Source organism: Pseudomonas sp. P867, from assembly GCF_019891455.1.
GTDB classification, from domain to species: Bacteria; Pseudomonadota; Gammaproteobacteria; order Pseudomonadales; family Pseudomonadaceae; genus Aquipseudomonas; species Aquipseudomonas synxantha_A.
In genome coordinates this window covers 173,015-214,257 of the sequence record NZ_JAFLXB010000011.1, presented here as the reverse complement: position 1 = coordinate 214,257, position 41,243 = coordinate 173,015, and the positions used below count along the sequence as shown (strand labels likewise).

40 protein-coding genes and 7 pseudogenes (1 of these 47 cut by a window edge) are annotated in these 41,243 nt (G+C 54.5%); 24 read left to right on the top strand and 23 right to left on the bottom strand.

All coding sequences use genetic code 11. The features are described 5' to 3' along the window. Window positions 1-21: 21 nt before the first annotated feature. Window positions 22-768 (top strand): LysR family substrate-binding domain-containing protein, encoded by a 747-nt coding sequence (locus J1G33_RS20480; RefSeq protein WP_223018641.1) that lies wholly within the window; start codon window positions 22-24, stop codon window positions 766-768. A gap of 247 nt (window positions 769-1,015) precedes the next feature. On the opposite strand, the gene J1G33_RS20475 is transcribed toward J1G33_RS20480, so the two are convergent. Together J1G33_RS20475 and J1G33_RS20470 are read right to left on the bottom strand one after the other, a co-directional pair. Next, window positions 1,016-1,654, bottom strand: a complete 639-nt coding sequence (locus J1G33_RS20475; protein WP_223018640.1) for a DUF2625 domain-containing protein — start codon at window positions 1,652-1,654, stop codon at window positions 1,016-1,018. A 192-nt stretch (window positions 1,655-1,846) separates the two neighbouring features. Next, window positions 1,847-2,810, bottom strand: a pseudogene (locus tag J1G33_RS20470) (SDR family NAD(P)-dependent oxidoreductase). Between the two features lie 122 nt (window positions 2,811-2,932). On the opposite strand from J1G33_RS20470, the gene J1G33_RS20465 reads away from it, so the two are divergent. Next, complete coding sequence (locus J1G33_RS20465; RefSeq protein WP_223018639.1) at window positions 2,933-3,850, top strand: AraC family transcriptional regulator; 918 nt, start codon at window positions 2,933-2,935, stop codon at window positions 3,848-3,850. A gap of 40 nt (window positions 3,851-3,890) precedes the next feature. Here J1G33_RS20465 and J1G33_RS20460 read toward each other — a convergent pair. The 4 genes and pseudogenes from J1G33_RS20460 to J1G33_RS20445 all read right to left on the bottom strand — a co-directional run. Continuing rightward, window positions 3,891-4,439, bottom strand: a pseudogene (locus tag J1G33_RS20460) (transposase); the annotation flags it as partial. A 464-nt stretch (window positions 4,440-4,903) separates the two neighbouring features. Beyond that, window positions 4,904-5,407, bottom strand: a complete 504-nt coding sequence (locus J1G33_RS20455) for a cupin domain-containing protein (RefSeq protein WP_223018638.1) — start codon at window positions 5,405-5,407, stop codon at window positions 4,904-4,906. Then, window positions 5,397-5,616 (bottom strand): annotated as a pseudogene (locus tag J1G33_RS20450) (transposase domain-containing protein); the annotation flags it as partial. The pseudogene J1G33_RS20450 and the gene J1G33_RS20455, both read right to left, overlap by 11 nt. Before the next feature lie 304 nt (window positions 5,617-5,920). After that, a pseudogene (locus J1G33_RS20445) lies at window positions 5,921-6,797 on the bottom strand (cupin). A 176-nt stretch (window positions 6,798-6,973) separates the two neighbouring features. Here J1G33_RS20445 and J1G33_RS20440 point away from each other — a divergent pair. The 4 genes from J1G33_RS20440 to J1G33_RS20425 all read left to right on the top strand — a co-directional run bounded on the left by J1G33_RS20440 (window position 6,974) and on the right by J1G33_RS20425 (window position 15,180). Then, the gene (locus J1G33_RS20440) at window positions 6,974-8,176 is read left to right on the top strand and encodes a M48 family metalloprotease (RefSeq protein ID WP_223018637.1); all 1,203 of its coding nucleotides are present in this window, start codon (window positions 6,974-6,976) and stop codon (window positions 8,174-8,176) included. Beyond that, window positions 8,164-13,620, top strand: a complete 5,457-nt coding sequence (locus tag J1G33_RS20435; protein ID WP_223018636.1) for a WGR domain-containing protein — start codon at window positions 8,164-8,166, stop codon at window positions 13,618-13,620. Before J1G33_RS20440 ends, J1G33_RS20435 begins: the two co-directional genes overlap by 13 nt. A gap of 700 nt (window positions 13,621-14,320) precedes the next feature. Beyond that, window positions 14,321-14,575, top strand: coding sequence for a hypothetical protein (locus tag J1G33_RS20430; protein WP_223018635.1), 255 nt, complete (start codon window positions 14,321-14,323; stop codon window positions 14,573-14,575). A 308-nt stretch (window positions 14,576-14,883) separates the two neighbouring features. Continuing rightward, a complete protein-coding gene (locus J1G33_RS20425) occupies window positions 14,884-15,180 on the top strand; it encodes a hypothetical protein (RefSeq protein ID WP_223018634.1) in 297 nt (98 codons plus the stop codon). A 122-nt stretch (window positions 15,181-15,302) separates the two neighbouring features. Here J1G33_RS20425 and J1G33_RS20420 read toward each other — a convergent pair whose 3' ends face one another. Beyond that, complete coding sequence (locus tag J1G33_RS20420) at window positions 15,303-15,602, bottom strand: DUF3144 domain-containing protein (RefSeq protein WP_223018633.1); 300 nt, start codon at window positions 15,600-15,602, stop codon at window positions 15,303-15,305. Window positions 15,603-15,772: 170 nt separating this feature from the next. Beyond that, window positions 15,773-16,303, bottom strand: coding sequence for a hypothetical protein (locus J1G33_RS20415; RefSeq protein WP_223018632.1), 531 nt, complete (start codon window positions 16,301-16,303; stop codon window positions 15,773-15,775). A gap of 49 nt (window positions 16,304-16,352) precedes the next feature. Between J1G33_RS20415 and J1G33_RS27955 the strand changes: the two genes are divergently transcribed. After that, window positions 16,353-16,478: a hypothetical protein gene (locus J1G33_RS27955; RefSeq protein ID WP_262416894.1), complete on the top strand. Its 126-nt coding sequence runs from the start codon at window positions 16,353-16,355 to the stop codon at window positions 16,476-16,478. 42 nt (window positions 16,479-16,520) lie between these two features. Here J1G33_RS27955 and J1G33_RS27950 read toward each other — a convergent pair. Continuing rightward, a pseudogene (locus J1G33_RS27950) lies at window positions 16,521-16,571 on the bottom strand (hypothetical protein); the annotation flags it as partial. A 516-nt stretch (window positions 16,572-17,087) separates the two neighbouring features. Here J1G33_RS27950 and J1G33_RS20405 point away from each other — a divergent pair. The 4 genes from J1G33_RS20405 (at window position 17,088) to J1G33_RS20390 (ending at window position 20,596) form a co-directional block, all read left to right on the top strand. Beyond that, window positions 17,088-17,465 (top strand): hypothetical protein, encoded by a 378-nt coding sequence (locus tag J1G33_RS20405; RefSeq protein ID WP_223018631.1) that lies wholly within the window; start codon window positions 17,088-17,090, stop codon window positions 17,463-17,465. Window positions 17,466-17,605: 140 nt separating this feature from the next. After that, a complete protein-coding gene (locus J1G33_RS20400) occupies window positions 17,606-17,845 on the top strand; it encodes a hypothetical protein (protein ID WP_223018630.1) in 240 nt (79 codons plus the stop codon). Between the two features lie 465 nt (window positions 17,846-18,310). Further along, window positions 18,311-19,444 carry an FAD-dependent oxidoreductase gene (locus J1G33_RS20395; protein WP_223018629.1) on the top strand — a complete coding sequence of 378 codons (1,134 nt, stop codon included), beginning with the start codon at window positions 18,311-18,313 and terminating at the stop codon, window positions 19,442-19,444. Between the two features lie 798 nt (window positions 19,445-20,242). Continuing rightward, entirely contained in the window at window positions 20,243-20,596 is a 354-nt protein-coding gene (locus J1G33_RS20390; RefSeq protein ID WP_223018628.1) for a hypothetical protein, read from the top strand. Between the two features lie 184 nt (window positions 20,597-20,780). On the opposite strand, the gene J1G33_RS27945 is transcribed toward J1G33_RS20390, so the two are convergent. After that, window positions 20,781-20,903, bottom strand: a complete 123-nt coding sequence (locus J1G33_RS27945) for a hypothetical protein (protein WP_262416889.1) — start codon at window positions 20,901-20,903, stop codon at window positions 20,781-20,783. 158 nt (window positions 20,904-21,061) lie between these two features. After that, window positions 21,062-21,244 carry a protein L gene (locus tag J1G33_RS20385; protein ID WP_262416888.1) on the bottom strand — a complete coding sequence of 61 codons (183 nt, stop codon included), beginning with the start codon at window positions 21,242-21,244 and terminating at the stop codon, window positions 21,062-21,064. Between the two features lie 195 nt (window positions 21,245-21,439). Between J1G33_RS20385 and J1G33_RS20380 the strand changes: the two genes are divergently transcribed. From J1G33_RS20380 to J1G33_RS20365, 4 genes and pseudogenes are all read left to right on the top strand, one after another. Further along, on the top strand, window positions 21,440-21,733 hold the full coding sequence (locus J1G33_RS20380; protein WP_223018627.1) for a zinc ribbon domain-containing protein: 294 nt from the start codon (window positions 21,440-21,442) through the stop codon (window positions 21,731-21,733). 169 nt (window positions 21,734-21,902) lie between these two features. Continuing rightward, entirely contained in the window at window positions 21,903-22,364 is a 462-nt protein-coding gene (locus J1G33_RS28100; protein ID WP_223018645.1) for a hypothetical protein, read from the top strand. A 56-nt stretch (window positions 22,365-22,420) separates the two neighbouring features. Further along, window positions 22,421-22,580: pseudogene (locus J1G33_RS20370) on the top strand (DEAD/DEAH box helicase); the annotation flags it as partial. Between the two features lie 57 nt (window positions 22,581-22,637). Next, on the top strand, window positions 22,638-23,255 hold the full coding sequence (locus J1G33_RS20365) for a DUF3617 family protein (RefSeq protein WP_223018626.1): 618 nt from the start codon (window positions 22,638-22,640) through the stop codon (window positions 23,253-23,255). 118 nt (window positions 23,256-23,373) lie between these two features. Here J1G33_RS20365 and J1G33_RS20360 read toward each other — a convergent pair whose 3' ends face one another. The 8 genes from J1G33_RS20360 to J1G33_RS20325 form a co-directional block, all read right to left on the bottom strand. Further along, window positions 23,374-24,666, bottom strand: a complete 1,293-nt coding sequence (locus tag J1G33_RS20360; RefSeq protein WP_223018625.1) for a hypothetical protein — start codon at window positions 24,664-24,666, stop codon at window positions 23,374-23,376. Between the two features lie 11 nt (window positions 24,667-24,677). After that, window positions 24,678-25,274, bottom strand: a complete 597-nt coding sequence (locus tag J1G33_RS20355; RefSeq protein WP_223018624.1) for a hypothetical protein — start codon at window positions 25,272-25,274, stop codon at window positions 24,678-24,680. Then, a complete protein-coding gene (locus J1G33_RS20350; protein ID WP_223018623.1) occupies window positions 25,261-25,836 on the bottom strand; it encodes a hypothetical protein in 576 nt (191 codons plus the stop codon). The genes J1G33_RS20355 and J1G33_RS20350 overlap by 14 nt, the downstream gene beginning before the upstream one ends. Further along, window positions 25,833-26,390, bottom strand: coding sequence for a hypothetical protein (locus tag J1G33_RS20345; RefSeq protein ID WP_223018622.1), 558 nt, complete (start codon window positions 26,388-26,390; stop codon window positions 25,833-25,835). Before J1G33_RS20345 ends, J1G33_RS20350 begins: the two co-directional genes overlap by 4 nt. Before the next feature lie 209 nt (window positions 26,391-26,599). Then, complete coding sequence (locus J1G33_RS20340; RefSeq protein WP_223018621.1) at window positions 26,600-28,165, bottom strand: EAL domain-containing protein; 1,566 nt, start codon at window positions 28,163-28,165, stop codon at window positions 26,600-26,602. A 1,452-nt stretch (window positions 28,166-29,617) separates the two neighbouring features. Next, a complete protein-coding gene (locus J1G33_RS20335; RefSeq protein ID WP_223018620.1) occupies window positions 29,618-30,622 on the bottom strand; it encodes a hypothetical protein in 1,005 nt (334 codons plus the stop codon). Between the two features lie 71 nt (window positions 30,623-30,693). Beyond that, window positions 30,694-31,665, bottom strand: a complete 972-nt coding sequence (locus J1G33_RS20330; protein ID WP_223018619.1) for an aldo/keto reductase — start codon at window positions 31,663-31,665, stop codon at window positions 30,694-30,696. Window positions 31,666-31,677: 12 nt separating this feature from the next. Further along, on the bottom strand, window positions 31,678-32,493 hold the full coding sequence (locus tag J1G33_RS20325) for a glucose 1-dehydrogenase (RefSeq protein ID WP_223018618.1): 816 nt from the start codon (window positions 32,491-32,493) through the stop codon (window positions 31,678-31,680). 106 nt (window positions 32,494-32,599) lie between these two features. On the opposite strand from J1G33_RS20325, the gene J1G33_RS20320 reads away from it, so the two are divergent. Next, entirely contained in the window at window positions 32,600-33,493 is an 894-nt protein-coding gene (locus J1G33_RS20320) for a LysR family transcriptional regulator (protein ID WP_223018617.1), read from the top strand. A 28-nt stretch (window positions 33,494-33,521) separates the two neighbouring features. Here J1G33_RS20320 and J1G33_RS27930 read toward each other — a convergent pair whose 3' ends face one another. Then, a complete protein-coding gene (locus J1G33_RS27930; RefSeq protein ID WP_262416887.1) occupies window positions 33,522-33,656 on the bottom strand; it encodes a hypothetical protein in 135 nt (44 codons plus the stop codon). Between the two features lie 99 nt (window positions 33,657-33,755). Between J1G33_RS27930 and J1G33_RS27925 the strand changes: the two genes are divergently transcribed. Beyond that, window positions 33,756-34,139, top strand: a complete 384-nt coding sequence (locus J1G33_RS27925; protein ID WP_262416886.1) for a hypothetical protein — start codon at window positions 33,756-33,758, stop codon at window positions 34,137-34,139. Between the two features lie 41 nt (window positions 34,140-34,180). Here J1G33_RS27925 and J1G33_RS20310 read toward each other — a convergent pair whose 3' ends face one another. Beyond that, a complete protein-coding gene (locus tag J1G33_RS20310) occupies window positions 34,181-34,768 on the bottom strand; it encodes an NYN domain-containing protein (RefSeq protein ID WP_223018616.1) in 588 nt (195 codons plus the stop codon). A 112-nt stretch (window positions 34,769-34,880) separates the two neighbouring features. On the opposite strand from J1G33_RS20310, the gene J1G33_RS28095 reads away from it, so the two are divergent. The 3 genes from J1G33_RS28095 to J1G33_RS28085 all read left to right on the top strand — a co-directional run bounded on the left by J1G33_RS28095 (window position 34,881) and on the right by J1G33_RS28085 (window position 35,789). Then, entirely contained in the window at window positions 34,881-35,102 is a 222-nt protein-coding gene (locus J1G33_RS28095; RefSeq protein WP_347709541.1) for a DNA cytosine methyltransferase, read from the top strand. An 88-nt stretch (window positions 35,103-35,190) separates the two neighbouring features. Beyond that, window positions 35,191-35,532, top strand: coding sequence for a DNA cytosine methyltransferase (locus tag J1G33_RS28090; RefSeq protein ID WP_347709540.1), 342 nt, complete (start codon window positions 35,191-35,193; stop codon window positions 35,530-35,532). Between the two features lie 110 nt (window positions 35,533-35,642). Beyond that, window positions 35,643-35,789 (top strand): hypothetical protein, encoded by a 147-nt coding sequence (locus tag J1G33_RS28085; protein WP_347709539.1) that lies wholly within the window; start codon window positions 35,643-35,645, stop codon window positions 35,787-35,789. Between the two features lie 13 nt (window positions 35,790-35,802). On the opposite strand, the gene J1G33_RS20300 is transcribed toward J1G33_RS28085, so the two are convergent. Further along, entirely contained in the window at window positions 35,803-36,477 is a 675-nt protein-coding gene (locus tag J1G33_RS20300; protein ID WP_223018615.1) for a hypothetical protein, read from the bottom strand. A 625-nt stretch (window positions 36,478-37,102) separates the two neighbouring features. On the opposite strand from J1G33_RS20300, the gene J1G33_RS20295 reads away from it, so the two are divergent. From J1G33_RS20295 to J1G33_RS20280, 4 genes are all read left to right on the top strand, one after another. Continuing rightward, window positions 37,103-37,321, top strand: a complete 219-nt coding sequence (locus tag J1G33_RS20295; protein WP_223018614.1) for a hypothetical protein — start codon at window positions 37,103-37,105, stop codon at window positions 37,319-37,321. A 364-nt stretch (window positions 37,322-37,685) separates the two neighbouring features. Then, the gene (locus J1G33_RS20290; protein WP_223018613.1) at window positions 37,686-38,981 is read left to right on the top strand and encodes an ImmA/IrrE family metallo-endopeptidase; all 1,296 of its coding nucleotides are present in this window, start codon (window positions 37,686-37,688) and stop codon (window positions 38,979-38,981) included. A 193-nt stretch (window positions 38,982-39,174) separates the two neighbouring features. Continuing rightward, window positions 39,175-39,990, top strand: coding sequence for a restriction endonuclease (locus tag J1G33_RS20285; protein WP_223018612.1), 816 nt, complete (start codon window positions 39,175-39,177; stop codon window positions 39,988-39,990). A 339-nt stretch (window positions 39,991-40,329) separates the two neighbouring features. Then, window positions 40,330-40,815: an enolase C-terminal domain-like protein gene (locus J1G33_RS20280; protein WP_262416885.1), complete on the top strand. Its 486-nt coding sequence runs from the start codon at window positions 40,330-40,332 to the stop codon at window positions 40,813-40,815. Here the strand turns inward: J1G33_RS20280 and J1G33_RS20275 are convergent. Then, a pseudogene (locus tag J1G33_RS20275) lies at window positions 40,800-41,243 on the bottom strand (hypothetical protein) (its annotated part continues 21 nt past the right edge of the window); the annotation flags it as partial. The gene J1G33_RS20280 and the pseudogene J1G33_RS20275 sit on opposite strands and share 16 nt — an antisense overlap.

The following is a 41,243-nucleotide window of genomic DNA, read 5'->3' as shown; positions in this document are numbered from 1 at the left end:
GATTGACCGCTTGGATTTTGAATGCTTCGGGATAACGTGGGTTGCTCATGGCACCTCCTGATTGGCCTCAGTTTAAGGCATGGAGGTGTCTACGAAACCCGGGGCGATTCAGCTCGCCGGAGTGCAGCAGGCGTCGTTGGGTCAGTTCGCCTCGGCTTCATCGACAGTGCCCTAAGCAGCTTTTTGCCTGCTTTGCTAAGGAGCTTTCAGAGCGCCAACCCCCAGGTTGATATTCAATTGATGGAGGCCACCCCACCAGAGCAAATAGAAGGTTTACGTAATGACCAGCTGGACATTGGCATTCTAGTCTTGCCCATCAGTGATGCAGGTAACATTCGACTTGAGCCACTGATTGAGGATCAACTGGTCGCGGTGTTACCTGAAAGTCACCATCTCGCTAAAATAGACAGCCTCACGCTGACGGCGCTTGCGGATGAACCGTGGGTACTTTTCGCACAACACCATAGCCCTGGCATGCACACCCAAATAGTTCAGGCATGCGCAGAAGCGGGATTTATTCCGCGTGTAGTACAGCACTCTCGCCAAATGCAGACCACGGCAGGTCTTGTGGCTGGAGAAATAGGTATTGCGCTGATGCCGCGGTTATACGCGCAAAGTCAACCAGGAAGGATCGTATGCCGCGAGATTACCGGGCCAGGAACTCCTATTCCTTATAACCTATCTTTAGCTTATCGCGAACTTTCACCCTGTGCTCAAGCGTTACGCGTGGAGGCAGTCCTGCTAAGTCAAAAGCTTCGGAAGGCATAGAAATTGTTTAAGAAATCGCCCGTAAACAGGGCAAATCTGGCAAATTTATGACTCTCACGTATCTGTGTAGGTTTCGATTTGCTGCGAGAGAACACTCAACATCAACGCGCACGGCTAGAGCTAATGCAGCGTTGCGTCGTAAGCGTCTAGTAATTACACATTTCAACTTTGAAATGCCTGCGCGTTATCAGCGCACTTTGTCTCAGTACCAGTCTACATTACTTGAATTAGGAGTGATCGCTGGGACCTATAACTGGGCGACTAATGTGCACTTCAAATCATACTGTTCAGCCATGCTGACAACCCTGCGCGCGCTTATTGCCACTGAGCCCTCTTGTGTCCATAGGAACGGGTAGAAAGACACGCATTGATCACCGCAAACACGCTGAATGTCGTCGCGCCAGGATTCCCAACGCAGCCCCTCGTAGAAGGCCGCCATACGGTTGCTCACAGCCCATTCCAAGAAGGCGGTATAACCGATGCCCAATGGCTCCCAAAGCAGATTATCGGGCGCCCAGTAGTACATCGCTCCCACATCATCACCCAAGCCGCCGCCGTTGATGGAAAAGCATCCACCTGCCGCGTCATCTGCCACCAGCTGATGCCATTGCGCCCGTCCCTCACTCCAGCTCGCTAGGGTTCTTGTGAGTTTTTGATGACCTGAACCAAGAATACGAAGCCAGCCATGATCAATCAGTATCCCGCCAGTCTCAAATGCTATAGCCCCCAAAGTCGACTTGGTCGTTACCTGTAGCTGTAGGAGAACGCTGGTGTTTTGAGGTGAGGGGGGAAGCAAGTCGTAGGGGCAGTCGGCCTGCTTGAGTATCTCCCGTATGTAGATCATAGCGGGGTCATTAATTTCAACCAAATCTTCTATGCATTTCATTAGTTGATCCTTGATAGCGAAAATTCCACATTAGACGGGCATCCACTGATGCGGAAGCAAATGTTCGATCTCGCTAGCCCGTCGCGTCGGCAGCCGCATCGTAAGAGGCCAGCGAACACACATCTCAGAACCAAGCATTAAGGGCGATGGTGTTCACGAGACTTGTGGGCACCATCGTTTATTATCAGATCATTATTTCCTGTCAAATACATCAATCCCGGTAAGTTGAGCAGATAGCGCCCAAAGGCGTTCGGCTTGATTAGGATCTGCGGCATAAGGGCGGACGCCGACAAAGGATGGTGGCTCGCTTTCGTCTAACGATGCGATCTCGCAGTCTTCGCAATACAAACCTCCAATGCCAGTTAACTGTGCAGCTGTAGCGGCCCAAACTTGGGTGGCCGCGCCCTGTTGCGTGGTTTTGAAAGTTGGATCAGCAAGGTTGCCGTTGGCGTCTAGCCAGCCAGCGGCAACCATTTCGTCCAGCGGCAGATGACGTTGGAGCGGAGTGATAATTTTACCGGGATGAAGGGAGAAAGCACGGACACCTTCGTGCTGACCAAGCCGATCAAGGTGGACAGCAAACAACGCATTGGCCGTCTTCGACTGACCATAGGCCAACCACTTATCGTAGCCCTCTGTAAATTGCACATCGTTCCAGCGAATATCTGATTGGTGATGCCCTGCCGATGACACTATTACCACCCTTGAACCACCCTTGAGCGCAGGCCATAGCAAATTTACAAGTGCGTAATGCCCCAAATGATTGGTGGCAAACTGTGCCTCCCAACCTGCCCCTACGCGGGTTTCCGGGCAAGCCATGATTCCTGCACTGCCGATCAGGATGTCAATGTGTCGATTGCTGGCCAAGAAACGCTGTGCGAAGTCATGCACGCTGGTAAGGATCTGAAAGATCCAGTGGCTCGATTTCAACGTTAATGATCCCATTAGTCTTTGCACGCGCAGCTTCAACATCGCGTGCCGCGACAACGACATGCGCGCCCGCATCGGTCAGTGCCCGTGTCGTCTCAAGGCCCAGACCGGAGTGCCCCCCAGTCACTATAACGGTGGTGTCGGATAGATCGCACCCTTCGAGTAACTCTGCTGCGGTGGTTGCCGCTCCGAAACCCGACTGGATGGGAGATTGCTTGCTGGTCATGTCGTGTCCTTTATAATCTCACAGGGAATAGGGGAAAAGATCCACGGCGACCATTGTCTAGATTAGACTTAGGACTGTGAATGTACCAAAGTCCCACTGTCTGTCGAGATCGTCCTAAACCTATGGATCTCCTCTCCGAAGCCCTTTCTCTCTTGAACACTCGTAGCTCTCTTTTCGCAGGCCTGAAGGCGGGCGGCGACTGGGCTATCGACTTCCCACCGCCCGAGGGCGTCAAGTTCAATGCGATACTTGAAGGGTCTTGTTGGCTAATGGTGGAAGGCGTGGAGCAAGCTATCCGGTTGACAGCTGGAGATTGCTTTCTTTTGCCACGCAAACGAGCGTTTTCCCTTCGCAGTGACTTGTCACTTCCGGCCATCCACTCGGATGAAATCTATCGCCACGCCGTCAATGGCGTTGCAATTTGTGGGACGGCCGAAGAGTTTTTCTTGATCGGAGGCCGTTTTGACTTCGGTGAGCAAGCCCGCCTTCTACTTGATGGATTGCCCGCCGTTGCAGTCATCAAAAGTGGCTCGGATCAAGCTTCCGTGCTGGACTGGGCCTTGCGGCGTATGGCTCACGAACTTACCAACCCGTCTCTTGGTAGTTCTATTGTAGTTCAGCATCTGGGCCACATCATGCTAGTGCAGGTTCTACGAATGTATTCGATTCAGGAAGGAAATAGCGCACCAAGTTGGTTGGTTGCCATATCTGATCCGCGTATCGGGGCAACGATTCAAGCCATTCATGCAGATCCGGCGCGCTCTTGGACGGTCGAGAACCTTGCCAAAATCGCAGGTGTTTCTCGGTCGACCTTCGCATTGCGATTTAAGCAAAAATCTGGTGTCCCCCCCTTGGAGTACGTCTTGCGCTGGCGCATGCAATTAGCTGCAAGATTTTTAAACACGAACAACCACGTTACTGTTTCGTCCACCGCACAAAAGCTGGGCTATGACTCCGATAGCGCCTTTAGCCACGCTTTCAAGCGTGTAATGGGTTGTTCTCCTCGTGAGTACAGAGAGCGAGCAGCCTCCACATCCTAGCCTCGGGGCTGATCTTCATAGACTGACGATACACATGCTTTATTAGCATCCATTGATGCGGCAACAGCAACTCGATCGCATTGGCCCGCAGCGTCGGCAAGCGCGACAGCACATCTTTAAGATATGCATATAGATCATGCCCATTGATCCGCGCTGACTGGATCAAACTCATGATCGCGGCCGCTCGCTTGCCGCTGAGCAAAGACCCCGCAAATAACCAATTCGACCGCCCAAGCGCCCACGGTCGGATCAGATTCTCGATTTGGTTGTTGTCGATGGGCACAGCGCAATCTTCCGGATAGCGCGTCAGCGGTACCCAGCGTTTAATGCCATAGTCCAAGGCCTTGGCCGTGGCCGACCCCTGTGGCACAAGTTCACGCTGAGCCAACATCCACTCATGCAGCTTCTCAGCGATGGGCGCCGCCGTTTCCTGACGTAATCGCCAACAGTCTTCGTCGCTCATTTCCCTGGCGTGTCGCTCGACTTCGTACAGTCCGCCAAGCGAGTGAGGCGCCTGCTCCGCCAACTGGCTTTTATTGGCTACATGCAGGTCGAAGAACTTGCGGCGCGCATGCGCCATGCAGCCGATTTAGGTGGCCGCGATATCGGTGTCGAGTAAATCTTCGAGCAAGCTACCTTGGGTCAGGGCTAAGCTGTTCGTTGCGCTTGGCGAACTTGTGTCGCTTGAATATGCCGATCTCATGAGCGAGTTACTCGTTGACCGTTTCAATGCGTTGGATTTTCTGCCCCATCGAGCCGACCTGGTGGAGCAACTGCAAGGCCTGTTCAGCCAAGGCAAGTAGCTGTTCCGGTGTCAGTTGATCGAGATTGGGGGAGGAGGTCATGCCGCTGATTGTGGCTGAGCCGAAAGTCAGCAGCGATCAACCGATGGGCTAATGGCAGGCGTTACAACACTGTGATCAAGCCGCCAGCACCGAACCAAAGCCTGGTGAGTTGGCCGGACGCTTACGTTACGTCGTCATTAAGCGCCACTGCTAACCATCGAGATTTTCCTCAATCATTTCTCTGGAATTCTTCATCAACACGGCGCCCTTATGGTTCATCGTCCCAATAATTAAGCGTAGTCCCGGATCGCTGCACAGTTGTGAACGCGCGTTGTCCATTGATTGTGACCATTGCTTGATATTTACCGGAATCCGGGTATTGGCATACTTCGGGGGTTTCTCGGGTGCCAATGGAAAGATACTTCAGCGGCGCATCAGAGGTGTTGATGATCTGATGCGGATACTCGGGGCCGGGAGGAATAAAGATCACGTCGCCATTTCGGATCGGCAACATTTTGCCCGCTACGCGCAGAGTGCCAACCCCCTCTAAGATGATAAACATCTCTTCCTGAGCATAATGAAAGTGGTAGGGGCAAGAACGCTTACCCGGCGCGACGATGTCCACTGACGCACCGAGTTTCTGCGCAACGGTATCAGTGCCGAGGCGCGCGCAATAGCTTTCGTATAGAGGGTCGCGGCGCTCGTATTGAAGCGACACATCATTGAAGTTGCGAATCATGCGGGCAGCTAAAGCGTCAGTGTCATTGCTCATTACTCACTCCCAAAACGTATGCGTCCGGGCATCCCGCCCTGCGTAGCCAACCGAGTTGCCGTTTATGCGGCAGTATCTGATAAATCTCACTCTCCCGTTTCGTCGGCAAACGAGTCAATACACTATACGGATCAATATCCATTGATGCTTGCTGATCGGATCAAGCTCATGATCGCCGCCGCCCGTTTACGACCGCGAAGCGAGCCGGCATGCACTAACACTTTCATTCAGTTGCCATAAGGCTCAGCAATCAGCCAAGCGTTCGATTACAGCCTGAAACACCGGGCAGCGCTGTGGCGCTACCTAGATGACTGCGTTGCCTGAAAGACACAGGATCTGATTTCCGTTTACTTACACTGCCCTGTCTGCCAAAAGCACTCACCCAAGATACTGGCTTGTGAGCTAGCTGCGAGATCGCTGGCATCGATCTATGACTAAATATGCACCCGACTTGGGCAACGCTAAATCTGTCGATACCTGCGCAATGTTTCATTCGCATTAGCCCCGAGCCACTCAACTGAACCGGATATCCAACGACCGCAGATACGTTTGCAGCCCCGCATCCTGAATCGGGATCAGGAATGCCTCCGTGTCTGCCTCATTGAAGTGCGCATGCCAGTAACCGGGCGGGGTCACAAACGCCAGGCCAGGTGACCAGTCGACTCGTACCGGGTTGCGGATCTGTCCATCCGCACCCAGCTCAGTGCCCACCAGCGAGTAACACCCCACAGGGCAGTCGATAATGAAATCCAACGCAATCGACTGATGCCGATGGGGTTTTTGCACCGACCCTGCTGGCAGAATTCCATACATCGCCCACAGCACATGAGTCACTGTGCGTGTCTGTGGAAAGTTGCGATTACCCAATAGGATACTGATGCGGCTACGGTCCTGCGCATGCGGGCCATCGGCCGCTTCACGCAGTTTCGCGTTCGCAACGTCTGCAGGATAGAGCGTCGGCGCAAAGCGATCACTGCTGCGCGTCACGCCCAGGTAGCGCAACAGCGGCTCATCGTGCACGTAGTAAATCCGAGCATCCTGCGTTGCACTCAGACGTGCCTCGTGCAGGCCAGGCAACGCGATAAAGCAGCCTTTGGACCATTGAATGGCATGCTCGCTCTGAACCACGCGGCCCTCCCCCGCAATTACATAGAGCACTTGAGACGTCGCGTTGGGCTGCAAGGTGAGGGTATCGCCGGCGTTGAGCCGAATGAAATTCGCACACAGCCCAGGGCCTGTCGCTGGGCCTTCGCAGCCCAAGGCTTCGCTGAGGTCCAGCGGCACCACCCTGAAGGGACCGCTGTCATACAGCGAGGCCGGGAAGCTCTGATATGGATTCGCTGCTCATTATGGCTACCTCGATCTTCGGCTGGGTTGCGCATGGCTCCAAGAGACGCTGCGCGTGTGTTTCAACTATAGACACCCTGCACTTCCTTGCGCCGTGCAGCAGTCATGCGAACCGGATATGCTCCGCGTTTATTACCGATCACTGACACCGGGATTCCAGCCCAGTCTCTGCTGCCCAGGCGCAGCTTATGGAGCCGTATCCTCAAGGACGTTTGAACGATGAGTACCCACGCACTGGACATCAGCAGCCTGACGCCGCTGCCCTACCACCAGCAGGTGGTCGATTACCTGAAAACCAGCGAGCCCGCCGTGTGGAATTGGGCTTCGTCCCTGGACGTTCAGCAGGAACATGCTCAGGACATGCGTGCACAGTTACTGCGCGACACCTATCGCCTGAGCCCCGAGACCCACCCGCAGGCCTATCTGGCCTGCGCAACTGCATTGGAGCGTCTGGATATTCAGGCGTCAGCCACTTTATACCAAGCAGGAGACGGCGCGATGAACGCGAGCCTGTATTACCTCGCCGGTGAAGTGCATGTAGTGTTTTACGGGCCGATTCTTGAACGTCTCGACGCCCAGGAATTGCTCGCGTTGCTGGGGCATGAGTTGGCCCATTATCGTTTGTGGTCGGAGCACGACGGGGACTTCCTGGTGGCCGAACGGGTGCTCAACCACGCCCTGGCCGATGTGCATACGCCGCCGAGCCTGGAACAGACCGCACGTTTATATAGCCTGCACACGGAAATCTATGCAGACAGAGGCGCAGCACTGGTGGCGGGTGGGCCAGAGGCGTCGATTACCTCACTGGTTAAGGTGCACACCGGGATTCTCAGCGTTGATGCTGCCGCCTACTTGCAGCAGGCCAGCGAGTTAGACGCCAAGGATGCGCAACTGTCTAAAGGTGTCTCGCACCCGGAGACGTTTCTGCGTTCGCAGGCCGTGAACAGTTGGTGGCGGCAGGTTCCTGATACGGACACCTGGCTGCACCGCCGTCTGCGGGGGCCGTTATCGCTCATTCGCCTAGATGTTATCGACCAGGTTGAACTCACGGCCCTCACCCGTGGCTTTATCGCCAGTTTTATCGGTGCAGCGGTGTTGCAGTCTGAGGTTGTGCTCAATCAAGTGCGTGGCTTCTTTCCTGACTGGAAGGACAATGAAACGCCGCTGGACCTTGGCACGCTGAATGCCGAACGCATTGACGCAAGCATTCACGAGTACCTGCATTTCGTCATGCTCGACCTCAGCCTGGTGGACCGCGACCTGCGTGATGAGGCATTGCTACATGCGGCGCGCACCGCGAAGAAGCTCGGCAGCGCCGACGACTTTATCAGCGTGCTCAAGCGCGATATCAAAATCCCGAAGCGTGAGCTCGACTCGATCGTTCGCGCGGTCAAAGCGGAGGTCGACACATGGACCCAGTAATTCCACCCGTCACGCTCGCTCAATGGCTGCAGGCCCACGATGGTGCTGCGGTGCCCATCGACGACGTGTTGTTCCTGGCGCTGCCGCTGCTGCGTCAGGTGGCGCAACTGCATGAGCTTGGGCGTGTCGCGCAGCTCAGTTACCTCGACGTGCTGCAAGGGCCAGAACGCACCCTGCAACTGCGCAACCCCGAGGGCGTGCCACCGCGCCTGGCGCTGGAGGCGATCAGGCAGGTGCAGCCCAATCCGGAGTCGGCGCTGAATATCGTCGGCAAGGTCCGCCTGACCCGTGACTCGGAAACGGGTGTGGCGATTACCGACCTGCACGTCCAGGAGGACCCGCACCAGCCTGTCGCCCACCCGGTGTTCCTGCCGGACTTGCACAGTTGGGAGCATCGTCTCGGGCATCACGACGAAATCACCGATATTTTCCAGCTCGGCCAGTTACTGGCGTGCCTGGCCTGCGGGTTGGACTTTTCCGATATCAACGACCTCAAGACGTTTGCGCGGCACCGGCGCAACCTGTTCCAGCTCAATGGCCGGCTCAATCCGGTACTGGCTAACCTGATCGTCGAGATGACCGAACTCAATCGGCATGAGCGCGCCACCGATGTGAACGCCCTGGCCCGGCGCCTGGAATCCTGGCGCGAGCAGCCGGCCAGCCTGGATGTGGAGCGTGTGCTGGCCCAGGCCGAGGGTCCGGCTTCACGGCGCACCGTGGTGCTGGAACATCTGCGTAACCGGCTGTTCGACTTGTCGCGACGCAATCGCCTGCTGTATTTCCGGCCGACCCAGGCCAACATCAACCTGACCGTGGCCAGCGTACCGCTGGTGATGCAGATTGAAAGCATCCGCCCCGAAGCTTTGTGCACCTGGCAGCCGGCCTTCGGTGGTTTCTCTGAGCAGGTATTGAGCGGCAAGTCCGTTGGCCTGCAGCAATGGTTGCGGTTTGAAGACCAGACTTGGTTGCAGGCGTCCCTGGAACGCATCATCCAGGAAGCTCGCCGCGACCGCGCCGAGTTCGGTTTCAGCAACCTGCGCTTGGTGGTGGCCTTCATGCGCTGGCACAACCTCAAGGACACGCCGGAAGAACGCATTGTCACCCCGCTGCTGTGGCTGCCAGTGGAACTGAGCCGCAAAAAAGGTGTGCGTGACCAGTTCATGTTGCAGTGCGATGAAACCGAAGCAGAGTTCAACCCGGTACTGCGGCATCAGTTGCGCCAGCTCTACGATATCCAGTTGCCGGAAACCGTCGACCTGCAAAAGACCTCTCTGGAAGACATCCACGCCGACATTGCCCGCCAGATCAAACTGACCGAGCCTGGCGTTGAGTTGCGCCTGCGAAGCAAACCGCAAATCGAACTGATCCACCAGAAGGCGGTGCAGCACCTGCACCACTTCCAGCGCCGCCGGGCCCGTCAGCGCTCGGCCATGCCCTTTGCGAAGCCAGACTTCAGCTACGACCGTGAAGACTACCGCCCGCTGGGCCTGCAACTGTTCCAGCAAAAGGTACTGCCCAGCCAACTGCCGCTGCGCCTCGCGGTGGGCGGCAAGCCTTCGCTGCGCGACCAGCATCCGCAAATGGTCGCCAGCAGCACCGAGAACAGCACCTTCGCCCTGCCCGAGAACCAAGGGCATCGCTACGCCTGGGACATCGACCTGACCCAGGTCACCCTGGCCAACTTGAACTATCGCAAGATGTCGCTGGTGCGCGACTACGCGCAGTTGATCGACGAGCCGGCCCAAAACGAAGCGTTTGACCGGATGTTTTCCATCGAGCCGCGGGAGGTCGAAGTCGAAGCACCGGATCCGATCCCGCTGCCCGAACAATGGAACGTGGTGGCCGGTGACGCTACGCAGAACGCCGCTGTCAGCCTGGCCCGCACCGGGCGTAATTTCATCATTCAGGGCCCGCCTGGCACCGGCAAGTCCCAGACCATCACCAACCTGATCGCCGACTATGCCGGTCGCGGCCTGCGCGTGTTGTTTGTGTGCGAAAAGCGCGCGGCACTGGACGTGGTATTCCATCGCCTGCAACAGAGTGAACTGGGCGAATTGTGCTGCCTGATTCACGACTCCCAGACCGACAAAAAGGCTTTCGTGGGCAACCTGCGCGAGTGTTATGAACGCTGGATTGCCGGCGATGCTCAATCGACGCAATTGCAGGCCCGACGCAGCGCTGCATTGGCCACCCTGAGCCAGCAACTCGGCCTGATCGAACGCTTTGAACAGGCCATGGCCGGCGTGCCGGAGACCCTGGCCTGCTCAGTGCGCGAACTGGTGCGGCATCTGATCGAGCTGCCGGCCATTGCTGCGACGCTGCCACCGGAAGCCTTGGAACGCTTGCCCCAATGGCGTCACTGGCAGGCACAAAGCGAGCTGACCGGCCGCCTGTACCAGGCGATCAACGAACGTTTCGGCCTCGACAGCTTTGCGCGCCACCCCTTCAGCCACCTGGCCTCAAGCCTCATTACCCATGAGCATGCCTATGGCCAGTTAAAGGCATTCCTGGATGAGTCCAGCGCGCTGATGGACAGTGTCGAGCAGCTTATGGAGTCGTCCTCAAGCCTGCTGTCCAGCGACACCAGCCTGGCGGATGCGCGCGTGCTGACCCAGGCCGCCGAGCAACTGACCGGCGCCAACCTGGCGTCACACCTCGACCTGCTGGAGCCGGGGTCACCGGGTTCCCAGGCACTGCACGCCGAACAGGCGACCTTGCAGGCCCTGGCCGTGCAGCAACACAACGCCGGCGAAACCACCCGCCATTGGCGCGACAAGCTCGCGCCCCAGGACACCCAGGCCGCCCTGGATCTGGTGCAGCACCTGGACGGTTCGCTGCTGCGTTGGCTGAAACCGTCATGGTGGCGGCTGCGTGGCGAGTTGCAACGGCGCTATGACTTCCGCCAGCACGCGGTCCGCCCCAGCTACCGCAGCGTGCTCGATAGCCTAGCCAGCGAACACCGCGCCACCGCCGAGTTGCACGCGCAGCAGCAGCGCCTGCAAAGCCGCTACGGCATCCAGGACATCGACCTGTTCGTGCAACACCTGCAAGCCCTGCTCCAGCAACTGAGCGCATCAGCGCTATTGCGCCAGTGGGTCGAAGGTTTGCGCGGCAACCCGGACGCCATGTCCGGTGTGCGCCAGGAAGCCAGCCTGCGCCAGCCGGTTGCACGCCTGGCCGAGCTGATTGCGCAACACTGTGTGTTCGAACCAGCACCGAGCCTGGGCGCGCTGGCCGAATACCTGCGCGACCTGCGTGAAGAACTCGACGAACTGCCCGACACCCTGCCCCTGCTCATCGAGTTGCACCAGGCCGATCCCGTCTGCCTGCTGGCCGTGCAACAGCACGCCCTGGCGCAACTTGCACTGGAGGGTTTGATTGCCCAGGAAAACCTCACCCGCCTGTATCGTGCCAACCCGCAATTGGCGCGCTTCGACGGCCCGGCCCTGAGCCTGGCAGCCCGCCAGGTCAGCCAGGCGGAAAGCAGCCTGCTCAAGCACAACGCCCATGTGCTCAGCGCCACGCTGCATCAGCGCTTTCTGGAAAATGTGAAGCAGTCGGCGATGTCGGTGACCCAACTGGACGCCCAGGCCCGTGAGTTCAAGAAAACCTATGCCAAGGGCCGCCGCGAACTGGAGCATGAGCTGGGCAAAACCATGCGTTATCGCTCCATTCGGGAAATGGCGAGTGGCGACAGCGGCCGCGTGATCAACGACCTCAAGCCCATCTGGTTGATGAGCCCGCTGTCGGTGTCCGACACGCTGCCACTGACCCCGGACCTGTTCGACGTGGTGATTTTCGACGAGGCCAGCCAAATCCCCAGCGAAGAAGCCGTGCCGGCCTTGAGCCGTGCGCAGCAGGTGATCGTGGTGGGCGACGAGATGCAATTGCCACCGACCAACTTCTTCTCCAGCGCAGGCGATCAGGACGATAACGAACTGGTTGCCATGGAAGACGGCGAGCAAATTGCGATCAACCTCGATGCCGACAGCCTGCTGAGCCAGGCCGCGCGTAATTTGCCGGCGACTTTGCTTGCCTGGCACTACCGCAGCCGCCATGAAGCGCTGATCAGCTTCTCCAACGCGGCCTTCTACGAAGGGCGGTTGATCACCATTCCCGACCGTCGCATCGAACGCCCGGCCCCTGCCCAAGGGGCGCTGGACTCCACGGACGCCCAGGCAGTGATGCAGGGGGCCGACACGCTGCTCGACAGCCCGATCAGCTTTTTGAAGATGAGTGACGGCGTCTACCTTGCCCGCAGTAACCTGGCCGAAGCGCGTTATATCGCCAATCTGGTGCGTGAACTGCTGCAACGCGAAACGGGCCTGAGCCTGGGCATCGTGGCCTTCTCCGAAGCCCAGCAAGGCGCCATCGAGCAGGCCCTGGAAGACCTGGCCGCCAGCGACTCGGCCTTTGCCACACGCCTTGAGCGCGAGTACGTGCGCGAAGACGCCGGGCAGTTCAATGGGCTATTCGTCAAGAACCTGGAAAACGTCCAGGGGGATGAACGCGACGTGATCATCCTGAGCATCTGCTACGCGCCGGGCCCGAACGGCAAGATGCTGATGAACTTCGCGCCGATCAACCAGCGTGGCGGGGAAAAACGCCTCAATGTGATCTTCAGCCGCGCGCGCAAACGCATGGCGATCGTCTCCAGCATTGAGGCCGATGCCATCACCAATACCCACAATGACGGTGCCGCTGCATTGCGCGCGTTCCTGCAGTTCGCCCAGGCCAGCGCCAACGGAGATGCGCCGCGCTCCCAGGGTATACTCGCCAACCTCAACCCGGGCGCCAAACAATCCTTTGCGGTCAGCCTGCCCAGGGACAGCCTGCGCGGCGCTCTCGCCGCCGCATTGCGCAAGCGAGGGCATACGGTGCAGGAATACGTCGGGCGTTCGCAATTTCGCTGCGACCTGGCGATCAGTCATGCCAACGGTGAACACTTCAGCCTCGGCGTATTGTTGGACGGCGATACGGCTGCTGCCGCTGACGTGCGTGAGCGTTATATCTTCCGCCCGACCGTGCTGCGCAGTTTCGGCTGGAAGATCATCGACGTGCCCAGCCATGACTGGCTGCGCGACCCGGAAGACGTACTGATGCGCATTGAAGCGTTGCTACGGGGTGAGGAAGCCCCTGCGCTGCAAGAGCCGGAACAGGCCGTGGAGTTGGCACCGATTGAGGTCGAGCCGACGCCAACCCCTGAAGCTGCGCCCCTGATGCGCGAGTTCACATTTGGTGAAGGTAACTCCAACAAGTTCTGGCGTATCGGCGTCACCGAGGCGGAGGTGGTGGTGAGTTTCGGCCGTATCGGCACCAAGGGCCAGACCCTGATCAAGTCCCTCGACAGTCCTGAACGCGCCTTGCGTGAAGCGGAAAAGCTGATTGTGGAGAAACTGCGCAAAGGGTATCAAGAGCAGGCGGGCTCGATCACCTCGGGGTGAGTTGAGTCGGTCCAGCATGAATGAGACAAGCTCGTTCAATCTGAACACGCTGTAGCGGTCCGAAAAAGGAGGCGGCTCCATAGAGAGCTGTCTCTCATAAATATCAATCAACTGCAAGCTCAGCGACGTCTCTGCCCAGAAACGGTTACCGGATAAAGCCTTGGGTCGAATGTAGAGCGTGATCTGAAAACCAGCGAAGACAGACTTTGTTAAACAAAGAAATGGCGCCATAAAATCGTCAACTTCAAGTGCTGAATACCCGGTTTGAAGGGTAAAACACCTTAGACGAAGGAGAGTATTTCAAGTTGTTTCGGCTGTCATAGCCTTAAGCCCGTGATTTAGACGGCCTGGGCATCCATACAGCATGAAAATGGATCCAAATTGATTTTACGACCGGGTTATCTACAGACCTGTGATCTTGCAAAGTGAAATCGACCACACTATCTTGTATCTACGCCTCAGAATCACATCCATATGTTGTGTTTTTTGAGCGAGCTGAGGAGTCAGTAAAGACAGCAGGTATGCGTGCGAAGTTTGGTCGCCGAACACACATACCCGCTCACCCTGAGCCAATGCGAACATCGGTGGGATGCACATTAGAGAAAAATCCGACTTTGGATGTCAACTATCCGGCTCGGTTTTCCGCTCAAGGGTTGCTCCTGCTTAAGAAATTTTTATGTAAATACAGGAGCACCTAACCGTGCCTAAAAATACCAAACAAACCTCGACCCCCTTGGCCAGCCTAGCCTCCAAAATCCTGCGTAGCGATAGCTCCTCCGCGATTCAGAAAGAATTGGCGGGGTCGGCTATGGCCCAAGCCTCAAGCGGTAAACAAACTGGTACCGATATGGAGACCAAAGCAAGCCACGTCCTCGACAGTAACAAATACAACGCCACCACCAAGACCCTCGCGGCCTCGGTACTCGCTCAATCGAATAAACAGCGTGGTGAGTGAGATGGCTCAGTATTACGTTAACCGCAATGCCCAAAACAATGGCGATCATGAGGTGCATACCAGTTCATGCATTTTCTTGCCGACATTGCAGAACCGCCTTGATTTGGGTCAACACAGCAGTTGTGTGACTGCCGTGCGTCAGGCTCGCAACACTTACCCTCAGTCGAACGGCTGCCGGACATGCTCTTCTGCATGCCACACCCAGTAGGCAGAGTTGCGACCTTAGGTTTCTAAAATTTGGGTGAGCCGGCTACTCCATAGTCCGGCCCCCGTTTTCCTCGGGTTTAAGTTTCCCATGAGTTTGCGTTATGAGCTATTTGGTTTATTGCACTTTTGATTTGAAGAATGCTTCCTCGAAAGATTACGAGAACGCATATGCGGATCTTCAGCGTATCGGCCTGGCTAGAGTGGTCAAGGCAGATGAAGGGCGCCATGTAGTCATTCCCACTACGTCTACGATGGGATTCTTTGACGGCACCAGCGCGGCTGCCGTGCGAAACGATATCAGGAACTCGATACAGGCTGCTTTCCGAGCGCGCTTTTTGACATCCGAGATATTCGTTGTTATTGGCGGTAATTGGGCGTGGGGCGCTGGAACGACCTAACTAGGAAGCAATTGAACTAATTGCGTAGGAAATCAATAAGTTGCAGCCAGCATATTTCTGGTCAGTAGCAGCCCATCGAGATCGACTACCGAAAAGCAGTCAATCACCGAAAGCAACCAAGATCAATCAGGCTTCTTTGCAGTCATGTACCTGCTGAAGTTGTTAATATAGTCGTCTAGATTATCCTCAAGCATCATCCGGTACTGCTCACAAAAATACTTCAACATCGCTTCGCGAGCCTGCGCCATTTCCTCGCCTGATTTGAAGTTGCGAGTGCTCACCCAAGCACTGAATCGAGTAGTGCCAAACATCATCGACGCGCTTACCTTGCCAAGATCTCCGAACTCCCTAAGTTGCTCGTTCGCCAAATTTATATGCGCGTCTGCACAATCATAGAATGCTTCATCGGTGGAATCTGGCATTGCTGGGTACCTATCTATCATTTTTGGAAATTCCGTAATTGGAATACTTCATGCACCGGCTATGCATCATCGATGGCACGACACAGATGGTGCCGCCCGTATCTTTTTACTTCGCAGTAGAACCATGAGTAGAGCGTTCATTCGGCCCTATAGGAGCGCGGCATTCAAGTTTAGACTGAGTATCGCCAATCCATAAACTCCTCGGCAACCTGCGGCGTCATTTCCAATAATACTTCTGCCAGTAGCCCCGAACCTTTTGCCGCAGCAATGGCTGCTAGGGCGCCGGCAAGGTGGTACTCACTCCAATCCCCAACTGCGGCCTCGGCAACCAGCGCTGGTAGGGATGCGATCGCCGCGCTATAGCCTTGCAATAGGTCAGACGGGACTTCAACTTTTAGTTGCTGGCGTCGGCTTTCTACGAAAGCTGCGAAATGGAGGTAGTTGTAATCTGTTGACATTGGAAATGTCCAAAGCGCGTTAATTACATGAGGCACTGCGGCAAACGAAGCGGTGTAGACATCTCCCTGATGCGCCAAAGCACTCCAAATATCATTCCAGGTCTTTGCAAGGTCACTACCAAGTACAGTCGCCGTTACTTCGCGTAGCAGCACTGGAATGTCTGACGCATACCCATAAGCATGGTCCAATTCGGCCCAGCGCGGGCTATCCAGTGGAAGGCAGCGTATATCAGGGTGCTTCATAGTCTTCCTAGCATTCAAAAAGATTGTCTGAGTCTATACAAAAAAGGCATTGCACCCTAGCCACGCGCTGGTTGGCGTGGAAGCACTCGACGGTCTGGGCCGTGAGCCGTACTTCAAGCTGGAGCTTCACGAACTGGTACCGCACCGAGTAAAAGTGGCCAACGACCACAACTGAGGGCTTTTCGCATCGCAGCCTCCAAGCGTCTGTGACGCCTTGTTGGGCTTGGACCAGCTCGTTTTGCAGATGCTTGCCAGCAGCGCTGCCCAAATGGCGCTGAATAGTCGCTTGTGCCCGGATTGAATCGGCGGATGGTTGTTGGGAGGCTGTTCTTCAAGGCGCCACTGGTCCAAGAGGATGACTCGAGTGCCAGAAGGTGCGGACACTTGATGTACTTGGTTTGTAATGACCCAAGTCTCAGCGTGGGACGCGGTGGACGAGAACAGTAGCAGTGAAAACAGCCAGCGTCGCATTTCGCTTTGAGATCTAAAAGATCTGGAGCATGGCACCTTACCTGATATGGGGTCAGGTACAGGAGACCGGATTGTCTTGACCGTCAGAGCAACACACCTTCCTGATGCCATTGCTTTTTGTCAGATCACTGTTTCATGGCAAAAAAAGCGACGATCCGGTTAAGTTGAGCGACAAGCTGGCCCGGAGTTTCGCAACTATGATCATACCGGCCAGCAGCCTGAGTTGTACGCGGCAGCACTCTTTTCGTATATAACCTAGGGCTTGGGGCGTTGGAGGTGCTGATGGGATTACACGTAGGCAAGGAGGGCATCCATGCAGAGGTATAGAGTCAAAATAACATTCCCTTTTTGCAAAGGAACGGATCCGATTTACCAAATTCATGATGCCCAAGGGCCGATCCCTCAGTTGCGCTGGGACTACGAACCCCTCGCTAAGGTCATATGTGATGATCTGAATGACGGTCTTGATCTATTGGCAGAGATCCATTACAAACTGAATGGTCAGCAACAGACGCTAGTCATTGCGTGTCAATTTGCCGCTGCTGAAGATATCATCTACGTTCTTGAAAGCCAAAAGCTCTGCAAGTACCGCCGGACGCCTTTAACAACTGCGGAGAAACGCCTGATTTTACTGAAGGAGGGGTACTCGGAAATCTCCATCAGTTGGCGGTCTCTACCGCTTTTTGAGTAGAAACCTCTACACGATGATTAGAAGATTCAAGATAGCAGTGCACGAAGCTTGAAATCATTCCGTACCGTTCGTCGCTTCGAGTAATTTAAAGACCACTCCGAACGTCATATGTCTATGTGAGGCAACATCTGGAGAGGCCAATGAGCGGCAACCATTTCGTTACTGAATTAAGTCAGATCAACAATTACCTCTTGCTTGCAGAGATTATTTCAAACATAAAAGAGTCTGCGCGGGTCCATGATCCTTTTTTTGTGAGGGATCTCGAAGAGCTCAGCAAGGCGATGTTCGAACATTGCGAGCAAATTCGCTCATTGAGTAACATGGCCAGCAAGGTTCTCCCGCGCACCAACAGCCCTGCTCTTCTTTTGATTAAAAAATAATACGTTATAAACATTGATTCATCGGTGATGACGTCACTGACGCAGTTAAGCCAATGCCTGCATGCATAGATAGGCTGTTTGTGCTCTTTATGGAATCATCGGTCAAATGGAAAAATGCTTTTTTGGCGATTAAAACATGAGTAAGTGATTGATATCATTGATGACTGAAGCGGCCTTGGCCATTACTCACAAATAGGCGATTTTACTCAATGCAGATACATCCCTCCTAGAATTGAGCGCCCCCCTCCTCCCCCGGCTCTTAGCGCCGGCTACAGCTATTCAAAGCCCATCAATTATAGTGGAAATGTATGTCCTGAGGAACTGACTATTCAAGCCAAGGAGTTTCGATCCAGTTACCAAATGACTCGGTCGCTAACGACCTTCTCACTTAAACCAATCATTTCTGTTTCGCCTGAAAGCATTAGCAATGACTGCGAGGCATAAACGTGATACGAGGTAAATAACGTGAAGAGCAAAGCGCTCAAAATTGCTGTCTTAGGACGTGGCCTGATTGGGTCGGCAGCAGCCCGCCATTTAAGCAAGATGGGCCACAAAGTTCTTCTTATCGGACCGCCTGAACCTACCACCAGCTATGCGGCTCACGGAGGGGTTTTTGGTAGTCATTATGACGAGGGCCGCATCACGCGAAGATTGGAACTGCACCCATATTGGATGCAAATGAATCAGGCGTCGATATCACGTTACGGCGAAATAGCTGCTGAGAGCGGCATCGACTTCTACCGAGAAGTTGGTGTTCTTCACATCGGAGCCCTCGATAGCCCCGATGTAGCGCTCATCGAAGGGATCGCTAACGCTAACGGCGTGCCTTACGAATCACTTGAAGATAAGGCGCTGGCTGGGCGATTTCCTTTCTTGAGAACAGTCAAGCATATGCGCGGTGTCTTTGAATCATCAGATGCTGGCTACATCAGTCCGCGACGCCTCGTTCAGGCACAGACAGTAGCTGCTCGGCGCGCTGGTGCATGCTTCGTCAACGAGCCAGCATTGGGTATTTCGGAATGTAGTTCTGGAGTGACGATCAAAACAAAGTCAGGAAGCGTCACGGTCGAGCGTGTTCTCGTGACGGCGGGTGGTCATACGCCTTCTCTGCTTGGTAAGACGTTCGGATTCAAGGTCCTTGCACGTACAGCAGCGATGTTTCGCTTGGGGGAGTCGGAGGCTCGACGTCTGGCTGACATGCCATCGATGCGTTATTTCGGGCCCAGTGGAATATCTCAATATATCCTACCGCCGATTGCCTATCCCGATGGTCACGTGTGGCTGAAGCTCGGAGGCGATCCGGTTGATGTTGAACTTGAAGACGAGGCCAGCATCAAGGAATGGTTTCGGTCTGGCGGCTCATACAGCGTGGCCGATTATTTGCAGGCACAAATCCTTGACCGTATTCGTGACCTGCGGTTCGAGGCAAGACGCGTCGTGCCCTGCATGACCACCTTCAGCGATTCGGGCTTGCCGCAGATAGGTCTAATTTCAAATCATGTCGCGGTGGCTTTTGGTTGTCAGGGTAAGAGCGCCAAATGTTCAGATGAGATGGGGCGCCTAGGCGGGATGGCGGTACTGGGCAAGACGAGACTTTAGCTGAATTGGTCTAATGCCTTAGGAAATTGCAATTGGCCGTGAAGGTGGCGCCATCTTTATTTTATGGCGTTCGAGCCACCCCATACATGGCGACTTCGGGTTAAAGATGGTCATCGGGTCACAAGCGTTATCAGACTGGTCTGAGGCCATGATTGGCGGCCCGCTGCATCACGTTACGAATATCTTGTTCTGGCGCAGTTGGCTACCATGCATGGAACAGCAAGCTAGCTTCTTCGAAACACACCGGGCCGATCATCTTTGCCAGGCCAAAAGGCTTCGCTGCTACCAGCTCCTTATCGGACTGCAATAAATCTATGAGAATACGCTTCATGGCACAGCTGAAATATCGCATTGGCCATGCATCGATGAAGGAGCCGTGATGTCAAAGGCCGAAAATGCTCGGGATGCTCTTGGCGAAGTTTCCATTATAAACCCAGATGAGGCTTGGCCTGCTCAGTTCGAGGCTGAGCGTCGACGCTCGCTTCCCATACTGGGGGGGCGACAGGTCAAAGCCTTCCGCACTTCGATAGTACTGCAGCCCCGAATTTGAAGGAGAATCCCATCATTGACACGATGGCGACGATTGCCTCGCCTCCAATCGCCTATGAGCTCTCCAGCCGATTTGCGGAGTTCGGCCCTATTGTTGTTGATACCGAATTCATCAAGCGTGCTTTATTTCGCCATCCAGACACAGGTGGCGATCCTGCTTTTCACCTCCATCTACGCGCCGCGGTCCATAACGAGAGCGTAAGAGTCGGCTCACCATCTTCAATAAACTGGGATGAGTAGGAAAGTCAAATGAGCTACGATCTAAATTTTTGGAAGTACAAAGACGAATCACATAATTTTTATCATCAAGATATATATCATCGACTTTCGAACGGGGAGTATATCTGCGACTTAGAGCCTATTCCAATTGAAAGCATAAAGGATAGGATTAGAGATGTATTTCTGGCTCTAAGCTGGGTGTCAACGAGCGAGTCGAGCTGGCAAAAAGGGCAACAGGCATTTGAGATATTTGCGACCTCTCAGTTTTTTCGAGCAGATTGTTACGGTATGACGGGAGACAATATGAACCTGATTATTGATATTTGCTTAGAGTTTGGGTTGCCCCTGTACGATCCTCAGACCCGTACTCGATATGATAATTAAAGTCGACACTGATCGATGCTGAAGAGCAGTCCGGCTGGACGTTAATGCTTTGACTGGTCTTGGCCGAGCTATTTCATGATTGGGGTCTGATCACTTATTAGGACCCTCAGAGGTCTTTCATAAGCCTCTTCCGCTTCAGGGCCCCGGAACGGGGATGGAACTTTTTGGTCAAGCATATGCTGGGCTATTTTTTCAAAGCGTCGTTATTGAGTCCAGGCGACGCCTTAAGAGCAGCACCAATAACGCCCAATGCGTTGATTACGCCCACATCAAAAGCAGACATTTCCACTTGAACATCTTCACTCATTTCTAACTCCAGGTCATAAACGCGCTGATCTTGACGCTATGCCAGTCATTGGGCTTGGATACGTAGGAACGGGAAATCCTTTAATCTTTCGTTTGCGTTTGTACGATCAAGCGCCACTCAACTTTATTTCCGAATAGTCCAAGGTGCTGATGTTCATTCTAGGGTGGGAATGGTTCCCCTTTTTTAGAGGTGATTTCATCACCGCAGCCCTCGCAGCGATAGACTCCTGAAACGAGCACTTTCTCTCCAGGCTCAAACGATGAATTCCAATGCACTCCGCCAAGTAATGTTTGGGTGGCTTTTTCAAGGTATTGCAATGATTCTTCGGTAAAGAGCGCCATTGTGATTCCTTTCTTTGGGCGACAAGGGAGGCACAACGCTACTACGCTAACCTTCAACTCGGTTACTGGCATTTCATCCATGCTGGATGCTTGGACAGCCTGGATCCTCCCACGAAACCGAAGTACCACGGTCATGCGGGGCTTTGGCGCTTCCTGAGGAAATGGTAGATTCCCCTTATCTAAAGAGAGATTGATATGTCACAGCTGATCGTATTTGGCTTGATTATTGTTGCCGGCCTTACATTCTTGGCGGCAAATGCACAGGATAGATCTGCTTTTGAAGGCTTTTTGGTCTGGTTTTTCTTTCCTGTTCTCAGCCTAGTCATTCACCTAATAATCAAGCCAGCCCCAGAAAAACCTTCGTTTATCAAGAAGGGGCTTCTCGTTAGCTCTAGCGGGGAGAGGACCTGCCCTAGCTGCTCAGGGTTCGTAAAAATGCAGGCGTCCAAGTGCAAGCACTGCGGCAGCGATTTGAAGCAGGTTTCCTAGTCTCCGCCGAAACAAACACACAAAACAAACCGCCTACAGTCGGTTTTTATTGCCCCAAGAAACGTATCGGATGTAACTGTCCGGGCAATACACCGTAACTGGAATATTATCGAAGCGACTATTTTCCAAGCGTCTAATTTTTAGGAGAGAACCATAAAGGCTTTATGAGTTGTACGGCCCACTGGCGGCCGAATCGCTTGGTGAGAAAATCCTCGAAGTCCTTCGTTGGCATCCAGACTTAGATCCTTCCGAGGATCTCCTGATTGTGGAAAGCGAGCGATTTCTCCATAACGATGGGGACGATAGCGGCATTGCCGTCGCAATTATGCGCGTAAAAGCCATGCGTCCCTTCATCTTCGGCGACGTGCATGCGGCATGTGCAACCTATTTTCAAGATGGCTGGCTCGCATGGGAGTTGAGTGACGTAAGGCCAGTCACGCACCTTGTCACCATCCACTTATGTAAAGAGGTAATCAGCCATGGAAATCAAACTGTTGGTATCGACCTGGTCAAAAACGTGGTCCAGATCCATGGCATGAACGAGCGAGGCAAACACCTATTGCGTAAGCAACTGAAGCGCGATCAGATGGCATTATTTTTTGCCAACTTAACGCCCTGCCTGACGGCATAGAAGCGTTTAGCGGCCCGCAAGCTTGAATCACAGGGCCATACCGTTCGGCTGAGGCTGTGCGACTGATCTACCTTGGCTACGCCGGCTCTTCGCAGCTGACCTGCCTGCGGCTGATGGCAAAGAAGATCAATGGTCTCGCAGTCCACCTCAGGCGACGTGCCAGAATCGCGGCTTGATGTCCTGAATCAAGACGGTGATTCTGTCGATGTCGCATAGGACCGGCAGCTTATCGCCGTGCGTTACGTTTCACTTACGGCCCTTCGGGACCGTTTTTTGAACCGCTCCCAGCAAATCGGACGCAGCGTGATGTGCATTGTTACTCCTGTACACGTCCTTAGGGAGCAGGTGCAGCGAGACCAACGGCGGCCCCCCCCCCCAACACGCCGCTTATCGCCCAAGGTACCGCCGAGCACCGCCAAGGTTTGCCTGACCACGGAACAGATCAACGATCGCACAAGCATCTTCAGCAACGCATCGCCGATGCAGAAGAACTGCGTCTACGACACCTTCACCATGAACGACGGAAAGATCGACGACAAGATGCATTGCACAATGGACGAGATCAACGCAGGCGACACCAAGGCGCCGGCGCGGGCTGAGCGCGATCATCCTGATCGGTATGGTAAGGTCGGCACCCAGCGCCGAATCGAGCTCCCCTTCTCTGCCGCGCCGCGACAGTCAATTGTCGAGGCGCCTTTTTTGGTTCATTCGCTGCCCGCCATGCGTTTGCGAAGCCTTGATTATATGGAGTCATCGTCGTCACGCGGTGCGTTCCTTCAGGTTCACCCGTGGGGTGCGTTAACACCTGCGATTTCGCAAGTCCACCACCACGCTTATGCGAACGATGGTCATGCCCACCGACCCGACTGCCAGCGTCCTGCAGCGACATAGACCTGGCATTGACTTCCCCTAAGTGCGCTGCGTAGCGGCCGTCGAAGGTCGCAGCATGCGTCGACGCCACAACGCGCCTCCGGCCGGTCTAGGCTAAAAGATGGCTCAAAGCGCTCGGCTACTTCAACGCGCGCCAAGTGCGGCCTGCCTGGAAGTTGCGCTCCAGCGTCGCGGCGAGCAGGCAGATCTTCAGCGTCTGCGGGAGGATGCCGTCGCCGGGGTCGCTCGGTGTGCCCAGGATGATGGATATCTGATCGGCTATCGCCTGCCATTCCACTTGCGGATGCGGCCCGATCAGGCGGGTGATGCCCATCCAGGCCCATGCCGTGGCCCAATCCAACCCACGATAGAGCACGATCAGCGCGACCAGCGTTCCCAGGCCAGTCGCACCGGCTAGGTGAACACTGTTCGCCACCGCGCGATAGCGCGAAACCGTACCCGCCCAGAAATGCCCAATGAAGTCGCGAAACCATCCGGGCAGCTTTCCCCACAGGCCGATCGTGCCATCGACCTTACCCGCCCATGCGCCCGGCACTTTCAGTTCGGAACGATGCACATCGTAGCGGTAGATCAGTGCGGCCAAGGCCAGCCAGACCATCGGCAACAAGGCAGAAAAGAAGATCCCGACCAAGATGTCAGCGACCCCGGCCGACGTCTGCTCCACCGGTCCCGGAATCGCCGCCTGCGCCATCCTGATCGGATGGCTGATGCCCTGCCACAATTCCTTGGCGATATCGGCGATGCGCAGGCTGGCGAGCCAGCGGAACACGCCGCCCCGCCATTCGGTGATCACGTACAGGCCGACGAATGTCCAGCCAGCCTCGCACAGCACGATGAGCACGCTCCATGCCGGATGCGCGCTGCGCGCCTTCTGACGCTTCGCGCCGCGCCGGATAAGCCAGAGCAAGGCGACCGATGCGACCAGCCACCAGCCACCTGACACGTCGAACAACAAGCCGCCATACACCGGGTCGGAGGGATCGTACTGCCACAGTCCCTCACGCGCATAGGCGCGGATCGTGTCTCCGAGAAATCCCCAGGCGGCGTAGTAGGCGAAGAACGGTACCAGCGCCTGGGATACGATCACCGGAAGCTGTCGCCAGCCCGACGTGCCCAGGTCGTGCTCCTGCTCATGCGGTTCTGGCGTTGCCGCCTGCGACACGCCGACGATCGCGGGCAATGCCGGGCGCAGCGTCTCGAACATCACCACGATGATGACCAGCTTGACGAGCACGACCAAGGTCAACGACAGCAGTCCGGCAAGCCTGTTGTGATAGCCGAGCCACACCGCGACCTGAACCAGCACTTCTTCGAGAAACGCTCCGGCCAGCGACAGCGCAAGCAACTGCGGCAGATAGCGGAACCAGAGGCGGAATGTGTCGCGAATTAGAGTAAGCGCTCCGATGCGCATGCGCATCTCCTTCATCGCTCTCCCCCTTGCGCAAAGCGCAGATAGGCCGGACGCCCTTCGCGGGTGCTCAACGTCACCCGCAGGTCCGGCGGCAGCGGACGCGGCACCAGATAATACGCGTCGATCACGACCTCGCGTCCCGGTTTGACATCGGACACGGCCAAGCTGCCGCAACGGGTACCCTTCGGCTCCCCCGGCTTGGCCGTCATGCGTTGCAACAGGTCCGGCACCGTGTCGATTGCCGCCCAGGAGTGGCCTGCGGCGTCGACGACTTCCAGCCTGCAGTCCAGCCATCGGCGCCCAAGATACGGATCGCGCAATTCGACAAGCAGCCGCGTTCTGATAAACGTTCGGTCGGTCGGGAGCCCAGCATTGAATGGAAGGACGTCGAGGCCCACAAGCCACACCCTGGCCTCGGCGTAGTCCGCACCTTGCGCTGGCGCGACATCGACCGGATGCAATTGGCGTACGTGGAGAATTTCCCTCAGGTCGCGCCAACCGGTCGCGACAACTGTGCAAGGTACCAGTACCACCAACGCGGCCATCGCGAGCCAGCGCATGCGCCGCTCGTGGATGCGCTGGTTGACGTCGGATTCAGAGATTGGCATGCAGCGCATCCAGGTCGAGCAGGTCCGTCACTGAACCGACCGCCATGGCCGGATAGCGGATCTGCGCTTCGGCCGTCAGGCGCGGGTCGCTTTGTTCCGACAGCAGCAGCGTGCCGCCACCCGCCGCAAGCTCGATCGGTAGTTCGAACACCACCAGATCCTTGCGTTCCAGGCCAGGCTGCAGTGTTTTGGCCAAAGACAGCACCGCAGATCCATTTTCCGCGCGGCCACTTGCACGATAGCGTCGACCGTCGGAGGTCATCCAGATTCGGCCGAACAGATGCGCAGTCGCGCGCTCCACCCGTGATCGCACCGGGATCACCAGCCACAGGCCGCCACTGGTTCGCAATTGCGTCTTCCCCATCGCTTTGAAGCGGATCGCCCGGGCAAGACGAGCAGGTCCGGCCGTGACGACGAGATTATCGGCATTCACCCATTCGCCGGGCTTCCCGGAAAAAGCGATCGGGCCAGTGATGCGGTCGTAACGCGGAATGGTCCAGCGCATTTCCGCGAGGGCGACAAAGCCGATCAGAAGAATGGCAGCTCCCGCAAGGCGTTTCACAAATCACCTGCGGACACGTCGGGCCGCGAAGCAGCCAGGGGCAGCTCGACCACTCCGACGGGATGCGGAGCGGTCCAGATCGGCTGCGCGTAGAGATTGTCGAATGGCTTGAAGTTCTTGGCCGCGACATCGAAACGCACGCCTGCAGTTGCGTGTTCTGCGGCGGGATACGTCCAGACCAAGGCGATCTGTTCCGGCAACCCTGGCTGCAATTCGGTGGTCGTTGCGCGATCGCGCAACAGATAGGCTGTCGGCCATGCATCGACGCCGCTGACCGGCGTCGCCAGTTTGATCGACTGCAGAAACGAACTGCTGGTGCGAGCGGTCCGATTGGTTGCCTGCAACTCCAGCACGATCGCCTTGCGACCGAGCTGAATGACATCCCCATTAGGAAGGTGGTCGCTCAGGCTTGCGCGGTCGAAGCGCAAGCACCACTCGCCCGCAGCAACAGACTGGCCTACAGGCAGGTTAGGAGGAAGCGGCTTTTCCTTGACCTCGAACAGCCCGATTCCCCAGCTCGCCATTATCGCGGCGATCCCACCAACGCCGGCCATCGCACGTGTCCGCCACTGTTCGAATAAACTTCTGCTGACCAAACCAAGCGCCCACTTTTGGAAACTTAGCGTGACATTATCACTTGATTGCGCGCTGCTGCAACTCAATCACCAAGCCTACCAGGAAGTCTCGACGAACTAATATACACCCTTTGCTTACAGGCTCCTGGATGCTACATAGGGGCAAACGAGAAAAAAGGCTTAATTACTCACTCACTTGTTGACGCAAAATTCTGGATGTCCGTGCCCAGATAGGAGATGAACGCTTCAGCACTCATCGCTTTGGCGAACAACCAACCTTGGGCATAGCGGACGTTATGGTCACGTAAGTAAGCCAATTGATCTACTGTCTCAACTCCCTCAGCTACAACAGCCATGCCCAACGAGTCCGCCATTTCGAGCATATGGTCGATCAGCATCAATGCCGCCTTCGGTTGAGAAATACCATCAACAAAACACTTATCGATTTTCAGGATGTCTAGCGGCAGCTGTTGGAGATTTTGCAAGCTGGAATATCCCGTTCCGAAATCATCCAGTGCAGTTACATAACCCAACGCACGAGCTTTGCTCATCGTTTCTTTTGCCGGTTTCAAATCCATGAACCCAGTCTCAGTTGCTTCTAGCCAAATTTGGGAAGGGAGGACACCGGTTTGCTCCCTTTTCTTCTCTAGAACGTTTATGAATCGTCCGCTGGAAACGTCGGATGCTGCCAAGTTGATAGCGACATGCGTTGAACGATGCGTCACAAGCGAATCCCCCACATCGCGCATTACTTGATTTATTACCTGATCGGTAATGGACAGAATCAATCCGCTCTCTTCTGCCAGAGGGATAAATAAATCAGGGGGCACCACCCCGTGACCGGGCTTGATCCACCGCACCAGAGCCTCTGCCCCTACACATCGCCCGTACTCAAGTTCAATGATTGGCTGGTAATGCACGACGAATTCACGATTCTTAATCGCGCGCTCAAGTGCAGCGACCGGTGATAGGCGTCGCTTCGATATTCGAACGATACCGAATATTGATGCTCCAGCGATTAATACACCGAGCGGGAGCAGGCATAGCGAATGACGGAGAAGAATACTTAACAGTTCGGCGCGGGGTATCGCTGCGACCGCTATCCAGGAACCTTGGCGGATTGACGTGTAGAGGTAACCATCCCTTAGCCCTGTGGTCGGCCCTAAGTGCGCCAATATCACGATACTTCCACTGCTCTCGCTGCTGGCACGAATGAGATCGCTGTTAGTCGTAGCTATCGCAAGCCTGATACGATGATCGAACAGCACATCCAGCATCTGTTCAGAATCGATAAGAACGTTAAAAGCGGCATATTCAATAGCCATAAGTGGCTTGGCTGACTCAAGAAAAGGCGATAAAGCAATTGAGATTTTTACACTATCGTCAGTTGTAAAGTATGCCGGCAACGCGTCGACCTTTTTCCCGATCATCCCCCAAGAGCTGCAGAGAAATATTTCCTCTTGGATGTAGCCTACTGATTTTACTGATAGTGTGTGGACTGCAATCAGATGCATCTGGTCGATACTTTCCGGGCTACAAGGAAGTAGATCGCCGGACGCAACTGATTTCAGAGTACCGGGAGCCTCAAGAAGTGTTGACTGGGCGCGCAGGGACAGTAAATCTGCAATTCCTTGAAGCTGGAGCTCGGCGCTGCCAAGCGTCATCAGCCATCCGACACTTCCCATCAAACCAAACGCCAAACAAGTGACGAGAGCACTCGCAATTACGCCCTGCCAGATCACAGTTGACCGCATTGAGCCCTCCTTAGCTATCGAGAAAATGACTTATTGATCAAACTTCAGGGCCACATTTTAACGCGACTAAATTGGGTTGGCTTGCTCTGCCTCGCCAGTACATCCTTGCTTGGGGGTGTATGAGCACTCAGATTTCATATGAAAGTATTCATAGCTCATTCAAAAATCAACTCCCCAGATAGATCACTTAATGCTGAGACTGATGGTGTGTGGCACGTACTTCACCACGCCTAGCTGAGGCGCGCATCTGAAAAACCTGTACCGTAAACTTGCCCCGAGCCGTCAGCACTCCAGTCTAGTCTGAGCCAACGCCGCCAATCCCCAACCGACTGGACGTTCAAGTTCGTTGCTACTACCGGTGATCTGCACAGTCATACGTTGGCCAGACTTTGCCGTAAATGTGTCTGGACAGCGTCACAGCCTCAGAGTGTGCCGTTAAGAACGGTTCTTGCTGTGGCAGAACGTCTATCTTCCTCAGCCATGCAAGGTGACTTTGGCAGAGGCTTACGAATCAGCGGAACAAACTTCATCAATGCTGGCTTCGCGCGAACGCGTAAATCGTGTATGGACTGAAAACTTTCAGGCAAAGCTTGTGGCAAATACAATCATAGACACGGCAATTATTAATTCCAGGCTAAAGCGTGGTCCGATCACTTGTGAGCCCAAGTGCGCTCAAGGAGGTGCCATCCGTGGCCGAGGCGATCTCGCGCGTCTGCGATTAAACCTCATTTTCCTGGGGGTCATTAGGGTTAACGAGATAGAGGCCACAAAATTTAAAAAAAGTAACGAAAATGTCGCGACGAAAAGGCGTGTACCATCACTCTCATACAAAGGGTCGAGGCGCTCGTGTCACAGCAGCACATCGTTGAAATTGCGAATCAGATCCACGGCCAGATCGGTGATGTACTTGCTCATAGTCACTCCAGAAAGTTGACCAGTAGATCAGCTAAACATATATCAACGAGAAATCACATGAATCTAGAATTGACTGAAGAAGAGATGCGCTGAGCTCTCTTCGGCAGCCCCGAGCCAGCAGAGCATAAATTCGCGCTGAGTAGCGTCCAAGCTCGATTTGGGACCGACTCAGCCGGTGAACCTACACAAAAAAGTAAGGTTGCTAAGGCGCTTACGCCAAGATTGAAGGTAACACTGCGTATTAGCAATGAGTTCGAAGGCAAAACATTCGAATTGATTTACGAATCGAATACATTGAGCTCCCTGCTTGCAGGGCAAGAAGCGATAAAAGTAGCCAAAAAGAACTATCGATATATAGAAGTTGTATCGGTGAAATCAATGTAAAAGGGCCTTCCGGATTATTCCCACTGGGGTGACAGGTTCGCTTCGGGAGATCCTATGTCAATTAGAATCGTATTCGCTGCTGTGATAAAGCCATGTACGCATGCCAAAGCCTTCCCAGTGGGTTAACGCCGGTTTGATTTTACCCCACCTCAGTTATTGAATAGTGGATAACGGTAGTGGGACTTGGTAGACGCGAAAGCTGTCGGGCACGTCAGCTTCGTGCCCGGGGAGTAATCGATGGCGAATACGGGACTCTGTGACAAACGCACACCCTAGCTGAGTGATATCCAAATTGACCGGTGAATCCATGTTTTCGCGAATGACTTCGATGCCGTGCATACCTGCTGCGCCAGGTCTGAGAATGCGCAGGATTCTGCCTTGTCCACTTCTGATTCCGTTTTCGAGTACGATCAACGCACCGTCCGGAGCCAACCCCATCCCATCAGGGTTTTCAATAGTTCGCGGTAACATGATTTCAGAAAGCTGGCCTGGCTGGGTTTCCCCATAGGTCAGGGTGTAGAGCTTTCCAGTTCCGAAATTGGCGATCGCCATGGTTTTGTCATTCAGCAGAACAATACCCGAGGCGCCAATGCCATAGGGGCCGACCAAGCGTATATCATGGAAGATTGTCTCGAAACTGTTGCCGCCTGGCGGCAGTTTCATGATTCTGCCCGTTTTGGTTTCCGTCAGAAAGACCGTGCCGTCTTTTGCGAGGACGATGTCATTGCCCATGCTGCCATCCGGCAGTGCCAGGCTCATTTTGATCGTAGCATCGGCTAAGTTCAGGGCGAAGATACGATGAGGACGTATGTTGCCCGCAGGCAGGAAGTCCGGCGAGTTTCCCCACAACAGCCCATGCCGCTCATCCAGCCTTAGGGTTGTTGAGGCAAACACAGTATCGGCGCCAGCAAAGAACTGTTCCCAATTCTCGTTTGGGCGTTTGCGTAAAATGCGACCACTGGTGATCAGGCCGATATACAACGTTCCATCAGATGCTCGGGCGATGCCATTTGGATAACGCGCCTCTGGTGGCAATTCCATGCTGGTTGAGGAGCAAGCAGTTTCGGCGGCAGTTGCGGAGGCGGCCGCAGTTGATATTGTCATCACCAGAGCCAGTAGCGCAGACCGTGCCGAAGAATTTTTTGTCCAATATGACATTTAGCACCTCCTTTGATTGGGCGACGTCAAGTAATGCTGGAGTCCTGGGGTGGCTCCCCGGCGACTAGAAGCTACCAGCGACGAATGGGAAGATGTTGTTGCATCGGTGCTGCGAGCGTCGTCATCTCTCCGTCTGACAGCTTCAGGGAAAGAGCTTCGACGGCATCCTGCAGGTGATGTGGCTTGGACATGCCAACCAGCGGCGACACCACGCCGGGCCGGGCCAACAACCACGCCAGCGCTATTTGTGCGGGTGCTACTCCACGAGTGGCAGATAGCGTCTCGACAACTGCAACTGATTGTTTCACTTCAGCCCGCCCTCCATACCACTGAGGAGCCTGCTCGTCAGTTTGCGCGCGCGGCGTATCGAGTTTATTCGCGCCCGCCAGTAGGCCGCGCGCCAATGGCGACCAGGGTGTGAGGCCAATGCCTTCTTCTAAGCACAGGGGTATCAAATCCTCTTCATCTTCGCGAGTTATAAGGTTGTATTGGCTTTGCATAGAAATGAATGAAGCGAGCCCGTTATGGCGCTGAAACGCCAGCATTTTCATAAAGCGCCAGGCATGCATCGAAGAAGCACCGAGGTAGCGGATCTTACCCGCTCGCACCAGAGCATCGAGCGTCACGGCTGTTTCTTCAATCGGTGTTTCTGTATCAAAACGGTGCAGGACGAACAGGTCAATATAATCCGTCCCAAGTCTCTGCAGCGAAGCTTCTACGCTATGAATGATATGTTTGCGCGATAGGCCTCGGTTATTGGGTTGGTCGTCCATCGGAAAAAATGCTTTGGTAGCGATGACCATATCATCGCGGCGAGCGAAGTCGCGCAACGCGCGGCCGAGAATGAGCTCGCTTTCACCTCTGGAGTAGATATTGGCGGTATCGAAAAAGTTAATGCCAGCCTCTAGAGCTTTCTGAATAAAAGGGCGGGCCTCATCCTCTTTAAGTACCCAAGGGCGCCAGGCAGAATCTCCATAAGTCATGCAGCCCAAACAAAGCTGGGAAACTTTCAGTCCGCTCCGACCCAGACGAATATAGTTCATTGAATTATCCCCTCAACGTAAGCCAGCGATGGTGTAGCCACCATCCACAAGGATGCTTTGGCCGGTGATAAAGCGGGCGTCATCGCTGGCAAGCCATACCGCCACATCGCCGATATCTTTTGGTTCACCTAAACGTTTGACTGGGGTGTGAGCGATAAAGGGCATAAAGGCAGATGCATCTGGCAGGCTACTGTGCGCCATAGGCGTGTCGATGATGCCTGGATTGATGTTGTTGATGCGGATGCCCTGATCGCCATATTCGAGCGCTACCGCGCGGATCAGCGCGTCGAGTGCTCCCTTGCTAGCGGAGTAACTCGAGGAGCCGACAGATGCGCCTTTGGCGAGCCATGAAGAAGTGTTGATGATGGCGCCACCGGTGCGTTGAACCAGAAAAGCCTCCACCTGATATTTGACAGAAAGCCATACGCCCCTGAGATTGATAGCGATTACCTCATCGAAATCCGCGCTTGTCTGCTGCGTGATGGGGGCAAAATTTCCGAGAATACCAGCGTTATTGAATGCCACATCCAGCCTGCCGTAGTGATCGTTGACCCTAGCGATCAGGCGTCGGATATCTTCCTCCCGCGAAACGTCGGCAGTTATGGCCAACGCTTCTCCTCCCATCAGCGCGACCTCATGAGCGGTCGCATCTATTTCTGCAGAACGACGGCCCGCCAGCGCCACTTTTGCCCCTTCGCGGGCATAGGCCAACACGGCAGCGCGCCCGATACCGGTCCCCCCGCCGGTCACCAGTACTACTTTGCCTTCAAGTTTGCCTTCAAGATGTTTACGCCCGGCAGTGCGAGCAGAATCTACGTGCTTAGTCATGGCATTGAACCCGTGAAATTAAACGAGTTACCATCCTAGGACTTTATGGATTATGTGACTAACCATTGGAAATTTACTTCACTATTAGATTATTTATATCAATCAAATGAAGAAAACCGAATTGCCTGGGCTGGTAGCCTTCGTCACCATCGCCAAAGAGCACAGTTTTAGACGAGCTGCCGCCAAGCTTGGCGTTACACCGCCAACCCTTAGTCACGCGATGCGTGAGCTTGAGGCGCAGTTGGGCATTCGCCTCTTGAGCCGGACCACGCGCAACGTGTCACCGACTGAAGCAGGCACGTATTTGTTAGGGAAACTAGCCCCGGCGTTTACCGATATCGAAACCGCATTAGAGGGGCTCAACGCGTTTCGCGACCAGCCGCATGGCTTGGTTCGCATCAGTGCGCCGCGAACGGCCATAGAATTGGTCATAGTCCCGCAGATGCGCCGACTGGCCAGCGACTATCCCGGCATCTCGCTGGAAATTGTGGCGCAAGAGCAGTTCACGAATATCGTCGAGCAGGGGTTTGACGCCGGCATCCGGCTTGGCAAGGACCTGCAAAATGATATGAGGGCCGTGCGCGTCACGTCGGACCAACGATTCGCCATAGTTGCAACTCCTGAATATTTTCGACGCTATGGAAAACCGCAACATCCTGAGGATCTGCTCAACCATCGTTGCATCGGGTGGCGCAAGAGTTTTTCTGGGGAGCTTTACAAGTGGGAATTTCAAAAAAAAGACCAGATATTCTCTGTAGCGGTGAACAGCCCGCTGATACTCGATGATGCAAGAGTGATGGTACAAGCGGCGTTGGCGCATGTTGGCATAGCATTTGCCCTTGAACAGGAAGTTGCTGGGCATATTGCCGCCGGGTATCTGGAACGAGTCATCGCTGACTGGTGCCCAGCATTCCCAGGGTTCTATCTTTATTATCCCAATCGCAGAAACCATCCGGTCGCCTTAACCACCGTAATAGACATGCTGCGTTTTCTCGACTGAAAAATGACTAAATGCCTCCGCGCATTTATTAGGCATTGTTCTTTATTGATCCCAGAGCGCTATTCAAGATCATGTCAGAACTGATACCGCCTCTTAGTTCAAGCTCTTTCAGAAGTTGAAATACAACATGCTCCAGCGCAATGATTTTAGCTTTTTGAGACATCTGCCCTCTCCTTGATCCGGCTGCATGCCGGTCAACCGTAATACCCCATATCAACGAATCACGCCAGCCGGCGAGGCAGGCGCACGCCTGGAGATACCCATGAGCACCTTTGCAGTGTTTGGAATGATCCTCGATGTCGCTAAGACCGAGGCTCGCGAGAAAACGGCCGGCACCCGGAAGAACCCGAAAGCGCCGGCGGCGTCGAGCCGATCCCTGAGGCCGAATGGCTGGAGTTGGTCGCCAAGCGCACCGAGAAGATCATGGGGGACGATCCGCCAGCTCTCGCCGCTGTTCGACGCGCCGCAGTATGCCGAGCAGTTCATTGAGCTGGCCCGCAAAACCCTGAGGTGCCGCGACATGCGGATCAGGGCCAAGGCCGTGCTGGTGGGTGCCAAGGGTAAGCCGATCATCAACCCGAAGACGAAAGCACCAACAGTCGGATTTACGGAGTGGCCGCCGAAGCTTGACAGCCAGGCGGCCTGACCCTAACGATCTTCACCGAAGAGGCACCTCTAGCCAGAATTCTACTTCTTTGGAAGAAGCTGAATTCCCGCTGACGACATTGTTCTGAACTCATGTACAACGGGGTCCAGAGATGAGGACAGCCCCCTGTCGATAAATGCCACCTCGACTCGCCAACCTTTTTCATTTGCCCTTATCAAAGGCGGCACATAGTCCGCATCACCAGCAACCAAAACAATCGTCGAGGGACCATCTTGTTCGTATAGAGAAGATGTGATTTCTGTGATCAGGAAGGCATCATCCTGCTTTGAACGCTGCTGCCCAGGACTGCCACTCAGGTAACCGCGCCTTATAACGAAGCCCTGCTTTTCCACCACCGTCCAGAATGAATCCTCATCTGGGATTACCCCGGCTATGTACGCGCTTTTCACAAATCTTGCCTTACCGGAACTATCTTTCGCAGCAGCAAGCAACAGACGCCCAAAATCAATTCTGTAAGCACGACTTTGCCCGCCATTTAGCAGCCCCCAGAACAGATTTTGGTCATCCACAAAAACATGAACGCCATTATTTACTAACTCCGCATGTGGCCGTGCACTGCCTTCCCTAACCGAAGGGACAGGTGCAGATGCTTTCTTCTTCTTTGCCATTTCCTAACTCCATGGATGACGCTTGGTCGAGCGCTGATCATAGCAATATGCTCTCCTTTCGCCACCCCCCCTCGCTTCTAGCTACCCGGGCATGGCCCGGCAAGGACTCCCTATGCTCACAGTAATTGATTTGTTTTCTGGTTTTGGCGGATGGGCACGTGGCGGAAAAGACGCCGGCCTCAACGTCCTTTTGGCCGCTAGCCATTGGCCTGCCGCCGTCGAGTGGCAAACCAAGAACAACCCAGAGACCCAGCATGTCTGCCAGGACCTGCATCAGGCTGACTGGTCGCAATTACCAAAGCATGACGTGATGCTGGCCTCTCCATGCTGGTAGTGCCACACCAAGGCGCGCGGCCAGGCATCAGGCAACCCACAGCACGACAACTCGCGCTCGACAGCCCGGGCGCCGGTGGCAAACGCTGATGAACCGGCCCGGCTTTGCCATCATCGAGAACGTGCCGGAGTTCATGGACTGGATTTTGTACCCGGACTGGGCCGATGCGATGCAGCGCCTGGGCTATTCGCTTGCCCCGCATCTCGTGTACTGCGCCGACCTCGGTGTGCCTCAACATCGGGTGCGCCTTTTCATGGTCTGCTCTCGCAGCAAGGCTCCGCTCCACTTGCAGCTCCAGCATGTGCCGGCCAGCGAGATTATCGACTTCAACGCCGGCAAGTCGTCGCCAATTATCAAGCTAGGTCGCACCGAATCGACGCTGACCCGCGTAAAGAATAGCCGGGAACGGTTTTCGGTGACAGGTTCGTGATGCCCTATACGGTTCCGAGTCAGGCCTCACCGGCCGCAGCTTGGCCCCCCCCGATCGGCACTATCACGACCCTGGGCCATGGGCCATGGGCCGTGGTCGACGGAGACCGGATGCGTATGATCACCGCCAACGAGGCCATGGCCGCGCAGTCGTTCCCGAGGGACAAACTGCGACCGGGCAACCACCGGCTGACAATGCACATGACCGGCAACGCGGTCCCCCCCCTTGCTGGCCAGCGTATCATCGAGATCATGTAAAGAGCGGCTTGAGTTACCTCATTTTTTCATCAAGTTTGTTATCTACAGGGGAAAATAGACTATCGACATACGACTCTGCATCATCACGATTGTTGATGTTTTTTTCGGATAATCCTTCTCTGAATTTTATGAGTGAATACCGCGCAACAATGGAATTTACTGGATTGTCCGGCCTAATCATTACAAGATAGGTTTTTGTGCAGTTAGAACACAACTGTTCAAAAGCAAAAGCTCTGGCTAGATTTTTATCGATCCCATTTCGCCATATTGCACGACATTCAACTACTAGCTCCTGTATCTCGGAACGACGTTGCTGATCCAGCTCAAGTTGGGAGTTATAAATAGCTGTTAATATCTCTCTCGTTCTAGAGTCGATAGTTTTCCCGCTTTTTTCTTGCACTAGGCAATCGCTGGCAGCTTCCCAAGCTCCGATAACGCTTTCTTTATATCTCACGATGGATACTGCTGTTTTTCGAGCAAGCTCATAATCTCTAGTTGAGACTAACTGCTTCTTCCAAGTGGCGGCGATATAAACTGCAGCGACTGTTGCAATCGCGCCAAATATCTCGAACAAGTCGTGCAAGCTTTCAACTTTAAGAAATTTGATATTAACTGTAAGGCCGCCCCAAACAATACCTGAACAAAACAGCATCACGCAGCCAATTAATACGATGCGATCCCTATGCATGCTAATCCCGCCTTTAATTTTGTAGCAATCTATAGTCTCGAGGTGTTCCCATGCCTACTGAAAACATACCTATACCGTTTCACCGCGAAAACCGATACATCGTCATCAAGCGCAGTGATCGAAAAAAGTGCCCGTTTAGGTATCGCAGCGCTATGTTTGATCCGATTGCCGGAAAGCCGCTGCCAGACTTCAACCTTAACGCCGTGCAGACGCCCTGCAAGCCCTGCTGACCGCAGCGGATGAGCGGGCAGATGATCTCTCCAGCGCAGCAACCAAAGCGCTCAACGTGTTGAGGTCGCTTTTAAGTATACGCGTGCGATGTGCACTACGCCGCAGCACAGACGGCGTGTCACCAGCTCAGTACCGCACTCAAGTCTGGCAATTTCCGAAAGGAGTACATCCGTACTCCTCCCACAAAACCTTTAACCCCTCCCCCTTCAAAGTCAGCCGCTATAACGACAGGACGAGCTCTACTCAGGGGCATCCTCCGTATCAGGTAGATTTACCGCGTTGACCATTCGAGTGATGACGATAGACAACCAGGTTTGATGGGCGACAAGAAGTAACTCCAGCCAGCGGCGTATTCAGCTAGTCTTCCCACACCGGTTACTCAAGGATGCCCCTCATGCCAGATAACTCTGAAGCCAACATAGCCACAGCAGACACTCTCACATTGCTCCTGCACAACCAGCACGCCCTAGCAGCGGCCCTTGAAGAAGTGACTAAATGGATCTCAGAGAATGGAGTGGAAAGTGTCGCCGCTAACGCAATGGGTGCCATGGAAACGCTGGACAACAATGCACGAGCCATCACCGATGCGATTATGCGCCTACGCCAGCTATAGCCTCATCTACCGCCCGCTGCCCCTTGCAGGTACCGAAATGATACTGCTGAATCAACCTGTGATCTATCACCCTTTTGGTGATCACGTTCGACGTTCCTTGGCAGAGGTTCCGCTAGATGGCGCTTTGGTAGCCGGTTTGCTTGATGCTATAAGCCAACTGGTTCGTTGTCGACTCAGCCTTATTTTGGTGCGCCCTCCTGCTTCTACTTGATTAACGGGCAGTCGAGAACGCCCGATAATGCGCTACGCGAACAAATCAGCCACTGTTCCCTTCCGAGAGTAACAATGTGGCGCCCGCTTTAAAGCACCGTCCATTCGCCTACGACTGACGTTCAGACCCCGCAACCAGGAGCCCGCCCCACGTATGGAAATTGAAGCGCTTAGTACCTATGCCAAGGGCGACCGTTTCGAGGAGCTGGTCTTTGAATTTCTGTCTCGTGAGATCAATGAAGGTCGCTTCTATTTCTTCCGACCTGAGTGCTGCAATATTTTTAGGAAGAAGGGTTACTACTCGCGCGACCGGGAGGATTTCATCGTTTTTGACATTTCTGTCGAAGTGTTTCTGCCTGGCTTCGAGATCCCATCATTGCTTGTGCTCATCGAATGCAAGAATTACAGCGGAAAAGTACCTGTGGGGGACATCGAAGAGTTCGGATCAAAGATCAACCAAGTGGCCGGCTTCAACGCTAAGGGTATTTTTGCTTCCGCGAGTGCTTTTCAGTCCGGCACGTTCAACATTGCTCGAAATCGAGGCTTTGGTGTCTTGCGTTACTTCGATCAATCTGAGTTTCGATGGGAGCTTCCTCGCGCGCTGCTAGCCGGGGCGCGTAGCGCTAGAGCCCGGAAGCGCGCAGAGATCGAATATGCCCTAACCCAGACGGATTTTCGACCTACCGTTTATAGCGCCTATGCTGTAACTCCTGCTGGCTTTACGGATGGTTGGGAAGGCATCTGGAAAGGCCTCGACCTTGAGAACGCTTTTGAAGAAAGCGATCTGAGTCTGATTCGTCAGCCCATGATTATCGCAACACCCAGGGTCGCATTCATTTCACGGAACAGAATAGATAGCTTGGCGCAGCAGGCTTTGAAATCCATTTTATACATCCGGGGAGAGGTCGATCTTACTAAGCTAGTGTCCAGGGAAGCTGATGTCAGTGGACTTTCTGTGAGCTTCATTGAGGACTCGGGCACAGCCCTCGGTAGTATCACGTTCAACCCGCTTGAGATCAAAATCTTCGGGGCAGATAGCCAATCCCACTTGGCCCGGTTCACACTCGCCCATGAGTTGGGGCATCACTTTTTGGGCCATAAGCGCTACATGACACGAGAAGCCATCCGAGCCCAGGACATCGACCAGAGCCAGCTTATCGCCATCCCTAGAGGGGAAGTTGAGCGGTTGGAGTGGCAAGCAAATACGTTCGCGTCATGTCTCTTGATGCCTAAAGAGGATTTTCAGGCTGCGTTTGGGTTGTTACTACAGCATCTTGGCATCCGAAACCGTGGTCACGGCCATCTTTATCTGGATAGTCAGAGGGACAACGTCATCCAGTTTCATGCTGTATGCAATTCCCTGAGCGATTATTTTAACGTTTCGAAGACCGCGATCCGTTTGCGCATGAAGGCGTTGGAGCTGCTGGTCGAGGTTGGTTGGCAAGATTGATTGATCTACATCTGACGGGAAGTTTATATCGCATGGTCGGGGGTGCTTGAGCTTACGGTTCCGGCGTCACCTCTATCGCTTGTGTGATGAATGAAGATAATTGTCGGGTTGAACCGCGACGTCGCTGCAGGTATTAATAATTCCCAAATAACATTTGAAAACGCGGAACCATTCAACAGCTGAGTTAAATGACATGAAGAAGATACTAGATTACAGCGAGACAATTCCTCAAAGAGGTCATCAGGACAGAGGAAGAGCACCTGATGAGAACGAAGATTTATTCTTCGATAGAAAAAAAGACGGCGTTTGTCCATTTTGCAAGATCCATACCCAAGTTGTTCATACGGATCACCAGCTAACCTACCCTGATTGGCTTGATGGCGGAAAATTTGACATCCAAGAAAACGTAAAACAATGTAGTAACTGCGGGTGGTGGCGTATCAGATGCGATAAACTAACTACTATCGGCATTGATGCAAGGTCATTCGCCATGGAAAGCGCCATATTAAAAAGCTATGACCTTTCGTCCAAACAAGTGCCTATCGAAGCTCTTAGAAAGCATCTCGCAGTTAGTTTCGACGATGTAATACATATCCATGACCGCAACATGGAGAAGCTCGTCCAGTCAGTATTTCGAGAACATTACTCATGCGACGTAGAACATGTTGGAAGATCACATGACGGCGGGATCGACCTAATCCTTGTTAACGCCGACAGTCCTACAGTAGTACAGGTCAAACGTCGGAAAAGCCTTGATCATATTGAAGGAGTCGCTGGCATTAGAGAGTTTCTAGGGGCAACTATCCTTCAAAATGGTAAAAACTGCATATACGTTTCAACTTCAAAAAAATTCTCGCAGCCCGCTATTGAAGCTGCGCGACAAGCGATAAAGGTGGGAGCTGTTGAAAGCTATGAACTATTTGATTTCGATAGATTTTGCGATGTGTTAAAACTTACAACCGAAATCGACCCTACACCTTGGAAAAGTTACTTGAGAAAAGAGTGGTAAACGTGTTTTAGATACTCACCCCCTGACGTCAATTGCCTAATTCTGCTAGGTGACAGCGGAAAATTTACTATCTGGATACCTTACGCTGGAGGACCTGCCGAACGACCTGATCAGTTCGGTGCATGCTACATGCGCGACGCATAAAATCGGGCTAGGCTAGCTTCAAATGTCGCAACCCGTGATGCTACCGGGCCACCCCTACGTGAAAGCCGCAATCGACCTGCATGCTGGGACATCCTCGGCAGGCACTGCCAGCTGCGGGTATATGCATTGCTGGGTGGCCGGCTCCAGGCGTCGATAGCCCTGCAAAGCAGCATCCCCACCGACGATACAGAGCAGATGGCGACCCATCTTGCCCTCGCTCGCAGTGAAGGTTATCGCACCCACTCCTGCAAGGTCGGCATCGGGGTAGAGGAGGATGTGGCTCAGATCCGACGCCTGCTCGACCAACGCCTTCCCGGAGAGGTCATCACCTTCGATGTCAATCGTGCCTGGACGGTTGCAGAGGCCATCGCCGTGATGAACAGCGCGGACGCCCCCACAGTGTGCTTTGAACAGCCCTACGAATCCTTGGAGCAGTGCCGAGCGGTGCGGGAGCTGACTCGCAACCCTATCATTCTGGATGAGTCCATTGTGACCCTTGGCGACCTGGTACAAGCCCAGCGCCAGAACATCGCCCAACTGATCGGGTTGAAGATTGGCCGCGTCGGAGGCCTGACCAAAGCCCGACATCGCAGGGATCGGGTAGATGACTTCCCCGGACGCTTACAGACTAATGTGAGTAGGATCCTACAAAATGTAGCGCATTACTCGCGCACCGGGTGAAAGGTGTGGTCGTGCACTACCACGCTAACGGCCTCAATCACATGCGAGGACTTCACACGCAGGTTGTACTGCTGCGCGAGCCACTTCATGACGCGCACATCATCGATGTCGGCCCACTCTCCGGTGCCACCGCCGTAGGGCCAGTAGGATTTGTCGCGGCCGGTGTCTTCCTGCTTGTTCGGGAAGATCACCTGCAGGCCCATAATCTGGTCACAGGCATTCTTCATTGGGACCAGTAACGCACCAGTTCGTGGCGCGTAACGCACCTTAATACCGACGATCTGTTTGCGGTCTAGGTAGTCGCTGCGGCCTGTGGTGGGCATACGCTCGAACAAACCTTATGCCCTTTTCGCGGCCCGCCGCGCAGCGTTACTCGCGATTTCGGCGGCGCGGCGCTTGGCTTCTTCCTGGCGGGCGCGCATCACTTC

What these genes read in the sequence shown, in the direction of transcription:
- J1G33_RS20480 (WP_223018641.1), top strand. Translation starts at nt 22, where the DNA reads ATGCTTCGGGATAACGTGGGTTGCTCATGGCACCTCCTGATTGGCCTC.
- J1G33_RS20475 (WP_223018640.1), bottom strand. Translation starts at nt 1,654, where the DNA reads ATGAAATGCATAGAAGATTTGGTTGAAATTAATGACCCCGCTATGATC.
- J1G33_RS20465 (WP_223018639.1), top strand. Translation starts at nt 2,933, where the DNA reads ATGGATCTCCTCTCCGAAGCCCTTTCTCTCTTGAACACTCGTAGCTCT.
- J1G33_RS20455 (WP_223018638.1), bottom strand. Translation starts at nt 5,407, where the DNA reads ATGAGCAATGACACTGACGCTTTAGCTGCCCGCATGATTCGCAACTTC.
- J1G33_RS20440 (WP_223018637.1), top strand. Translation starts at nt 6,974, where the DNA reads ATGAGTACCCACGCACTGGACATCAGCAGCCTGACGCCGCTGCCCTAC.
- J1G33_RS20435 (WP_223018636.1), top strand. Translation starts at nt 8,164, where the DNA reads ATGGACCCAGTAATTCCACCCGTCACGCTCGCTCAATGGCTGCAGGCC.
- J1G33_RS20425 (WP_223018634.1), top strand. Translation starts at nt 14,884, where the DNA reads ATGAGCTATTTGGTTTATTGCACTTTTGATTTGAAGAATGCTTCCTCG.
- J1G33_RS20420 (WP_223018633.1), bottom strand. Translation starts at nt 15,602, where the DNA reads ATGCCAGATTCCACCGATGAAGCATTCTATGATTGTGCAGACGCGCAT.
- J1G33_RS20415 (WP_223018632.1), bottom strand. Translation starts at nt 16,303, where the DNA reads ATGAAGCACCCTGATATACGCTGCCTTCCACTGGATAGCCCGCGCTGG.
- J1G33_RS20405 (WP_223018631.1), top strand. Translation starts at nt 17,088, where the DNA reads ATGCAGAGGTATAGAGTCAAAATAACATTCCCTTTTTGCAAAGGAACG.
- J1G33_RS20400 (WP_223018630.1), top strand. Translation starts at nt 17,606, where the DNA reads ATGAGCGGCAACCATTTCGTTACTGAATTAAGTCAGATCAACAATTAC.
- J1G33_RS20390 (WP_223018628.1), top strand. Translation starts at nt 20,243, where the DNA reads ATGAGCTACGATCTAAATTTTTGGAAGTACAAAGACGAATCACATAAT.
- J1G33_RS27945 (WP_262416889.1), bottom strand. Translation starts at nt 20,903, where the DNA reads ATGAGTGAAGATGTTCAAGTGGAAATGTCTGCTTTTGATGTGGGCGTA.
- J1G33_RS20385 (WP_262416888.1), bottom strand. Translation starts at nt 21,244, where the DNA reads ATGGCGCTCTTTACCGAAGAATCATTGCAATACCTTGAAAAAGCCACC.
- J1G33_RS20380 (WP_223018627.1), top strand. Translation starts at nt 21,440, where the DNA reads ATGTCACAGCTGATCGTATTTGGCTTGATTATTGTTGCCGGCCTTACA.
- J1G33_RS20360 (WP_223018625.1), bottom strand. Translation starts at nt 24,666, where the DNA reads ATGCGCATCGGAGCGCTTACTCTAATTCGCGACACATTCCGCCTCTGG.
- J1G33_RS20355 (WP_223018624.1), bottom strand. Translation starts at nt 25,274, where the DNA reads ATGCCAATCTCTGAATCCGACGTCAACCAGCGCATCCACGAGCGGCGC.
- J1G33_RS20345 (WP_223018622.1), bottom strand. Translation starts at nt 26,390, where the DNA reads ATGGCCGGCGTTGGTGGGATCGCCGCGATAATGGCGAGCTGGGGAATC.
- J1G33_RS20340 (WP_223018621.1), bottom strand. Translation starts at nt 28,165, where the DNA reads ATGCGGTCAACTGTGATCTGGCAGGGCGTAATTGCGAGTGCTCTCGTC.
- J1G33_RS20335 (WP_223018620.1), bottom strand. Translation starts at nt 30,622, where the DNA reads ATGTCATATTGGACAAAAAATTCTTCGGCACGGTCTGCGCTACTGGCT.
- J1G33_RS20330 (WP_223018619.1), bottom strand. Translation starts at nt 31,665, where the DNA reads ATGAACTATATTCGTCTGGGTCGGAGCGGACTGAAAGTTTCCCAGCTT.
- J1G33_RS20325 (WP_223018618.1), bottom strand. Translation starts at nt 32,493, where the DNA reads ATGACTAAGCACGTAGATTCTGCTCGCACTGCCGGGCGTAAACATCTT.
- J1G33_RS20320 (WP_223018617.1), top strand. Translation starts at nt 32,600, where the DNA reads ATGAAGAAAACCGAATTGCCTGGGCTGGTAGCCTTCGTCACCATCGCC.
- J1G33_RS27930 (WP_262416887.1), bottom strand. Translation starts at nt 33,656, where the DNA reads ATGTCTCAAAAAGCTAAAATCATTGCGCTGGAGCATGTTGTATTTCAA.
- J1G33_RS27925 (WP_262416886.1), top strand. Translation starts at nt 33,756, where the DNA reads ATGAGCACCTTTGCAGTGTTTGGAATGATCCTCGATGTCGCTAAGACC.
- J1G33_RS20310 (WP_223018616.1), bottom strand. Translation starts at nt 34,768, where the DNA reads ATGGCAAAGAAGAAGAAAGCATCTGCACCTGTCCCTTCGGTTAGGGAA.
- J1G33_RS28095 (WP_347709541.1), top strand. Translation starts at nt 34,881, where the DNA reads ATGCTCACAGTAATTGATTTGTTTTCTGGTTTTGGCGGATGGGCACGT.
- J1G33_RS28090 (WP_347709540.1), top strand. Translation starts at nt 35,191, where the DNA reads ATGAACCGGCCCGGCTTTGCCATCATCGAGAACGTGCCGGAGTTCATG.
- J1G33_RS28085 (WP_347709539.1), top strand. Translation starts at nt 35,643, where the DNA reads ATGCGTATGATCACCGCCAACGAGGCCATGGCCGCGCAGTCGTTCCCG.
- J1G33_RS20300 (WP_223018615.1), bottom strand. Translation starts at nt 36,477, where the DNA reads ATGCATAGGGATCGCATCGTATTAATTGGCTGCGTGATGCTGTTTTGT.
- J1G33_RS20295 (WP_223018614.1), top strand. Translation starts at nt 37,103, where the DNA reads ATGCCAGATAACTCTGAAGCCAACATAGCCACAGCAGACACTCTCACA.
- J1G33_RS20290 (WP_223018613.1), top strand. Translation starts at nt 37,686, where the DNA reads ATGGAAATTGAAGCGCTTAGTACCTATGCCAAGGGCGACCGTTTCGAG.
- J1G33_RS20285 (WP_223018612.1), top strand. Translation starts at nt 39,175, where the DNA reads ATGAAGAAGATACTAGATTACAGCGAGACAATTCCTCAAAGAGGTCAT.
- J1G33_RS20280 (WP_262416885.1), top strand. Translation starts at nt 40,330, where the DNA reads ATGGCGACCCATCTTGCCCTCGCTCGCAGTGAAGGTTATCGCACCCAC.